Origin of the sequence: Hymenobacter roseosalivarius DSM 11622 (genome assembly GCF_900176135.1) — a bacterium.
Taxonomy (GTDB): Bacteria; Bacteroidota; Bacteroidia; order Cytophagales; family Hymenobacteraceae; genus Hymenobacter; species Hymenobacter roseosalivarius.
Genome location: NZ_FWWW01000052.1, coordinates 115,343 through 160,660 on the forward strand (window position 1 = coordinate 115,343; position 45,318 = coordinate 160,660).

General features: G+C 54.0%; 42 protein-coding genes (1 of these 42 running past the window's edge). 31 read left to right on the forward strand and 11 right to left on the reverse strand.

Going from position 1 to position 45,318, the window contains the following annotated elements:
- Together B9A24_RS06710 and B9A24_RS06715 are read left to right on the forward strand one after the other, a co-directional pair.
- Positions 1-443: the 3' end of a polysaccharide deacetylase family protein gene (locus tag B9A24_RS06710; protein ID WP_200813876.1), read on the forward strand. It extends 619 nt beyond the left edge of the window; only the last 443 of its 1,062 coding nucleotides appear in the window; its start codon lies beyond the left edge, outside the window; its stop codon occupies positions 441-443.
- Positions 440-1,228, forward strand: a complete 789-nt coding sequence (locus tag B9A24_RS06715) for a formyl transferase (protein WP_084444405.1) — start codon at positions 440-442, stop codon at positions 1,226-1,228. Before B9A24_RS06710 ends, B9A24_RS06715 begins: the two co-directional genes overlap by 4 nt.
- Here the strand turns inward: B9A24_RS06715 and B9A24_RS06720 are convergent, their stop codons facing one another.
- Positions 1,229-2,596 carry a hypothetical protein gene (locus tag B9A24_RS06720; protein ID WP_084444406.1) on the reverse strand — a complete coding sequence of 456 codons (1,368 nt, stop codon included), beginning with the start codon at positions 2,594-2,596 and terminating at the stop codon, positions 1,229-1,231.
- A gap of 17 nt (positions 2,597-2,613) precedes the next feature.
- Positions 2,614-3,819 carry a tetratricopeptide repeat protein gene (locus tag B9A24_RS06725; protein ID WP_234997047.1) on the reverse strand — a complete coding sequence of 402 codons (1,206 nt, stop codon included), beginning with the start codon at positions 3,817-3,819 and terminating at the stop codon, positions 2,614-2,616.
- Positions 3,820-3,968: 149 nt separating this feature from the next.
- On the opposite strand from B9A24_RS06725, the gene B9A24_RS06730 reads away from it, so the two are divergent.
- From B9A24_RS06730 to dnaJ, 7 genes are all read left to right on the forward strand, one after another.
- Positions 3,969-4,883, forward strand: a complete 915-nt coding sequence (locus tag B9A24_RS06730) for a M20/M25/M40 family metallo-hydrolase (RefSeq protein WP_084444408.1) — start codon at positions 3,969-3,971, stop codon at positions 4,881-4,883.
- A 252-nt stretch (positions 4,884-5,135) separates the two neighbouring features.
- Positions 5,136-7,388, forward strand: coding sequence for a sodium-translocating pyrophosphatase (locus B9A24_RS06735; RefSeq protein WP_234997049.1), 2,253 nt, complete (start codon positions 5,136-5,138; stop codon positions 7,386-7,388).
- A 190-nt stretch (positions 7,389-7,578) separates the two neighbouring features.
- On the forward strand, positions 7,579-8,118 hold the full coding sequence (locus B9A24_RS06740; protein ID WP_084444410.1) for a phosphoribosyltransferase: 540 nt from the start codon (positions 7,579-7,581) through the stop codon (positions 8,116-8,118).
- Between the two features lie 110 nt (positions 8,119-8,228).
- The gene (locus B9A24_RS06745; RefSeq protein ID WP_084444411.1) at positions 8,229-8,855 is read left to right on the forward strand and encodes an adenylate kinase; all 627 of its coding nucleotides are present in this window, start codon (positions 8,229-8,231) and stop codon (positions 8,853-8,855) included.
- A 169-nt stretch (positions 8,856-9,024) separates the two neighbouring features.
- Positions 9,025-10,020, forward strand: a complete 996-nt coding sequence (gene obgE, locus B9A24_RS06750) for a GTPase ObgE (RefSeq protein WP_084444412.1) — start codon at positions 9,025-9,027, stop codon at positions 10,018-10,020.
- Between the two features lie 266 nt (positions 10,021-10,286).
- A complete protein-coding gene (locus B9A24_RS06755) occupies positions 10,287-10,856 on the forward strand; it encodes a nucleotide exchange factor GrpE (RefSeq protein WP_084444413.1) in 570 nt (189 codons plus the stop codon).
- Between the two features lie 126 nt (positions 10,857-10,982).
- Positions 10,983-12,116 carry a molecular chaperone DnaJ gene (gene dnaJ / locus B9A24_RS06760; protein ID WP_084444414.1) on the forward strand — a complete coding sequence of 378 codons (1,134 nt, stop codon included), beginning with the start codon at positions 10,983-10,985 and terminating at the stop codon, positions 12,114-12,116.
- Positions 12,117-12,244: 128 nt separating this feature from the next.
- On the opposite strand, the gene B9A24_RS06765 is transcribed toward dnaJ, so the two are convergent.
- Entirely contained in the window at positions 12,245-12,541 is a 297-nt protein-coding gene (locus tag B9A24_RS06765; protein ID WP_084444415.1) for a hypothetical protein, read from the reverse strand.
- Positions 12,542-12,672: 131 nt separating this feature from the next.
- On the opposite strand from B9A24_RS06765, the gene B9A24_RS06770 reads away from it, so the two are divergent.
- The 6 genes from B9A24_RS06770 (at position 12,673) to B9A24_RS06795 (ending at position 18,183) form a co-directional block, all read left to right on the forward strand.
- Positions 12,673-13,218 (forward strand): RNA polymerase sigma factor, encoded by a 546-nt coding sequence (locus tag B9A24_RS06770; RefSeq protein WP_084444416.1) that lies wholly within the window; start codon positions 12,673-12,675, stop codon positions 13,216-13,218.
- Between the two features lie 14 nt (positions 13,219-13,232).
- A complete protein-coding gene (locus tag B9A24_RS06775) occupies positions 13,233-13,832 on the forward strand; it encodes a hypothetical protein (RefSeq protein WP_084444417.1) in 600 nt (199 codons plus the stop codon).
- A gap of 83 nt (positions 13,833-13,915) precedes the next feature.
- Entirely contained in the window at positions 13,916-14,854 is a 939-nt protein-coding gene (locus B9A24_RS06780; RefSeq protein WP_084444418.1) for an ABC transporter ATP-binding protein, read from the forward strand.
- Between the two features lie 159 nt (positions 14,855-15,013).
- Positions 15,014-16,354 carry an ABC transporter permease gene (locus B9A24_RS06785; protein ID WP_084444419.1) on the forward strand — a complete coding sequence of 447 codons (1,341 nt, stop codon included), beginning with the start codon at positions 15,014-15,016 and terminating at the stop codon, positions 16,352-16,354.
- A 202-nt stretch (positions 16,355-16,556) separates the two neighbouring features.
- Complete coding sequence (locus B9A24_RS06790) at positions 16,557-17,429, forward strand: ChaN family lipoprotein (RefSeq protein ID WP_084444420.1); 873 nt, start codon at positions 16,557-16,559, stop codon at positions 17,427-17,429.
- 259 nt (positions 17,430-17,688) lie between these two features.
- Positions 17,689-18,183, forward strand: a complete 495-nt coding sequence (locus B9A24_RS06795) for a dioxygenase family protein (RefSeq protein ID WP_234997052.1) — start codon at positions 17,689-17,691, stop codon at positions 18,181-18,183.
- Positions 18,184-18,284: 101 nt separating this feature from the next.
- On the opposite strand, the gene B9A24_RS06800 is transcribed toward B9A24_RS06795, so the two are convergent.
- Positions 18,285-18,638 carry a HesB/IscA family protein gene (locus B9A24_RS06800; protein ID WP_084444422.1) on the reverse strand — a complete coding sequence of 118 codons (354 nt, stop codon included), beginning with the start codon at positions 18,636-18,638 and terminating at the stop codon, positions 18,285-18,287.
- A 195-nt stretch (positions 18,639-18,833) separates the two neighbouring features.
- On the opposite strand from B9A24_RS06800, the gene B9A24_RS06805 reads away from it, so the two are divergent.
- Complete coding sequence (locus tag B9A24_RS06805) at positions 18,834-19,370, forward strand: DUF7935 family protein (RefSeq protein WP_084444423.1); 537 nt, start codon at positions 18,834-18,836, stop codon at positions 19,368-19,370.
- 70 nt (positions 19,371-19,440) lie between these two features.
- Here B9A24_RS06805 and bshA read toward each other — a convergent pair whose 3' ends face one another.
- Positions 19,441-20,577 (reverse strand): N-acetyl-alpha-D-glucosaminyl L-malate synthase BshA, encoded by a 1,137-nt coding sequence (gene bshA, locus B9A24_RS06810; protein WP_084444424.1) that lies wholly within the window; start codon positions 20,575-20,577, stop codon positions 19,441-19,443.
- A 220-nt stretch (positions 20,578-20,797) separates the two neighbouring features.
- Positions 20,798-23,743: a serine hydrolase domain-containing protein gene (locus B9A24_RS06815; RefSeq protein WP_234997054.1), complete on the reverse strand. Its 2,946-nt coding sequence runs from the start codon at positions 23,741-23,743 to the stop codon at positions 20,798-20,800.
- A 311-nt stretch (positions 23,744-24,054) separates the two neighbouring features.
- Between B9A24_RS06815 and mutL the strand changes: the two genes are divergently transcribed.
- The 3 genes from mutL (at position 24,055) to B9A24_RS06830 (ending at position 27,825) form a co-directional block, all read left to right on the forward strand.
- Positions 24,055-25,989: a DNA mismatch repair endonuclease MutL gene (mutL, locus tag B9A24_RS06820; protein ID WP_084444425.1), complete on the forward strand. Its 1,935-nt coding sequence runs from the start codon at positions 24,055-24,057 to the stop codon at positions 25,987-25,989.
- A gap of 138 nt (positions 25,990-26,127) precedes the next feature.
- On the forward strand, positions 26,128-26,904 hold the full coding sequence (locus B9A24_RS06825) for a rhomboid family intramembrane serine protease (RefSeq protein ID WP_084444426.1): 777 nt from the start codon (positions 26,128-26,130) through the stop codon (positions 26,902-26,904).
- A 27-nt stretch (positions 26,905-26,931) separates the two neighbouring features.
- Entirely contained in the window at positions 26,932-27,825 is an 894-nt protein-coding gene (locus tag B9A24_RS06830) for a rhomboid family intramembrane serine protease (protein ID WP_084444427.1), read from the forward strand.
- Positions 27,826-27,942: 117 nt separating this feature from the next.
- Here the strand turns inward: B9A24_RS06830 and mdh are convergent, their stop codons facing one another.
- Positions 27,943-28,881 carry a malate dehydrogenase gene (mdh, locus tag B9A24_RS06835; RefSeq protein ID WP_084444428.1) on the reverse strand — a complete coding sequence of 313 codons (939 nt, stop codon included), beginning with the start codon at positions 28,879-28,881 and terminating at the stop codon, positions 27,943-27,945.
- A gap of 171 nt (positions 28,882-29,052) precedes the next feature.
- Positions 29,053-30,381 carry a tRNA lysidine(34) synthetase TilS gene (gene tilS / locus B9A24_RS06840; protein ID WP_084444429.1) on the reverse strand — a complete coding sequence of 443 codons (1,329 nt, stop codon included), beginning with the start codon at positions 30,379-30,381 and terminating at the stop codon, positions 29,053-29,055.
- 158 nt (positions 30,382-30,539) lie between these two features.
- On the opposite strand from tilS, the gene B9A24_RS06845 reads away from it, so the two are divergent.
- The 9 genes from B9A24_RS06845 to B9A24_RS22020 all read left to right on the forward strand — a co-directional run bounded on the left by B9A24_RS06845 (position 30,540) and on the right by B9A24_RS22020 (position 39,163).
- Positions 30,540-32,213, forward strand: a complete 1,674-nt coding sequence (locus tag B9A24_RS06845; RefSeq protein WP_084444430.1) for an OstA-like protein — start codon at positions 30,540-30,542, stop codon at positions 32,211-32,213.
- A gap of 82 nt (positions 32,214-32,295) precedes the next feature.
- The gene (locus B9A24_RS06850; RefSeq protein WP_084444431.1) at positions 32,296-33,123 is read left to right on the forward strand and encodes an outer membrane protein assembly factor BamD; all 828 of its coding nucleotides are present in this window, start codon (positions 32,296-32,298) and stop codon (positions 33,121-33,123) included.
- 132 nt (positions 33,124-33,255) lie between these two features.
- The gene (locus B9A24_RS06855; RefSeq protein ID WP_084444432.1) at positions 33,256-33,597 is read left to right on the forward strand and encodes a DNA-directed RNA polymerase subunit omega; all 342 of its coding nucleotides are present in this window, start codon (positions 33,256-33,258) and stop codon (positions 33,595-33,597) included.
- Positions 33,598-33,621: 24 nt separating this feature from the next.
- Positions 33,622-34,173: a flavoprotein gene (locus B9A24_RS23065; protein ID WP_084444433.1), complete on the forward strand. Its 552-nt coding sequence runs from the start codon at positions 33,622-33,624 to the stop codon at positions 34,171-34,173.
- Between the two features lie 64 nt (positions 34,174-34,237).
- A complete protein-coding gene (locus B9A24_RS23070) occupies positions 34,238-34,900 on the forward strand; it encodes a phosphopantothenoylcysteine decarboxylase domain-containing protein (protein ID WP_317044229.1) in 663 nt (220 codons plus the stop codon).
- Positions 34,893-35,804, forward strand: coding sequence for a type IX secretion system protein PorD (gene porD, locus B9A24_RS06870; RefSeq protein WP_084444434.1), 912 nt, complete (start codon positions 34,893-34,895; stop codon positions 35,802-35,804). The genes B9A24_RS23070 and porD overlap by 8 nt, the downstream gene beginning before the upstream one ends.
- 240 nt (positions 35,805-36,044) lie before the next feature.
- Positions 36,045-37,718 (forward strand): DNA repair protein RecN, encoded by a 1,674-nt coding sequence (gene recN, locus B9A24_RS06875; protein WP_084444435.1) that lies wholly within the window; start codon positions 36,045-36,047, stop codon positions 37,716-37,718.
- A gap of 140 nt (positions 37,719-37,858) precedes the next feature.
- Entirely contained in the window at positions 37,859-38,689 is an 831-nt protein-coding gene (locus tag B9A24_RS06880) for an enoyl-ACP reductase FabI (protein ID WP_084444436.1), read from the forward strand.
- 336 nt (positions 38,690-39,025) lie between these two features.
- Entirely contained in the window at positions 39,026-39,163 is a 138-nt protein-coding gene (locus B9A24_RS22020) for a hypothetical protein (protein ID WP_159451973.1), read from the forward strand.
- A gap of 151 nt (positions 39,164-39,314) precedes the next feature.
- Here B9A24_RS22020 and B9A24_RS06890 read toward each other — a convergent pair whose 3' ends face one another.
- On the reverse strand, positions 39,315-39,995 hold the full coding sequence (locus B9A24_RS06890; protein WP_084444438.1) for a metallophosphoesterase: 681 nt from the start codon (positions 39,993-39,995) through the stop codon (positions 39,315-39,317).
- 312 nt (positions 39,996-40,307) lie between these two features.
- The gene (locus B9A24_RS06895) at positions 40,308-41,921 is read right to left on the reverse strand and encodes a S8/S53 family peptidase (protein WP_084444439.1); all 1,614 of its coding nucleotides are present in this window, start codon (positions 41,919-41,921) and stop codon (positions 40,308-40,310) included.
- 183 nt (positions 41,922-42,104) lie between these two features.
- On the opposite strand from B9A24_RS06895, the gene B9A24_RS06900 reads away from it, so the two are divergent.
- Together B9A24_RS06900 and B9A24_RS06905 are read left to right on the forward strand one after the other, a co-directional pair.
- A complete protein-coding gene (locus B9A24_RS06900) occupies positions 42,105-42,737 on the forward strand; it encodes a class I SAM-dependent methyltransferase (RefSeq protein WP_084444440.1) in 633 nt (210 codons plus the stop codon).
- Between the two features lie 309 nt (positions 42,738-43,046).
- Entirely contained in the window at positions 43,047-43,526 is a 480-nt protein-coding gene (locus B9A24_RS06905) for a hypothetical protein (RefSeq protein ID WP_143434808.1), read from the forward strand.
- A gap of 112 nt (positions 43,527-43,638) precedes the next feature.
- On the opposite strand, the gene B9A24_RS06910 is transcribed toward B9A24_RS06905, so the two are convergent.
- The gene (locus tag B9A24_RS06910) at positions 43,639-44,334 is read right to left on the reverse strand and encodes a hypothetical protein (protein WP_084444442.1); all 696 of its coding nucleotides are present in this window, start codon (positions 44,332-44,334) and stop codon (positions 43,639-43,641) included.
- 732 nt (positions 44,335-45,066) lie between these two features.
- On the opposite strand from B9A24_RS06910, the gene B9A24_RS22615 reads away from it, so the two are divergent.
- A partial coding sequence (locus tag B9A24_RS22615; protein ID WP_234997055.1) for a hypothetical protein occupies positions 45,067-45,318 on the forward strand: 252 nt, incomplete at its 3' end.

Here is a 45,318-nt window from a genome sequence, read left to right on the forward strand (position 1 = left end):
AGAAGCAGCAAGCTCTTTATAAGCGTGGTGCCCGCTTAATAGATGCTTACCTGAACATGTCGGGAGTGAACTGCTATTCGCTTGACGAAATTGCCAAATCTTTCCCTTATAACATTCCGGCCAGCCGTTTTCTGCGGCCATGGTCAAGGCGTTTCCGGTTATTAGAGGGCCTGAGAATGCAGCGTATTTTGCGTGGTATGGAATATGCTGCCCAGCACGGACAGGTGTTTCACCTGTGGTGGCACCCTCACAATTTTGGGGTGAATCTGATTGAAAATATTGCTGTTCTGCGTCAAATCGCTGAGCATTTTCGTTGGTTACAGACGCGCTATGGTATGGAAAGCCTGTCTATGGGGAATATTGCAGAGTATTTACAAAAGCGTCAGCAGAAGAGTAAAGACAGTGTTGGAAGTTTGCAAAACGATCAAGAACAGCAAGCATGAGCCAAGTTGCTATATCGAGCCAAAGAATAGTAGTATTAGCTGGTCCAGGCAAATCGACTGACATTCTGTTTCACGCCTTAGATCGAGAATTTGGCGTACAGCGAATTATCGTCGAAACGCCTGTTAGCCAAAAGCAACTGCTCAAGCGTCGGGGTGAAAAGCTGGGATGGAGCGTCGTGGTCGGACAAATCTTATTCAAACTATTGATTGCTAAACCCCTAGAAGCCTTCTCGCAAGGGCGTCTACACGCTATCCGAACCAAAGAGCATCTTGATGACCGACCAATTCCTGAAGACCGAATCAGTCGCGTAGCCTCAGTGAATTCAGCCGGCTGCATTGAAGAGCTGCAGCGCCTGCAACCCGACGTAGTAGTAGTAAATGGCACTCGTATCATTGCCAAAAAGGCATTAATGAGCGTGCCCTGCCGGTTTATTAATACCCATGCTGGCATTACGCCTCTATACCGTGGTGTACACGGTGGCTACTGGGCCTTGGCCAATAACGACCAAACCCATTGCGGTGTGTCAGTGCATTTAGTTGACTCAGGCATTGATACGGGAGGCATTATCGCGCAGGCTTTAATCCACCCAACGCCTGAGGACAACTTTGTCACGTATCCACTGCTACAGCTGGCAGCAGGCCTGCCTCTGCTTATGCAGGCCATTCGCGATGTTCTGAAGGGTGAAGTAAAGCTGCGGCCGGCGCCAGAAGGTGGGTCGCGGTTGTGGTCGCACCCGACGCTCTTAGAGTATTTGGGCGCTTATAGCCGCAGCGGCATCCGCTAGCTAACGCGGAGTGGCAACTTGTGTGCGTATGGAAGTTGCGCGGATGATTTTACGTTTTGATCGGGTAGCAGCAGTACTTATGTCCTGTAAGATATACAACCCTGCCACGTAAAAAGGAATAAGGGGGATTTTATACCGTACAAGGGTGCCGAAATTTGATGTGGAAGTACCTATCGCTATGGCAAATACAAGTGAAAACACAAAACATAATACCAGTACAGGGCTACGTGAGATGGTAGTAAGTGTTTTGATGACACCTGATTTGTAAAATATTCTAATGGTGAAAATAAGGAAATATAACGCTTCAATAGCCGATAAAATCATGACAGGGTTACGTGCTTCCCATAAAAAAGGGCGAAACAAAGAGACTATAATAGCTTGGGGAGCAAGTTTGATCATTCCACTTAGTGTGCCATCCAACTCTCCTATATGATAGGCTGAGCCCCCCTCCTTTACACTCACCGAATATAGATAATCAGCCGTAATCTTGCTCCTTTCGCCGATTTTAGTAACATCATACTGATCATCCCCAGCTGTCAGAGTGGTTGCGGCAAAACCTGCAATCAAAACTCCGGCAATCAAAAACAAAGGCTTCGCTAATGTACGCACGAGTGGATTACGAATTTTCTGACTATTTTCATTAAAAACCCAGAGTAAGGCAGGAGGAAGGAAGCAGAGTAATATATATACCTTAATTGTGAAAATAGTGTAGGCAGCTATAAATCCTATTATAGCAGAGGCTGTGACGTGTTTCTTTTCAATCGCGCCGCGATAAAATGCGAAGAATACCCACCCTAAGGCGCCAAGGCAGATAGAGTCCTTCATAAGACCAGATCCCCAAAAAAATACGGATGGAATGAAGAAAACGGATATTGCTAATGATTTGTAAATACTTGGCCTAACCTTAATAAGGGTTACAAACATTGCCCACATACCGCTGAAGCTGATAGTGGCAAACATAAGTGCAATAATCGTATATGTATTAAAGCATAAAAGGGCACACCATACTGCAATCTTAATAACGGTGAATTCTTTTGGCGCGTCATACCATTCCATTCTTGCAGCATAGGAAGCTGTATTGGGGTCGTATTCGCCATGCGAGAAGAGTAGTTTAATTCCACTACTGGGAGAGTCCCAAAAGGCTTGATATACTATTTTAGTATGATTAAAATAATTGAAAGTATCTCCGCCTTTATAATAAAACTGATAGATAAGTCCTAACGCTATTGCACCCAAAAACTTAACCGATAGCGCCGGAATAAAATACTTCTTCGTCAGCACATTCGTAAACCGCTTGCGCACACCGAAGGCAATGGCATAGAAGACACCCAGGTAAATCGGGGTCAGAAGAAGATCTTTCAGCTCCATACGTGGGTGCCGGGGGGCTAAATTTTATTTTTCTTCAAGTAGGACTTCGCCTCTTGGTACTGCTCCGACTTATGGCTAGCCTTGTCGCGCACTACCTCGTAATAGCGACGGGCAGCAGCTATATCGGGAGTCTTGGCGGCAATGCGGGCCAGGTTGAAGTTGGCGTACACGTAGAAGCCACCACTGGTTTCGTCGGTGCTTTCCGCAAATACGATGCAACGCTGGTAGTAGTCCTGTGCCTTCTCTAGGTCCTTATATTTATTTTGCATCAGCCATCCTAAAAAATAGGTGGCATAACGGCCGCTAATACCTTCATAACCAGGCATGCCACGGTTGAGTTTATCCAGGATGTCGCGGCTTATGCGCTCACACTCCCGAAAATCTCCTTCGTTGAAGCACAGTAAGGAGTAGAAGCGTTGGAAATACCCATTGTCAGGGTAGTTGCTGGCTAAAAAGCGCGCAACGGGCATGGATGCGGCGGGTTTATTTTCCTCATTATTGAGGATGCGCATCAGAAAGAATTTAGCTTCTGTGCCGGTGTAAAATCCATTGTCAGCTACATTCTTAAGCTGCTGTAAACCTAGCTCTCTGTTTCCTTTGGGAAAAAACAAAAGGACAGGGCGCAAAAGCGGATATTCTTCTGAAATCCAGACGGCGTAATAGTTAAATAAGGCTTGGCCAAACAGGAATTCCGGGCTCAGGCCGTTAGCTTCCTTGCTTTTTTCCAGATACTCAAGGGCGCGTCGGCTACTCACGGTAGCTTTGCGCCAGTTGGCCCGCTCCGCGTTCAGTCGGGCATCAAAGCCGTAGGCAGCAGAGAGGAAAAAGCAGGCCTCGTAGTTCTTCTTGTCGGCTTTATATAGTTTTTCGCCATAGGTGATAGCCGTATCCATGTAGGCGAAAAACAGCTTGTCATACTGCTTGGTCTGCACGTTGGTTGGAACGATTTTCCACCAAGTACTCAGGCCCAGCAGAAAATACGGCATCGGATGCTCGGGGTAGCGCCGCCGCAACGACCGGAACTGCTTCTCGGCCTTATCATACTTGAAGTTGTAGAGATTTTGCACCGCGCCATCGAGCTCAGTTTGAATGTCTTTGTCCAGCAGCAGCCAACCTTTGGTATCGGCGGTTGGCAAAACATCGACGTTTTCTACTTCAATCGTGCGGATAGGAGGGGGGATACGGGTGCTGTCCTTTTTTTGGGCCTGAGCGCCAGTCGCCATAAAAAGTAATAACAGAATAAATCGAAGTTCTCGGATCATGGGATATGCTAGTGCAATCGTCGGCTACGCTAGGTTTTGGGGCTTGTGCGGCTGGCAAGAGGGCTAAAGTATGGCTTTTATCCTAGTTTTGGGTGAACAACATACTGCGTATGCATCTGCTAAAAACCTTGTGTGAGATTTCGGCACCGGCCGGCAACGAAGCTCCTCTGACAGAATTCTTGTTACGATACATTAACGAGAATCAGACGAGCTGGCGTGTACGACCAGCGATAATACAGGGAGAAGAGTGGCAAGATTGCATAATGCTGGTATTTGGAACGCCTCGAACAGCGGTATTCGCTCATCTTGACAGCATTGGGTTTACGGTGCGCTACGGCCGCCAATTGGTGCGTATTGGTGGCCCACAAGTAGAAAGTGGTTATCGTCTGGTGGGCCATGACGCGCAAGGCGACGTTGCCTGCACACTCGCCGTAGACGACGAAACCGGTGAACTGAGCTATGAGTTCACTCGCGACATTGAGCGGGGCACGGAATTGACCTTTGCCTGCGACTTCCGCGAAACGGCCGATACGGTGCAGTCGTGCTACCTCGATAACCGGCTGGGCGTGTGGAATGCGCTGCGTCTGGCCGAAACGCTGGAGCATGGTATTCTGGTGTTCAGCTGCTGGGAAGAGCACGGCGGGGGCTCCGTAGCTTATTTGGCCAAGCACATCTATGAAACATACGGAGTTCGTCAGGCTTTGATTTCAGACATCACCTGGGTGACGGAAGGAGTACACGCGGGCCAGGGAGTAGCTATTTCGCTGCGAGACTCTTTAATTCCGCGCCGCTCTTATGTGGAGCGTATTCGCCAAATCGCAAAAGCTGCCGGTATTCCGCATCAGCTGGAAGTAGAAGGTGGTGGCGGCTCCGATGCAAAGGAGTTGCAGCATAGCACTCAACCTTGGGATTGGTGCTTTGTGGGCGCGCCCGAGGATCATGTGCACTCACCCGACGAGCTCGTGGACAAGCGCGACATTGCCAGTATGCTGGCGCTGTATCAGGTACTCATGCGGGAGCTATAGAAGCGCAAGTAGACTTTGAACGCAAAAAGCCCCCCAGACTAGTCTGGGGGGCTTTTTTTAGATGAGGCTTCGACCCGAAGAGATGTACCAAGCTATACTTAACGGTTGATTGTAAAGTGCAGGGGAGTTCCTCCTCTCACTTTTGCGGGCTGAGAACTTGAGGATTAGCTAATAAGCTCTATTTTACGAGCCCAAAACATTCTTTCATTCACTAATCCTAACCCTAAACGCTTACCCCTCACCACCGCTTCTATGATGGAAATTCTTTACGTAGCCCCCGCACTAGGCGTGCTGGCCCTATTGTACACATGGTTGCGCTCGGGCTGGGTCGCCCGACAAGATGCCGGCGACGAACGCATGCGCACCATTGCTGGCTATATCGCCGATGGCGCCATTGCCTTTCTGAAAGCTGAATATAAAGTGCTGGCTTTGTTCGCGCTCATTGCCTGCGCCTTTTTGGGCTACCTGGGCACTACCGGCGAAAAGTCGAGCCCTGTTATTGTTATTGCTTTCCTGATTGGGGCCGTGTTTTCGGCACTCGCGGGCTTTATCGGGATGAAGATTGCCACGAAAGCCAACGTGCGTACGGCGCAGGCGGCCCGCACTAGTTTGGCCAAAGCCCTGAACGTGTCTTTCTCCGGTGGCTCAGTAATGGGCATGGGCGTGGCGGGTTTGGCCGTATTAGGCCTGGGCTCACTGTTCATTGTGTTCTACAATATGTTCGTGGTGAGTGAAGGTGCCGGTGCCAATGGAATTGAGATGGAAACGGCGCTGGAAGTGCTGACCGGGTTTTCACTGGGGGCTGAGAGCATCGCGCTTTTCGCCCGCGTGGGTGGCGGTATCTACACCAAAGCTGCCGACGTGGGAGCCGACTTAGTAGGGAAAGTAGAAGCGGGTATTCCCGAAGATGACCCGCGCAACCCTGCTACCATTGCCGACAACGTGGGTGACAATGTGGGCGACGTGGCTGGCATGGGGGCCGACCTGTTTGGCTCCTACGTGGCTACTATTCTGGCTACGATGGTGCTGGGCCGCGAGGTAGCCGCTACCAATGATCAGTTCAATGGCCTGTCGCCTATCCTGTTGCCGATGGTTATTGCCGGTATTGGCATCATCTCCTCGCTGCTGGGTATTCTGACCGTACGGGTAAAAGAAGGCGGCGACGTGCAGGGCGCGCTGAACTTTGGCAACTATGTGTCGGTAGTGCTGACGGCGGTTTCCTCCTACTTTCTGGTGCGCTGGATGCTGCCAGCCGGCGAGATGGTAATCAATCGGGCGGGTGCTGTTGCCTTTGATTCGATGGACGTGTTTTATGCCATTATCGTGGGCCTAGCGGTTGGTACGCTGATGAGCATTATCACGGAATACTATACGGCAATGGGCAAACGGCCGGTGCTGAGCATCGTAAAGCAGAGTAGTACTGGTCATGCCACCACGGTTATTGGTGGCCTCTCCATTGGTATGGAGTCTACGGTGTTGCCGATCCTGGTGCTGGCTGCTGGTATCGTGTTGTCGTTCCGGTGTGCCGGTCTTTATGGCGTCGCTATTGCCGCCGCTGGCATGATGGCCACTACCGCAATGCAGCTGGCCATTGATGCCTTCGGGCCTATTGCCGACAACGCCGGAGGTATCGCCGAAATGAGCGAGATGCCGAAGGAAGTGCGGGAGCGTACCGACATTCTGGATGCCGTAGGCAATACCACGGCTGCTACCGGCAAGGGCTTTGCCATTGCCTCAGCAGCACTGACTTCGCTGGCTTTGTTTGCTGCCTTCATGGGCACGGCCAACATCAGCGTCATCGATATCAGCCACGCCGATGTGCTGGCGGGCCTATTCGTGGGCGGCATGATTCCGTTTATCTTCTCCGGGCTGGCTATTTCGGCCGTGGGCCGGGCAGCAATGGCAATGGTGCAGGAAGTACGCCGACAGTTCCGCGAAATTCCCGGTATCATGGAAGGCACTGGCCGGCCCGAGTACGAAAAGTGCGTGGCCATTTCTACCCAGGCTGCTATCCGCGAAATGATGTTGCCGGGTGCTATCGCGCTTCTTGTTCCCATACTTGTTGGCTTTAGCTTCGGCCCGGAAGTCCTGGGGGGCTTATTGGCGGGCGTTACCGTTTCGGGCGTGCTGATGGCCATCTTTCAAAGCAACGCCGGCGGTGCCTGGGATAACGCTAAAAAGTCGTTCGAGAAGGGCGTGATGATTGATGGCACGATGCATTACAAAGGCTCCGACGCGCACAAAGCCTCCGTGACCGGCGATACCGTAGGCGACCCATTCAAGGACACTTCCGGGCCATCCATGAACATTCTCATCAAGCTGATGAGCATTGTGTCGCTGGTAATTGCCCCCCACATCGCTGTTACCGATGGTACCATGCGGGAAGGCGTCGCGCCGGTCGGAGCTAAGCCCGTGGAGCGTATTATAGAGCCCAAAGTAAGCTGCGCCGATTTAGCTCCGGGGGCCGCCAAAGCCGTTTATGCGTTGTGGCAGCACACCCGTTAACAGGCTTGTAGCCCGCCTATTACCTATCATAAGAAGGGTGGCGAACAGTCGGTTTTCGAAATTGGCGGGAGTTCGCGACGTTCTGATGTCAAGGAGCAACACATAAAAAGCAGCCTCTTCGCACAGAAGGGGCTGCTTTTTATGTCCTACCTTTGGCCTTCCCTTCGCCCGGTTTCCAACCTCGTTCGGTATGCCCCACGCTAGTATCTCCCTGCACGACAAGCAGTTTGCCCCTTACCTCACCTCTGAGCAACTGGCAACCGCCGTGCGAGAGTTGGCCTCCCGCCTGAATGCGGACTACGCCGATAAGACGCCGCTGTTCGTGGCGGTGCTCAATGGCTCGTTCATGTTCGCGTCTGATTTGCTGAAAGAGCTGACCATTAACTGCGAAATATCTTTCGTTAAAATGGCCTCTTACGAAGGCACCAGCAGCACGGGCAAGGTCAAGGAATTGCTTGGGCTTCGCGAAGAAGTGCAGGGCCGGCACCTGGTTGTGTTGGAGGATATCGTGGATACTGGCCACACCATCCGCGCCTTGCTCGACTCGCTGGGGGGCAAAAATCCGGCTTCTCTGGAAGTCGCCTGTCTGCTGATCAAGCCTGAATGCCTCCAGCATGAGTTAGCCATTCGCTACCCGGCGCTTCGTATTCCCAATGATTTTGTGGTAGGCTACGGCCTTGATTATGACGGCTTAGGCCGAAACTACCCCGATCTGTACAAGGCGTTGTAATCTGAGCGGTTCAGCCTACTTTTGCCCCCCATCGTATGGAGCACTTTAGTACCGATTCGCTATCTTTCCCAAATACCGTCTTTTCTTTCTCCTGCGAAAATCCTCGCTCTATGCTTAATATCGTGCTCTTCGGCCCGCCCGGTGCCGGCAAAGGAACGCAAAGTCAGAAGTTAATTGCCCGTTATAATCTGGTACACCTCTCGACCGGCGACCTGCTTCGCTCCCAAATCACGCAAGGCACCGAACTAGGGCTGCGCGCCAAAAAACTCATGGATGAAGGCCTACTGGTGCCCGATGAAGTAGTGATTGGCATGATTGAGAGCCAGCTGGCCAACAATACGGAAGCCGCGGGCTTTATCTTCGATGGCTTTCCCCGCACCGTACCTCAGGCTCAAAGTCTGGATGAGCTGATGGTGCGCTATGATACCGGCGTTTCGTGCATGATTGCCTTGGAAGTAGCGGAAGAAGAGCTGGTGAAGCGCCTGCTGGAGCGAGGCAAAACCAGCGGCCGCCCCGATGACCAGGACGAAGCCAAAATTCGCCGCCGCGTAAACGTATACAACACCGAGACGGCCCAGGTGGCGGGCTATTACGCTGAGCAGCAGAAGTTTCACGCTCTAAATGGCATTGGGGCTATCGAAGAAATATTTACCCAAATCTGCGATATTATCGACCAGAAGCAGGTTGCTCCCTCGCTGTCTGATGGTCAGCAGGCCGCTGACGAAGTAAAAGCGTAACTTTGTAGGCCAAACCGCCTTCATCTGTCTGTCATCCTGACAAAGGAAGGACCTTATCACTTCAGAACGATGCGCGTAAAAACGACTCGTTCTGAAGTGATAAGGTCCTTCCTTCGTCAGGATGACAGACGTTTTTTGGGCTATCCGCAGCACTCTTACTTCATTACCAGTGGCTTCCAATAATTTCATTGATTACGTAAAAGTCTGCTGCCGCTCGGGCAAGGGCGGAGCGGGCTCTTCTCACTTCTTTCGGGCCAAAGGTTTGCCTAATGGCGGCCCCGATGGCGGCGACGGTGGCCGCGGGGGGCATGTTATCCTGGAAGGCAACTCCCAGCTATGGACGCTATTACATTTGCAATACCAGAAGCACGTAATTGCCGGCCACGGCCAGGGCGGGGCTGAAAGCCTGCGCAGCGGCGCACAGGGCGAAGACGTGATTCTGCAAGTGCCGCTTGGTACCATTGCCCGCGACGCGGACACCGGCGAGAAGAAAGTGGAAATCACGGAGCATGGCCAGCGTATCATTCTCACGCCCGGCGGGCGCGGCGGCCTTGGCAACGACCATTTCAAATCGGCTACCAACCAGGCGCCTACGTACGCCCAGCCCGGCGAGCCCGGTATTGAAGAATGGGTAGTACTGGAGCTGAAGCTTCTTGCCGACGTTGGCTTGGTCGGCTTCCCGAACGCGGGCAAGAGCACGCTGCTCTCCGTAGTGTCAGCCGCGCAGCCCAAGATTGCTGACTACGCTTTCACCACGCTGGTACCTAACCTAGGCGTGGTAGCTTATCGCGACTACCAGTCCTTCGTAATGGCCGATATTCCAGGCATTATCGAAGGAGCAGCAGAGGGACGCGGCTTGGGTACGCGCTTTCTGAAGCATATTGAGCGCAACTCTATGCTGCTGTTCATGATTTCGGTAGACAGCAACGACATTGCCGCTGAGTATCAGGTGCTGCTGAATGAGTTGACTCAATTCAACCCGGAACTGCTGGAAAAGCGGCGTGTACTGGCTATTACCAAAGCCGACTTGATTGACGACGAGTTGGAGGACGAAATCCGAGCTACTCTACCTACTGAATTGCCAAGTGTGTTCATCTCCAGCCTAGCGAATAAGAATATTCAGCGGCTGAAGGATATGATTTGGCAGGAACTGCACGCAAAGTAGGGTGGTGTGGTACTACGACTCCAAAGTCGTAGTACCATTATTGTTGCTGATGCCTGCATCACCAGACTGTTCAACAATAGTGGTATTATGAAGCCCAGTGGGCATTCGTAGTACCGCCCACATACATCTTCTGAACTAAACGCAGCTACTTGAAAGTTGCAGTGCCACTATGGCAGCCCTTCTGCCTTTGGCAAACTCCTTGTCTTCGCTTCCTGCCAATCGGCTAAAATGAAGTGAAAAACCCGTTTCGACGAATATTCGATAAAATGGCTGACGAACATAATGTACCGCAGGACGACAACTTGACCGTTGACCCCGACCAGGTAGCTGGTGAAATGGCTGATGTTGAGGCTGCAATAACTACGGAAACTGAAAATGTCCCCCAGCCCGAGGTAAGTAAGACAGAGACTGAGCTTACTGAGCTAAAGGATAAATACCTGCGCCTGGCGGCTGAATTTGACAACTACAAGCGCCGGACCGCCAAAGAGCGCTCTGAGCTGTTCAAAAGTGCCAATCAGGAGCTGATGAGTGTGCTGCTGCCCGTACTTGACGACTTCGAGCGCGCCCGTACGCACACCCAGCAATCAGAAGACGTGCAGGTGGTGCGCGAGAGCGTGGATATCATCTACAACAAGCTCGTCAAGACCCTCCAGCAGAAAGGCCTGACGCCGATGGAAACCAAAGGCGGTGGCTTCGACTCCGATTTGCACGAGGCTATTATCCAGATTCCGGCTCCGAGCGAAGAGCTGAAGGGCAAGGTGGTAGATGAAGTGGAGAAGGGCTATTATCTGGGCGACAAGGTAATCCGCCATGCCAAAGTGGTGCTGGGCCAGTAACAAAGAGAATCGTTGTCATGCAGGGCAGCGCGAAGCATCTCTCTCGCTTCGTTGGATTAGTAATCAGTCGGCAGCCCGCGAGATGCTTCGCGCTGCCCTCCATGACGGACAAAGTATATAATGACAATGGCGCAGAAGCGAGATTATTACGAGGTGTTGGACGTAGCCAAAACCGCGTTGCCCGAGGAGATCAAGAAGGCGTACCGCAAGGTAGCCATCAAGTTTCACCCCGACAAAAACCCTGACGACCCCACGGCTGAAGACAAGTTCAAGGAAGCCGCCGAGGCCTACGAAGTGCTGTCGGATGAGCAGAAGCGCGCCCGCTACGACCGTTTTGGCCACCAGGCCGGCGGTAGCAACGGTGGCGGCCCGAATATGGAAGATATCTTCTCCCAGTTCGGCGACATCTTCGGCGGGGGCGGCTTTGAGGGCTTCTTCGGGGGGCAAAATCGGGGCGGCCGGCGCGTACGAAAAGGCTCCAACCTGCGCATCAAGCTCAAGCTTGATTTGGAGGAAGTAGCCAACGGCATCGAGAAAAAAATTAAGGTGAAGCGTTACGTGGCTTGCAACACCTGCTCGGGTACGGGGGCTAAAAACGGCACCGACGTAAAAGACTGCGGTACCTGCCACGGTCAGGGCCAGGTGAAGCGCGTGGTGAACACCATGCTGGGCCAGATGGTGAGCAGCTCGACCTGCCCCACCTGCAACGGCGAAGGCAAGGTAGTGACCAGCAAGTGCGACGTCTGCCACGGCGACGGCCGCCAGCTCCAGGAAGAAATCATTCCAATCAATATTCCGGCTGGCGTAGCGGAGGGTATGCAGCTGAGCATGAACGGCAAAGGCAACTACCCTGAGCGCGGCGGCGTACCCGGCGACCTGCTCATTCAGATAGAGGAGGAGCCGCACGAATTCCTCAAGCGCGACGGCAACAACATCATGTTCGACCAGTACATCACGTTTGTGGATGCGGCTTTGGGTGCGAGCATCGAAGTACCCACTATCGAAGGCAAGGTTAAAATCAAGGTGGACCCCGGCACCCAGCCCGGCAAGATTCTGCGTCTGCGCGGCAAAGGCATCAAGGACCTGAACGGCTACGGTCGCGGCGACCAGCTGATTCATATCAACGTTTGGACGCCGAAAGTGGTGAATAGTCAGGAGCGCGAGTTGCTGGAGAAGCTGCGGGATTCGCAGAATTTTACGCCCAATCCGGGCAAGAACGAGAAAGGATTCTTTGAGAAAGTGAAGGAGTACTTCCAATAAGCCGGAGCGGGTTTATTAGATTTCCTGAACTCTATCACAAAAAAGCCCCCCAGAACTATTCTGGGCGGCTTTTTTGTGATAGATAACGTTAGCTTAAAACAGCGGCTTACCCCTGATGAGAGGCTGGTTCAACGTGCTTCGGTTTGGGCCTCACGTTGTTGCTTGGCTTTACTATCGCGCCCAATCTGGTACCCCATCAACGCAAGAGCTGCGACGATAATAGTAATTGATAGATATTTGCGCCCAGGCGATAAACTGCTCGGTGTTGCCACATCCTGACCAGTTGGAGCATATTGGAGGTCGGAAAGCAGAAAACCGATGCTGAGCAGCAAACAGATACTGGTCTGGACCCAGTCGCCCAGCCAGAGGTTAAGGAGCGCTAGCATACCGAAAATAACGGCCGCTATTACATTCAGCTTTTTCATAGTATACGAGTGTAAGTTGAGTTAGCTTGTATATCGCGCTTAGCCCTAGAACATTACAGGCAACGGCCGAATTATTTTGCGACAAATAATTTTTTCGGCGCCTTGTAATGCTACACCGCTGGCGGCGATGTATGAAGTGTATCCTGGATATTTCCTTGCTCTTGGCTCCTGACCCTAATACCGCTGAATTTCTGATGCTCATCAATGCGCATCAGGCCATGCTCCGGCGAATTTGTCGGCTGTATTGCCCCGATGCCGATGACCAGCAGGACTTGTTTCAAGAAATCGTGCTGCAACTGTGGCGGGCTTTCCCGCGCTACGAGCCGCGGGGGGCAAAAATAAGTACCTGGATGTACCGCATCGGGCTGAACGTGGCCGTGTCGGATTTGCGCCACCGCACCCGCAAGCCCACTCCCGACCGCCTCAACCCGCAGATAATAGAAGTAGCCCAAGCCTCTGACCTCGGAACTGACACAACGGAAACAGCGGCGCTCTACCGGGCTATTGAATGGCTGTCGGAAGTAGAAAAGGCCTTTGTGCTGCTCTATCTGGAAGAGCACACTTACGAGGAAATGGCTGACATTCTAGGGATTACGCAGAACAACGTTCGGGTCAAAATGCACCGCATTCAAGAAAAACTACGCAGGATTTTCAGCCGCTCAGCACAATGGAATTAAATGAACTCCGACAAATGTGGAACCGCCAGGCCGCGGATGAGCTAATTCCGCTCAGCGCGCAGAGCGTGGCGCGCATGGTGGCACGCAAGTCAGATAATGTAGTGACGAGGCTGCGCCGCAACGCTTGGTGGGAAGTCGGGTCTATCGTCTATGTGATTATAGCCTTGCCGTTCGGTATCGACTACTTTAACAACCAGTTCATGAAGGGCTATCTGCTGGCCTTTGAGCTGCTGTCGGTGGCTTTTCTCTACTACTACTACCGCAAGTTCAAACTGCTGCGCCGAATGGATCATGTAGATAAGGACGTGCGTGGGCATTTGCAGACGCTGATTCTGGGTTTGCGCGGCCTGCTTGCCATTTATTTGCGCCTCACGCTCTGGGTTACCATTGCCGCCCTTATAGCCACCACCTCTTATCAAGCCTTTAGGCTTACTCTGAAATACAACGGTGGAAAGCTGTTCTGGAGTATCGGGTTGATGATGATAATCATGTTTTTAACGGGCGCAGTCCTATATTGGCTGATGGTCAAGTTCACTAAGTGGTACCTGCAGAAGCTCTACGGTCAGCACCTCGACCGTCTCGAAGGATACCTGCATGAGCTACAGGCCGATTAAGAATTTGCCCCCCAGCTCAGCTAAAGAACGGGAACATTCATATAAATGAATACATTTAACGTCGACAAACCCTTATTCCAGCTGTGAGCAACATTCTACAAGCAATTGACGTGCACAAAGCCTATGAGTCGCACGTCGCCCTGAACGGCGTCAGCCTCGACATTCCCGAGCGGAGTATTTTTGGTTTGCTGGGCCCGAATGGAGCGGGCAAAACCTCGCTGATCCGTATCATTACCCAGATTACGGGCGCTGACTCGGGCGAAATTCGGTTTCGGGGCGAGCGGCTGAACCCGCGCCACATTGCCCAGATCGGGTATTTGCCGGAAGAGCGCGGGCTGTATAAGAAGATGAAGATAGGGGAGCAGCTCCTGTATCTGGCGCAGCTGAAAGGCCTTTCCAAGGCCGATGCTACCCAGCGCATCAAAGCCTGGATCGACCGCTTCGACCTGCGGCCGTGGGTAGGCAAAAACGTGGAGGATTTGTCGAAGGGGATGCAGCAGAAGGTGCAGTTTATTGCCACGGTGCTGCACGAGCCCAGCCTGATCATCCTCGACGAGCCGTTCTCGGGCTTCGACCCGATAAACGCGAACCTGATTAAAGACGAGATTCTGGAGCTGCGCGAGAAAGGCGCCACCATTATTTTCTCCACGCACCGCATGGAATCGGTGGAGGAAATGTGCGACTCTATTGCCTTAATTAACCGCTCGCGCAAAGTGCTCGATGGCCCGGTAGGCAAGATTAAGGATACGTTCAAAACTAATACCTACGAAGTGGAGGGCAAAGGCCGCCTGATGGTCATTCATCCCGACTTTGAGGTGCTGGAGCACAAGGAGCGCGAAAACGGCTTTTTCTACGACCGTATCCGCCTGCACGAAGGCGTGACGCCCAACGACTTGCTGCGCTACCTCATCGGCCAGGTGGAGGTACATGCCTTCCGCGAGCAGATTCCGAGCATCAATGAAATCTTCATCCGCCGCGTGCGCGAGACGATGCCGGAGTCGTTGGTGGAGGAGAACGTGTGATCTATACCTGTCATCCCTCCTCCATTGTCATCCTGAGGAACGAAGGACCTTATGACATCAGGACAAGGCGCTCAACTGCTATAAGGTCCTTCGTTCCTCAGGATGACAACTGGTTTAAGGATGTCGTTTAAGTAAAAGAAGCAAAACCAACAGCTCCCAATGGATAAAATATGGCTTATCGTGCAGCGTGAGTACATCACGCGGGTGCGCAAAAAGAGCTTTCTCATTATGACCTTCGTGGGGCCGCTGCTGATGTCGGCGCTTTTCGTGGTGCCGGCCCTGCTCACGCAGATGGGGTCGGATGAAAAGAAAATAGTGACCGTAGCCGATGCTGGGGGGCTTTTTGCCGGCCAGCTCCCGGAGAATGAAAAGAGCGACATTCGTTACGTACACGCGCCCCCCGATTTGGAGACGGCGAAAGCGGAGTTTAAAAAAAGCAAGAATTCGGCCTTGCTCTATATTCCGCCCTTTGACCTGGCCAACCCCACGGGCATCAAGCTTTTTGGCCGCGAAAATCTTAGTCTGACGCTCCAGCTGGGCATTGAGCGCATGGTGAACCGCCAGGTGGAAGCCGCCCGCCTGCGCAAGTCGGGCATCGATCAGCAAGTGCTCGACAACTTGAAAGCCGACATTGATGTAGCCACGGTGAACCTGAGTGCCGAAGGCGAAAAATCGAGCAACTCCATGGTGACGTCAGGGGTGGCGTATTTTATGGCTTTCCTGATTTACCTGTTCATCTTCCTTTATGGCGTACAGATTATGCGTGGCGTGATTGAAGAGAAAACCAGCCGCATCGTGGAGGTGATTATGTCGTCGGTGAAGCCGTTTCAGCTGATGATGGGCAAGGTACTCGGGATTGCCGCCGTGGGCCTTACCCAACTATTGCTGTGGGTAGCACTGTCGAGCATCGTTATTACCGGCGTTTCGGCCGCAATGGGGCTGGATACGGTTACCACCTCGCGCACCGAGCAAATACAGACTGCTGCCCAGTCGGCGGGAGCCACGCCCGCGGAAACGGAGAAAAAAACAGCTGTACTCCTGCAGTCAGTATCAGAGGGCTTTGCCAACCTCAATTTGCCCCTGATTATCGGCAGCTTCCTGTTTTACTTCCTGGGGGGCTATTTGCTGTATGGTGCCTTGTTTGGGGCCATCGGAGCGGCCGTGGACAACGAAACGGATACCCAGCAGTTCATGCTGCCCATCACCATGCCCCTGATCCTGACTTTCATCGTGGCCCAAAGCGTGATGATTCGGGACCCGAACGGGCCGATAGCTTTCTGGATGTCGATGATACCGTTCACGTCGCCTATTGCCATGGTCATTCGCATTCCATTCGGCGGCGTCACGGCGGGGCAATTGCTGCTGTCGATGGCGCTGCTGATTGTAGGCTTCATTGGCACAATCTGGATAGCCGCCCGAATTTACCGCGTGGGTATTTTGCTGTATGGCAAGAAGGTAACGTACAAAGAATTGTCGCGCTGGATGTTTTATAAGGGGTAGGAGCACGCCACGGCGCGTTCGACGCCCACGCATAGCTCCAACTATAATGAAAGCAGCGTTTCGCAACGATTGAACGCGCCGTAGCGCGTTCCTACGGAGCCCCGTCGTTTGCCTAGCGGCAAGCCTGACGGGGCTTTTCGCGCTTCACTGGGAACAAGATCCTCGCTAACCGACTTCCTATTCTACGCCACCCACTTTGCTTATGCGCCGCTTATTCCTTCTGCCGATCTTGCTTAGCCTACTCAGCTTCCGCACCGACGACCGTCCTGCTTACCGCCTCTACACCGCCGCCGGCAAAGCTGCCAGCTACGATAGGATGCTGAAGGAACTCGCCGAAGCCGATGTCGTGCTTTTCGGCGAGCAGCACAACGACCCCATCGCGCACTGGCTACAGTTGCAAGTAGCCCGCGACCTGGCTCAGCGCAAAGCTGGCCAGTTGGTATTAGGGTTGGAGATGTTTGAGCGCGACGTGCAGCCGCTCGTGGAGCAATACAATACCGGCGAGCTGGACGATAAAGCGTTTGAAGAGCAAAGCCGGCCCTGGCCCAACTACGCTACCGATTATAAGCCCTTACTCCAGCTGGCGCGCCAGAACAAGCTGCGTGTAGCAGGTACCAACGTACCGCGCCGCTATGCTTCTCAGGTAGCGAAAGGCAGCCTGACCGCTCTCGATAATTTGCCCCCCAGTGAGCGGGAATGGCTGGTGCCGCTGCCTATAGCCATCGATTATACGCTGCCCGGCTATGCGAATATGGCGAAGATGTTTGGAGGCGATGCCCACGATGGCGCGGGTGCTCAGAATATTATTCAGGCCCAAGCGCTGAAAGACGCTACCATGGCGCATTTTATTCTGAAAAGCCGGCAGCCCGGCCAGCTGCTGCTCCACCTCAACGGCAGCTACCACTCCGACAACTACGATGGCATCTACTGGTATCTGCGTCAGGCCGAACCTAAGCTGCGCATTCGCACCATCTCTACCATCTCGCAGGAGCAACTGGGGAAGCTGGAAAAGGAGCATCTGCGCAAGGCCGACTTCGTGCTGGTGGTGCCAGCTGATATGACCAAGACGTATTAATTTTTAATTGCTGTTAAAAGTATGTCGGCAAAGTTGTAACTTAAGTAACTCAGGGGCAATTCAATAGCTGGTCGGAATTATGAAAGTTTGCGAATACATGCTTAGTGTGCTGCTCTGTGGCTTCGGCTTGCTGACTAGCGCCTGTAGCGAAACCAAGTCCGAAATTAGCTTGCAGGCTTTAGGAGGTACTAACCGTCCTATTGCTACAGCAGATACCTGCGACGGGCCAGATACCGCTATTGCGTGCTGCTTTGTGAATATGCCAGCTTCATTAACTTCTACGCTAAAGATGGGCGGCCCCAATGAGCCGGGTGACCCACTACTTATAACCGGCATTTTGCTGCAGGCTGATGGCAAAAGTCCATATGCGGGTGTAATCCTCTACGCTTATCAAACTGACCACACGGGGCATTACACCAAAAAAGGCGGTGAAACAGGTGTTCAGAAGTGGCATGGGCACTTGCACGGCTGGGCAAAGTCGGACAAGCAGGGCCGCTACACAATTAACTCCGTTCGGCCGGCGTCATACCCTAGCCGCACGGACCCCGCTCATATACACGCTGTTATTCAGGAGCCAGGGGGGCGTCGTCCACCGTATTATATCACCGACTTTGTGTTCAAAGACGACCCGTTGGTAACACCGAAGTATATAGCATCAATACTGTCGGTGTCGGTGGGTGGTGCCGGCATAGTTGAGTTGCAGCGAACAGCAACAGGCTGGAAAGGCCACCGAGATATCATCTTGAAGAGGTAGTCTTAGTGACTAAGGAGTTTTGACTAACCACAGGGGAAATAAAAAGCCTTGCTTACGGAATGTAAGCAAGGCTTTACTGTAAAAGCGAGGCAGTTTGTTTATTAAGCTGAGAACGACGAGCCGCAGCCGCAAGTACTTTTAGCTTGGGGGTTGTTGAAGACGAAGCCCCGAGCGTTCAGGCCGTCTTGGAAGTCAACCTCCATGCCCAGCACGTACATCGCGTGCTTCTTGTCCATGATCAGGCGCAAACCGTCAAGGTCGTATACCTCATCATTGTCTTTGGCTTTGTCGAAGCCGAGCAGGTAGCTCATGCCGGAGCAGCCGCCGCCCTGCACCCCGATGCGCAAGCCGTATTCGGTAGGCACCTTCTTTTCTTCAATGATATTTCTAACTTCTACCAAAGCCCGCGAGGTGAGGCTGATGGGAGCAGTTTTGGTTGAAACGGCCGTTGCCATAATGAGTTCGTGGTTAAGAGAAGACTGAAGCAAAGATACGAAGACCGTAGCATTCGTATAGGGATAGAACAGCCGGTTGGCTGGTCCGGTTCACTGGTTATCTTTGCCCAAAGACCGCGCCAGTCGCTTGGTGGCGGTGGCCACTCCATCATCCATCCTTTATCATTTCGCCAAGCCTTCGCTTCGCAAGCCCATATGGATACTACCGCCTATATTTTCGAGCTGCTCAAAATTATTCTGCCTGCTGTTATCGTGGCTGGTTCGGTGTATCTGCTTATCAAGCAATACTTCGAGAAGGAACAGCAGCGCCGTCTGATTGAGCTGCGCTTGCAGAGCAGCAAAGAAACCCTACCTATCCGTTTGCAGGCCTACGAGCGGGTAACGCTGTTGCTGGAGCGAATTACCCCTAACAACATTTTGGTGCGCCTTAGCAGCGCCGGCCAAACGGCCCCCGAGTTTCACCGCCTCCTGCTCCAGGAGATTCGAGCCGAGTTCGAGCACAACCTGTCCCAGCAGCTATATATGAGCCCCGACGCTTGGGACCACGTAAAGCAGGCCCGCGAAAACGTGCTGACGATGATCAACAAAGCCTACCACGCCTTACCATCGCCCCAACAGGCCCGCGGCACCGAACTCGCCAAGCGTGTGCTGGAAACCCTGATTGCGCAGGAAGTAGACCCGACGGAGCGGGCGCTGAACGTAGTGAAGCGCGAGGCGGCAAGTTTATTTTAAGCTGGTTCGTTATTCATAAAAAAGCCCCCACGATATTCTTTGGTGGGCTTTTTTATGAATAACGAACCAGCTATACTGCGGCTAGCTGCGAATCAATGGCTCGCTGATAACACGCCTCGTACAGCGGGACAATCTTCTCCACCGCAAACTCTTCGGCCCGCGCCCGCGCGTTGGCTTTAAAGGTAGGCAGGTTTTCATCGGCCAGAATAAAGAGCGCTTTCTCTACCATGTCGGCCACGTCGCCGACGGCGCTGGTAGTGCCGGTCACGCCGTCTACGTTGAGTTCAGGAATGCCCCCCGCGTTGGTACTGACGACGGGTACTTCGCAGGCCATGGCTTCTAGAGCAGCCAGACCAAAGCTTTCTTTCTCGGAAGGCATCAGGAATAAATCGCTGATACTGAGCACTTCCTCCACAGCCTCCAGCTTGCCCAAAAAACGAATGTCGCTGAGGTAGCCCGTTTCGCGGCAGAGCTTTTCGATGCGGGGCCGGTCGGGGCCGTCGCCGACGAGCAGGAGTTTGGCCGGAATCTGTTTGCGCACGCCCGCGAAGATGCGCACCACATCTTCGACCCGCTTTACGGAGCGAAAGTTCGAAGTGTGAATGAGTAGCTTTTCGCCTTCAGGCGCAATAGCCGCCTTGAAATGAGACTTGTTCTGCTTCTTGAAGCGCTCCAGATTGATAAAGTTGGGAATCACTTCAATGTCTTTCTCAATGGCAAAGTACTGGTATGTCTCAGCCCGCAAATCAGCGGATACGGCTGTCACGCCATCCGATTGATTGATGCTGAAGGTAACGACCGGCTCGTAGCTGGCATCTTTGCCCACCAGAGTAATATCAGTGCCGTGCAGAGTCGTGATGATCGGGATCTGAATGCCTTTGGTGCGCAAAATCTGCTTGGCCATATAAGCTGCCGATGCGTGCGGAATGGCATAATGCACATGGAGCACATCCAGTTTTTCGTGCTGCACGATGTCGACCATTTTGCTGGCTAAGGCCAGCTCATAGGGTGGGAACTGGAACAGCGGATACGGCGGCACATACACCTCATGGTAGAAGAGGTTCTCGTTGAAAAAATCGAGGCGTACGGGCTGGCTGTACGTAATAAAGTGGATGCGGTGTCCTTTGAGAGCCAGGGCTTTACCTAGCTCCGTAGCAACTACGCCGGAACCTCCGAAAGTGGGATAACAAACAATGCCGATGTTCATGGTAGGGGGATGTAGCGCGAGCTTTCAGCTCGCGTTTCGTTGCGGCCAGGGAAGGTAGCGCGAACCGGAAGCTTGGCCTTGCCGTCCTCCGGTTCGCGCTACAGAATAACGGTGCTCCAAGCCAGGCTTGAGGTTGCACAAAAAAAAGCGGTAAGCCATCTTTCGGATGTCTTACCGCCAAATACGGGTCAGAAGTTGCGCGAAAAGAACGGACAACGGGTCATGTCTTGGAAATGCTTTTGTTGAAGGACTTATAAATAACGTCGTGGATGCGTGTGCGGACGTTATTTTGAATCAATTTGTTGTTGCCCGCGTCAGGGTACACCCGATTGGAAAGAAAGATGTAGACGATTTTGTTTTCAGGATCGAGCCATACGCAGGTACCCGTGAAGCCAGTGTGGCCAAAAGTAGCCGGCGGCGCCATGCTCGATGTTGGGCCCTGACCTGGTCCTTTCTCAGGAGTGCCGTGGTCCCAGCCCAGCCCACGACGGTTGCCAGCTATCTGCGGCCGCGAAAACTCCGTCACGACGGGCGACTGAAAATAGCGCGACCCACCGTAACGGCCATTTTGCAGGTTCATCTGCATCAGAACGGCCAGATCATTGGAATTAGCAAATAAGCCCGCGTGCCCGCCCACGCCACCCACGATGGCCGCGCCCTGGTCATGCACCGAGCCGCGGAGCTCGGAACGACGGTAGTAGGTGTCCTTTTCGGTGGGCGCGATGCAGGAGCTGGGAAACCGCTGCAACGGATTATAAGTCATGGTATTCAGCCCCAGCGGCTGATAAAAATTCTTTGCCAGAAACTGCTCAATGGGCTGGTTCAACAGCTTCTCACACAGGCGCTTCACTATCACGAAGGTCAGGTCGCTGTACTCCAGGGGGTATTTACCCTTTACCTTAGGCAGCAAACCAGAGCGCATCGTCCAGACCCAAACGGAATCGTCGGCGGTCTTCAGGCTGTACGTGCCGGGCACCACTTCATTGGGGAAATCAGCCGAGCGGGTGCTGGCGTAGAACGTAGGCTTGAGGCCGGTTTTGGTGACCGTGCGCTCCCACATCGGAATACCTGCCTTGAGGCCCGCCTGGTGCAGCAGCAGGTCGCGCACAATGATGTCTTTTTTGTTGGTAGTACGCAGCTCAGGCAAATACGCCGATACTTTCTCATCGAGGTTAAGTTTGCCTTGGTCTTTCAGGTACATGGCCGCCTGCAAGGTGCCTGCTACTTTTGTCACCGAGGCCAAGTCATAAAGCGTGCTGCTATTTACTGGCTGGGTTCGCTCGTAGGTATTGAAGCCGTAGCTTTTATCGAAAATTACGGCACCATTCTTCGCTACCAGCACCTGGCAGCCCGGAGCAGCGGCGTAAGCCACCGTTTCAAGGGCGATATTATCTATCTGGGCCAAAACACGGGAGTCCAGGCCTTCGCTTTCCGGCGTAGCGTAGCGCAGGCGGTTAAAGTTGGGCGTTGGCAGGCCAGTGCTTGCTTTGAGCGTAGGCGACACGGTAACTGGCAGCCGCCCCTTCGCTGAAAGTGCCCCAAAGAGTACCTGAGGTACCACGAGCTGGGAAGGGTAATTGTCCTCGTAGCCGCAGACCAAGGTTCGGGCTGATTCTAAGTACTTCAGCGCGTAGGCGTTACCCATTGCTACTACTACCGTTTTCACACGGGGGTTGGCCTGAAGCTGCTGAATAAACTTCAGCGCTCCGTCGCCCAGGCCGTACTTATGTACGGGCGTACTATTCATGCCGTGTAGGCTGACAACCACCGTATTGTAGGGCCCTAGCCGCGACAGGATACGGGCATACGTGGAGTCGGGGGCGTAGCGGTTGGGCACTGAGTAAACCGTTCCTCCCTGATACTTATTTATCAGGGTAGCGTAGGTAGTGCCTGTGGGTGCCCCGATAGTGACGGAAGCGATACGCAGGGTATCCAAACGATGAAAAGGCAACAGATTGTCCTGGTTCTTGACCACCGTCACGGCGTGCTCGTACAGCTGTTGCTGCACCATGCGGCTTAAAGGCCGGTTCAGGCTGGTCATCAGATTAGTAAGGTCGATGGGTTGGTAGCGATTAAGCCCCGCCCAATACTTAGCCCGCAGAATCTTACGCACGCGGTACTCCAGGTCAGCGGGCTGAATTTTGCCCCCCGCGATGGCTTCGCGAATTCTTTGCAGCGCTACGGGCACATCTTCGGAGAAGAGTAGAACATCATTGCCAGCGGCCAAGGCCAGGGCATCTACTTCCCCCGGCTTATACAGGTTCGAGACGCTCTTCATATTCAGTGCATCGGTGAAAACCAGCCCTCTATAAGCCATTTTCTCCTTGAGCAAGCCTGTTACAAGATTGTACGACAGAGTCGTGGTCTGAGTGCGCAGCGTATCGAAGAGCGGCATGTATAAGTGGGCCACCATCACGCCCATCACTCCCGCGTCGAAGGACTGCTGAAAGGGATATAAGTCAACGTTGGTAAGCCGGGCCATATCGGTATTCACCACCGGTAGCGCCACATGCGAATCCGTATCCGTATCACCGTGGCCGGGGAAGTGCTTGGCTACGGCAATGATGCCGTGGTCCTGCAAGCCCCGGATATACGCCACGCCGCGCTTGGCAACCTGCTCTTTATCTTCCCCAAAAGAGCGGTTACCAATGACCGGATTGTCAGGGTTAGAATTGACGTCGATAACCGGCGAGAAGCTTACGTGGACGCCCAGCGCCTTCATGTTGAGCGCAATTTCACGGCCCATCTGGTACACGTACTGGTCGTCGTCCATGGCGCCCAGGGTCATGGCCTTGGCGAAATGCATGGAGCTGTCGAGGCGCATATCGAGGCCCCACTCAGCATCCATCGCGATGAGCAAGGGTAGCTTCGCCAGCCGTTGATAACGATTGGTAAGGGCAGCTTGGCGGCGCGGGCCACCCTGCAAAAACATTAGCCCCCCAATATGATAGGTACGTACCAACTCCTCAATCTGGAGTACGTGTTTGCGGTCCTTATTGGAGTAGGCTGCTACCATAAAGAGCTGGCCCAGGCGCTGATCGGGAGTGAGCGAGCTATACACGCTGTCCACCCAGCTCTGCTCGGCCGGCGACATGGGGCGTACGTCTTTGTCAATCGGAGACGAAGACGAAATGATCAGTCCCGTTATGGCCAGCAATAGCAGCAAAAGTCTAATCGAATAATCCTTGAGCATCGGCTCTGCTGGTGTGGTCGTAACGTTGAAAACGAGCGGAATTAGCCCTACTTTTGTCCCCTTCAGAAAGCAATAGCGAGGGGGGCTGTAGTCGTTTTGGCTGACCCAGGGCACCCGGTTTTCGCACTGCTTAGGTAGCTGGTTCGGCAGCCGAGGCCAGGGCTGCACAAACCAAATTTGACCGCGAACTTACGGATAATTTCCCGGCCTTGATCGGTTTCGGCGGTATTCAGGCCCTTTTTACTTCTGTTAACTTCTTTCTTAACCCCCTCAGTTCCCGGTCGATGGCGGACGTGATTCAATTGCTTCCCGAATACCTCGCTAACCAAATCGCGGCCGGCGAGGTGGTGCAGCGCCCTGCTTCCGTGGTAAAAGAATTGCTGGAAAACGCCGTGGACGCGGGCGCTTCGCAGGTGCAGCTGATTATCAAGGATGCCGGTAAGCAGCTCGTACAAGTGGTAGACAACGGCGCTGGGATGTCGCCGACCGATGCCCGCATGAGCCTAGAACGTCATGCTACGAGCAAGATTCGTTCCACTGAGGATTTGTTTCGAATTCGCACCCTCGGCTTCCGGGGCGAGGCGCTGGCTTCTATCGCGGCCGTAGCTCAGCTGGAATTGCGCACCAAACAGCGCGAGTACGATACGGGTACGCTGTTATTAGTAGAAGGCTCGCAGGTAATGAGCCAGCAGCCCGTGGCCTGTCCCGATGGCACCAGCATCGCGGTCAAGAATCTTTTTTATAACGTGCCGGCCCGGCGTAACTTTCTGAAAAGCAACGCTGTAGAGATGCGCCATATTCTGGACGAGTTCCAGCATGTGGCGTTAGCAAATCCGCAGACAACATTTTCGCTTTATCAGAATGAGCTGGAGGTGTTCAATCTGCCGGCCGGTAAGCTAAGCCAGCGCATCGTGGCCTTGCTGGGCAACGGCTATAAGGAGCAGCTGGCGGCCTGTGAGGAGGTGACGCCGTTTATAACCGTCAAGGGGTTTATTGGTAAGCCCGAATCGGCGAAGAAAAGCCGGGGCGACCAGTTCTTTTTCGTGAACAACCGATTCATCCGCTCGGCTTACCTCAACCACGCCGTGTTGGCGGCCTACGAGGGCCTGTTGCCCCGTGACACTCATCCGTTTTACGTCTTGTTTCTGGAGCTTGATCCCAAGACCATCGACATCAACGTGCACCCGACCAAGACCGAAATCAAGTTTGAGGACGAGAAAACGGTGTACGCCATCGTGCGGGCCGCCGTGAAGCAGTCACTGGGGATTCATAACATGGCGCCGTCGCTGGACTTTGAGGGCGATGTTAACTTTGCTCCCATACGGCCGCTGCGCACTTCCGGCGCCAGCCACAATTCCTTTTCCGACGAATACCGCCCCGATGCGCTGTCTGCGGCCGCTGCTCAGGCAGCCTCACCTTCCCCGCGCGAACGGCAACCCGACCGATTTGCCCCCCAGGATCGGAATTTGCCCCCCAGGCCTACCGATCAGGCCAAGCGGGATTTGGAAGACTTTTACCGCTCGCTCGGCCAGTCGGCTCGGCCTGATATAGAAGCTGAAGCTACCGACATGCTGCCGCCCTCAGATGATGAGCTAGCATTGGTAGAGACTGCCAGCCCCGAGTTGCCGTTGCGCGAAAACCAGGCAGGACCAGGGAGCAAGGTTATTCAGGTGCATCAGCAGTACGTGCTGGTACCGGTAAAATCGGGAGTGATGCTCATTGACCAGCTGGCCGCCCGCGAGCGAATTCTGTATGAGCAGTACGCCCAGGCGCTGGAGCGGGAAAGCGGCGCGTCGCAAACCTTGCTTTTCCCGCGCACCGTCACGTTTTCGCCCGCTGATTTTGCTGTGCTGCGCGAAGTTACCGATGCGTTGCACGCATTAGGCTTTCGGTTCACGGAATTTGGCCCCCACACCATTGCCGTGGAAGGCATCCCGGCCGACGTGCCCGCCCGCGACGAGAAGGAGCTATTTGAAGGCCTGATTGAGCAGTTTCGGACCCACGCTGGCCCCGTGAAGCTGAATAGGCGCGAGCAAGTGGCCCGCGCTTTGGCTCGGCGCGTAGCCGCCAGCGCCGCCAGCGCCCGCTTATCGGAAGTAGAAATGAACGCCCTCGTCGATCGGCTTTTTGCCTGCGCCGTGCCGGGCTACACCCCCGACGGCCGCAAAACCCTGGTGCTTTTGGAGCTTGACCAATTGCAGGGCTTCTTTACTCGCTAAGCAAGTAAATTACGCCGCTTTCAGGCTGGTTATCGTTTCTGACGATAATGCCGTTTAAGCCGTAATAATCTGCCTGACTCTAGCCGCAGTTAGCTGTTATTAGCAGCGTAACTTATTTCATCTGCCTTCCCTCGCTTCATGTTCAATCTGACTCCTACAGTTCGTATTCTGCTGTTTATAAATATTGGCGTTTTTCTGCTTGCCACGCAACTGGGGCTGGGGTTTCTGGCTTTGTATCCAGTTGGCTCGCAAAGCTTTCAGCCCTGGCAGTTTCTTACTTATATGTTCATGCACGGCGGCCTGGGTCATATTTTTGGCAATATGTTCGGCCTGATTTCTTTCGGCCCGCTGCTGGAGCAGCGTTGGGGCGCACAGCGTTTCCTAACATTCTGGTTGGTTTGCGGTATTGGGGCCGGTATTCTCTATTCGGGGGTGCGGTTTTATGAGTTGAATAAAATGAGTGAAGCGCGGCTGGCGTTTCAGCAGGCACCTTCCGGCGTGGCCTTCGCCGACTTCTTCCGCGACAATGCTCCCGAGGCGCGGGGCTTTGAAGTGGTAGCCTCCGCTCTTCAGCGCAACCCTAACGATGCGGGCCTGATTGCCTCCGCCAATGAAACCATCAATGCCATCTACGGGCGCAGCTTCAACTCGCCGATGGTGGGTGCCTCGGGCGCGCTGTTCGGCATTCTGTTCGCCTTCGCGTATCTGTTCCCGAATACGGAGCTGATGCTCCTATTCTTTCCTTTTCCAATCAAGGCAAAATATTTCGTCGCGCTGTATGGCCTCTATGAGCTTTATTCAGGCTTCAAGCGGGTGCCAGGCGACAATGTGGCGCACTTCGCCCACTTGGGCGGAATATTGATTGGGTTCATTTTGTTGAAACTCTGGGAGCGAAACCGCACTCGGATGTACTAGTAATGGCTAACACCTGCTGCGTTTTTCATGAGTATTGTAAACGATATCCGCACCGCCTTCAGCCGCCGCGACAACGCCTTGAACCAGCTTCTGCTGATTAATATCCTGGTGTTCGTCGTGCTGATTCTAATCAAGGCAGTGACGTTTTTGGCTGGCGGCTCCGGCATTTATGAAAGCATCGTGCGCCTGTTCAGTCTACCCGCCGACCTGGGCGCATTGGCGCGCCGGCCCTGGTCGGTGCTGACGTATGCCTTTCTGCACCAAGGTTTTCTGCATATCATTTTTAATCTGCTAAACCTGTATTGGTTTGGCTCTTTGGTGCGCGAGTACCTCGGCGACCGGAAGCTGGTGAGCCTCTATATTCTGGGGGCGCTGGCTGGGGCGGCGCTTTTTCTGCTGGCGTATAATCTGGTACCTGCTTACCGCAATGGGCCGTTGGCCGAAGTGCTGGGCGCGTCCGGGGCGGTTACGGCTATTATCGTAGCCGCTGCCACCCTGCTGCCGGATTATACTTTCAATCTGATCCTGATTGGCCCGGTCAAGATTAAATACATCGCCATCGTCATCGTGATTATTTCTCTGGCCGGCATTGATGGTGGCAATGCGGGGGGCGAAATCGCGCACATTGGCGGAGCAATCTTTGGCTTTAGCTTTATTAAGCTGCTCCAGCGCGGAACCGATCTGGGCCGCCCCGTGCAGGCCACCGGCGACTGGTTTGGGGGGCTTTTTAGTGGCCGCCCGCGCCTACGCGTCACGCACCGTAGCCGCCCCACCGAGCCCGCCACCACTGCCCGCAAAGGCGGCGTTGTCAAGCCCGAACAAGACGAGATTGACGTGATTCTAGACAAAATTTCCCGCTCCGGCTACGAGAGCTTGTCGAAGGATGAAAAGCAAAAACTATTTCGGGCCAGCCAGAAATAACCTCGCGTGCCTTCTTAGCCAAAGTATCTGTCATGCTTCGCGCCGCTCTGCATGGCACGCAATAAAAAAGCCCCCCAGATCAAGTCTGGGGGGCTTTTTATATCTGTTTACTGAAGACTACGCCGTCTGAGTCATTTTGTCCAGCGCTTCCATTACTTCCTTCACATGGCCACGCGAAGTTTCGAGCAACTGCTTCTCATCGTCATTGAGCTGTAACTCAATTACGCGCTCGATACCGTTTTTGCCCAGAATAACCGGAGCACCGAGGTATACGCCATCGATGCCATATTCGCCTTCCAGTTTGATGCACACGGGGAACACGCGGCGCTGGTCGCGCACGATGGCCTCTACCATTTGTGCGGCAGCGGCACCAGGAGCATACCACGCCGAGGTGCCCATGAGCTTTACCAACTCACCTCCACCAACAGCCGTGCGTTGCACGATGGCGTCAAGCTCGGCTTTGCCGATAAGCTCCGTCACCGGAATACCGCCTACAGTGGTGTAGCGGGGTAGTGGCACCATGGTGTCGCCGTGGCCGCCCATGAGCACGGCCTGAATGTCTTTGGGACTCACGTTCAGCGCTTCGGCCAGGAAAGCCCGGTAGCGGGCCGTATCCAGAATGCCCGCCATGCCGAACACCTTCTCGCGGGGCAAGCCGGAGGTGAGGTGGGCCTGGTAGGTCATCACGTCGAGGGGATTGGAAACGACAATGATAATAGCGTTGGGCGAGTACTTCACCACCTGCTCCGTCACCATTTTTACGATGCCAGCGTTGGTCGAAATCAGGTCGTCGCGGCTCATGCCGGGCTTGCGGGGCAGGCCCGAGGTAATCACTACTACCTCTGAGTCAGCGGTACGACTATAGTCGCCGGTGACGCCGACGGTACGGGAGTCATAGCCGATAACAGGCGACTTCTGCCAGATGTCCAGCGCTTTGCCTTCGGCGAAGCCTTCCTTAATATCAACGAGAACAATTTCGTTGGCGATTTCGCGGGTGGCGAGTACATCGGCGCAGGTTGCGCCCACGTTGCCAGCCCCAACTACGGTAACTTTCATCGGGTGAGGAATTGGGAGTGAAATATTGGATTCGCGGGGTAAAAGTAAGCGAAAACGGGTTGGGTAAGTAGCAGGTTGTTTAGGAAAGTAGGGGCGGCTTGCAGCCGCCTGTCGTTGTTTAGTTAAACGACCCAAACAACATCAGCCACGACGGGCAGTTACAAGCCGCCCCTACAGTCGCCGCAGCACCAGTACCCGCCGCGTCTCCTCCGTCACTTTATATCGCTCATCAGGCCGGAAGCCGATAACCCAGGCAATGCGCTGGTCAGCCGTGACGAGCACGCGCACGTCATCTTTAAGATTAAGCGGCACTTTTTGGTCAATCAGAAAGTCGCTGATCTTCTTTTTGCCTTTCATACCGATGGGCATAAACCAGTCGCCTTCCTGCCAGCGGCGCACGGTGAGCGGAAATTGCAGGCGGTCGGCATCAAGCGCCGCTTCGTTTTTCTTTCGGAGCACGCTAAATCCTTCCGCTTCCTGCAAGTCGGCGGTCAGATGCAGGCCATCGGCGAGAAGCTTGGTTTGGCCCGCCTGTAGTTGGTAGGTACCAAAGCGCGTGAGGTTCCGGCGGGTAATAACAAGCTGGTTGCGGTCCTTCACCAGCGTATGTGTCGGCGACTCGAAGCGGCGGCCAGCGGTGGCTTTGAAGGCGGCCACAATTTCTTTGGTAACGGGAAAAGAGAAGTTAAACGGCCGCAGCAGCTCATGCAAAACCAGCGTAATAGCTGCCGTTGCTTGCAGGGTGGCAATGTTGAAGTAGATTACTTCATCCTCTTCCTTCTGAGCCTGAGCCGCGGTATCGGCCACGTAGCGGCGTACAATTTCCTCGGCTCCACCTACACGCTCGGCGGTATGCTCCAGGGTCTGGTCGAGGTTAGGATTGATGTCGCGCAACACGGGCAGCACGTCGTGGCGCAGGCGGTTGCGCTGGTAGGTGGTGCTGTCGTTGGAGGCATCCTCGCGCCACACCAGACGATTTTCCATTACGTACTCAAACAGCTCTTCCTTGCCAATGCCTAGAAAAGGACGCACCACGTAGCCGTTTTTGGCTTGAATACCGTGTAAGCCCGCCAGCCCGGTGCCGTGAGTCAGGTTGAGGAGCATGGTTTCGGCGGCGTCGCGCTGGTGGTGGGCGGTGGCAATGTAGCTCAGCTGCTGGGTTTGGCGGATGCGCTCGAACCACTCGTAGCGCAGGGCGCGGGCGGCCATTTGGGTGGAAATGCCTTCTTGGGCGGCAAATTCCTTGGTCTGGAAAAACTCGGCGAAGTAAGGCACGTCATATTTCTTGGCCAGCTTGCGCACAAATTGCTCATCGGCGTCGGCCTCTTCGCCTCGCAGGCCAAAGTGGCAATGGGCAATGGCAAACGGTACTTCCAGGCGGTGCAGCACATCGGCTAAGGCTACGGAATCGATGCCACCGCTGACAGCAACCAACAGTTGGTCGGTGGTGGGGGAAAAGAGATTTTTTTCTTCAATGAACTGGCGGACGCGGTCGAGCATAATACTTTGTTCTGTTGGGGCCTCATCCCCTAACCCCTTCTCCCCGAGGAGAAGGAGTTAGGGGATGAGGCCACTTATTGGGGGGCAAAATCTATTACGAAGGCACTACGCCGCAAAGATGGACGTTACCAGCGGGCCTTCTGTACCTTTGCGGCGAAATGCGTTTTCTACGACTCCTCTTTTTTTTGTTGCTGCTGCCCCTGGCTGTGCTGGCTCAGCAACGTCCTGGCCCCAGAGGCGGCACTCCGCCCAAAGGTCAACGTATCGAGCTGCTGACAGCGGGCGAGCTGGTGGGCGGAGATTTTAATGGCGTAGAAATTCGTAAGCTGATTGGTAACGTGAGCTTTAAGCAGCAAAATACCTTTATCTACTGCGACTCGGCTTATCAGTATATCGGTCGTAATGCGCTGGAGGCGTTCAGCAATGTGCGCATCGTGGAAAACGACACACTGACTATTACTGGCGACCAGGCCTTTTACGACGGTGATACCCGCAAGGCGCGCATGACGGGCAACGTGGTCATGCGCGACCCGCGCATGACCCTGATTACCCAAGCCCTCGACTACGACCTCAATCGCAAGCAGGCATATTACAGCACCGGCGGCCGCCTAACCGACCCAGAGAACACGCTCACCAGCCAGCGAGGCTACTACAACACGGTATCGAAAGTGTTCAGCTTTCGCCGCGATGTGCGCCTGACGACCAAGGACAACCTTATTACTACCGACTCTTTGCAGTACAACACGGTGTCGAAGGTGGCATACTTCTTTGGTCCCACGCGCATCACGGGCCAGGAAGGACGCACCCTGTACGCCGAGAACGGCTACTACAACACCATCACGCGGGTCTCTAACTTTCAGCGCAACGCCAAGATCGAAACCCCTGATTATCTGCTCGGCGGTGACAAGCTGGTGTACGACGAAGCCCGGCAGTACGGCGTGGCCACCGGCAACGTGTCGATGACTTCTAAGAGGGACAACATCGTGATTCGGGGCGACGTGGGTCGCTATTGGCGGGCGCTGGGCAAGGCCAAAGTGTACGGGACGCCCGTAATGCGCAACATTTCGGACCGCGACACTCTGTATTTGGCCGCCGATACGCTGATGAGTGTGGAAGGGCAACCAGGGCAAACGTCGGGGGGCATTATTTACGCCTTTCCCAAAGTGCGCATCTTCCGCACTGACTTGCAGGGCCGTTGCGACTCTTTGACCTACGACCGGCAGGATTCGATTATCTACTTAAACCGCAATCCGATTTTGTGGAGCGACAAAAACCAGCTCACCTCGGATAGTATGGAAATACAGCAGCGGCGCGGTAAAATTGACCAGATGCGCCTGTATGCCAACGCTTTTATCGTGGGTCAGGATACGCTGCTCAACTTCAATCAGGTGAAGGGGCGCAACATGGTGGCGTACTTTGGCGATAATAAAATAAAAAAAGTTGATGTGGTTGGCAACGCGGAGAGCCTCTACTTTGCTCTTGAGGGTGACACGACCACGACAGGCATGAACAAAGCAGTGAGTGCGACCATGGCGCTGCGCTTTGCCGCCAACAAGCTTCAAACCATCACTTTTCAAACCAACCCCGACGCCAGCTTTATTCCGCCTCACGAGCTAAAAGAGGAAGACAAGAGCCTGAAAGGCATGCAGTGGCGCATCAAGGAACGACCAACTCGCCGTGCTACGTTAGGAAAGCATTTTAATTCGCCATTCAAGGCAAAACCAAGAAAGACCAATACCAAAAAAAGCCCCCCAAAGGCTAAACCAAAAGTTGCTCCCAGCGCCAAAACGCCCCCCAGCCGCCCGGCACCTGCTCGCGCGGCCACCGATTAAAAAAAGCGCTACGCTATTGCTGGCGTCACCTGCGTATGCTGCCGTTTGATTCGGCTTTGTATTCCGTTACCTTTGCGTCCTTATGCCCTTGTTTCGTCCTACCTTCTTTCTGTTGTTGCTGAGCGCTTTGTTGCTCGGCTCGTGCAGTGGCTATCAAAAGCTACTCAAGAGCGACGACGTGAATAAAAAATACACCGCTGCCATTAAGTACTACGAAGAAGGCGACTTCTTTAAAGCCGGTACCCTGCTGGAAGAGTTGATTCCACTGCTACGGGGCCGCCCGGAGGCTGAAAAGGCCCAGTTCTACTTCGCTAACACCAATTTCCGCCAGCGCAACTATACGTTGGCCTCGTATTATTTCAAGTCGTTTTTCGATACCTATCCCAATTCGACTTACGCGGAGGAGGCCATGTTTATGCACGCTAAGTCGCTGTTTCGCGACTCGCCGGAGTTTGAGCTGGACCAAACCAATACCTACACGGCCCTGGAGTCCATTCAGGAGTTTCTAAACCGCTACCCCGCCAGCCAGTTCCGCCCCGAGACGGAGAGCATGTCCTTGGAGTTGCAGAAAAAGCTGGATGTAAAGGCGTTTGAGAGTGCCCGGCTCTACTATCAGCTACGCTATTATCAATCAGCGGTGGTTGCTTTTACGGCTTTCCAACAGCAGTTTCCGGCCTCGGCTTACAATGAGGAAGCCGCTTATCTGAAGGTAGCTGCCCAGTATTATTATGCCAAGGAAAGCGTGGAGCAAAAGCAACGGGAACGTTATCTGGAGGCTATTGCCTTCTACCAGAGCTTCGTAGATACGTATCCGCAGAGCAAAAACTTAAAAGCGGCCGAGTCGCTCTACGACGACGCCCGCGCTGAGGTAGCCAAGCTGAAACCCGTTCAGGAGGCCGCCGCGAACTAGATTTTAATGGTTTAAATAAATGGGCTGTGAAATAATTGATTGTGAAAAGCCGGGAAGCCAACCAGTAGTCACACCGCTGTTTAACAGTTCAGTCTTTAGCCATCCAACCAGTTAATAACCATTTGATTTAAGATGAAAACTCTGAATAACGTCCCCGCCTCTATCGTGACCCGCAACCTGTCGGAATTTGCTGACCAGACGGGTAATGTGTATGAGTCGCTGGCCATCATTGCTAAGCGGGCCAACCAGATTTCGGTTACGCTGAAGGAAGAGCTGAACAGCAAGCTGGCCGAGTTTGCCACCACGGTTGACAACCTGGAAGAGGTGTTTGAAAACCGCGAGCAAATCGAGATTTCCAAGTACTACGAGCGTCTGCCCAAGCCTACTAACCTGGCGGTAGAAGAGTTTTTGGAAGGTAAAGTGCACTTTTCGACGCCCGCCGAAGGCGAGACGCCCGCCCGCGCCGCCGAGTAAGTATCACTGCTTAACTACCGCACGATGGCGCTGCAAGGCCGCAAAATTTTGCTGGGCGTGTGCGGGAGCATTGCCGCGTATAAGTCCGCCCTGTTGGTGCGGCTCCTGGTAAAGGCCGGGGCTGAGGTGCAAGTCATTCTGACGTCCTCGGCCTCGGCCTTTGCCACGCCCCTTACGCTTGGCACACTGTCCAAAAAGCCGGTTCTGATGGGTTTTTTGAAGAATGAAACAGCCGGCGAGTGGCATAACCATGTGGAACTGGGCCTCTGGGCTGATGCATTGGTTATTGCCCCAGTCAGCGCCAATACCCTAGCTCAGCTGGCAAATGGTCATTGCCCCAATTTGCTGGCTGCCGTGTACCTCTCGGCCCGCTGTCCCGTGTTCTTATCCCCCGCTATGGACTTGGACATGTACGCGCACCCAGCCGTCGCCGAAAACTTGGCTCGCCTCCGTCGTTTTGGCAACTATGTCTTCGATTCACCCCCCGGCGAGCTGGCCAGTGGGCTTTCGGGACCCGGTCGGATGCTGGAGCCGGAGGATATTATGCGGGAGCTGGAAGCGTTTTTTGGTAACTAGGTAGATCAGCGGACGCCAGATGCAGCATGACGGTCTGTCGAGCATAAAGCACTTCTAATAACCTATGATGCGCGTCCTTATCACGGCTGGACCTACGTATGAACCCATTGATCCGGTGCGCTTTATCGGCAACCGCTCAACGGGGAAGATGGGCTACGCACTGGCCGAAGCCTTTGCGGCGCGGGGGGCTGATGTGATGCTGGTGAGCGGCCCGACCCAGCTCCAGCTCCAGCATCCGCTAATTGAGGTGATAGCGGTGCAGACGGCCGATGAGATGTACGCCGCCGCCACTAGAATTGCCCCCCAAGCTGACGTTTGGGTATTTGCGGCGGCCGTGGCCGACTACAAGCCGAAGTCAATGGCCGTCAACAAAATCAAAAAGGAAGGCGATACGCTGACACTGGAGCTGGTAAAGAACGTGGACATTGCCGCCACGCTGGGCCACTTGAAGCGGCCCGAACAATTTTCGGTAGGTTTTGCGTTGGAGACAAATGATGAGGAAACCCACGCTCGCGCCAAGCTTCAGCGCAAGAATTTCGACCTCATCGTGCTTAACTCCCTGCGCGACGCCGGCGCTGGTTTTGGCCACGATACCAACAAAGTGACGCTGCTGACCGCCGGGGGGCAAATGACTATCTTTGATTTGAAGCCCAAAGCCGAGGTGGCCCGCGACATTGTGCAAACCGTTCTGGCCTCGCTCTCTGCCATTCCTACTCCCCATGCGTAACCTGCTGTTTTTCTTTTGCTGCCTGTTTTTGCTGCTGACGCGTACTGCTCAGGCTCAGGAATTATTGGCTGAAGTAAGCGTGACTACTGAAAACGTGACCATCGCCGACCAGCAACTCGTGCAGCAGATGCGGACGGATATTCAGTCATTTCTGAACACGCGCACTTGGACTACCATCACCTACCGGCCCGAGGAACGTATCCGGTTTCGGTTGTTTGTGGGCATCACGGGCATTCCGCAAACCGGCTCCTACCAGGCCACTGCCCGCATCATCACGGAGCGGCCGGTGTATGGCACGGGCTATCAAACCAATCTGCTGTCGTTTGCCGATAGAGGCTGGTCGTTCAACTATTCGCCCCAAAATCCGCTCGACTATTCCGACAACGTATTTGTGTCGAATCTATCGTCGCTGCTGAGCTTTTACGCTTATATCGTTATCGGGATGGACCAGGACAGCTTTACGCCCCTGGGCGGCTCGCCGTACTACGACCGGGCCCGCAACATCATGACCACGGCTGCTTCCCAAACGCAGGAGGGCGACCGCGGCTGGCGCGATACGGAGCCGCGCAACCGGTATTGGCTGCTTAATAATCTGCAAGACCCCCAGCTGGCAGCCTTCCGCAGCGGTGTGTACGCCTACTACCGGCAGGGACTGGATATTTTCGTGGAGAAGCCCGAAGAGGCTCGCGCCAGTGTGTTTAAGGCACTCCAAGGGGTGCAAAGCGCCACTGTTCGCCGCCCAGGCACGCTGCTGGCACGCGCTTTCTTCGACACCAAAGCCGACGAAATCGCCAATATCTTCCGCACCGCCTCCGACCCCCAGCAAAAAGCACAAGTGGTAGCGCTGCTTACGGAAGTCGACCCTACCAATACCGCCAAGTATCAGGCGATTATGCAGCGCTAATGCGCCAATAGTAGGAATATTGCTAAGCAGGTGGCTGCTAAATAATTTGGCTTATTTTTGTTGAACCACAGGAATCAACTAATTTTATTAGTTGTATCAGGTGATGCTGCTTTGAAAGGAAGCGAAAGGTTATCTTTTGCCTTTTCTATCATGGTGACTTCTTAAAAAAAGCCCCCCAGTGCAAGTGTTTCGTGTGAAGTTTCAGGCCGGGCCGCTGCTATCCTTATTTTTTAAACTTGTATGCTGGTTGATCTTCGCATTCAAAATTACGCGCTGATTGAGGCGCTGGAGTTGCGGCCCTCGGCCCTGCTCAATATCATCACCGGCGAAACGGGGGCCGGCAAGTCCATTATGCTGGGCGCTATCGGCTTGTTGCTCGGCAATCGGGCCGACTCGCGGATGCTGTTTAATACAAGCAGCAAGTGCGTGATAGAGGGGCAGTTTAATATTTCCAATTATCAGTTGCAGGATATCTTCGACTCCGAAGACCTCGACTATGATGCCCAGTGCATTCTTCGCCGCGAAATCAGCCCTATGGGCAAGTCGCGGGCCTTCGTGAATAATACGCCCGTAACGCTGGAAACGCTGCGGAAGATTGGGGCCAACCTGATGGACATCCACTCCCAGCACGACACGCTGCTGCTGGGCGATGCCGTTTTTCAGCTCAATTTGCTGGACCTGTATGCGGGCCTGGTGCCCACGCGGGCGCAGTATTCCTACGCCTACCGCCAGTACCGCAAGCTGGAGGCGGACCTGAAAGCCTTGGAAAATCAGGTGGCGCAGGCCAACAAGGAACTGGATTACCATAGCTTTCTGCTCAGTGAGCTGGAAGAAGCTCGCTTGGACCAGGAAAATCAGGAGGAGCTGGAGCAGGAAATAAAGCAGCTCGAACACGCTGAAGAGATTAAGTATAAACTCAGCCAGGCTTACCAGAGCTTGTCGGAAAGCGAGTATTGCGCTGCCGGCAGTATGAAGGACGCGGCCACCATGCTAGGCCAGATCTCAACGTATTCCGATGCTTTTCAAACTCTGAAAGCCCGCCTCGACAGCTGCCTGATCGAGCTGCACGACATCGCCGACGAAGTAGAAGCCGCCGAGCGCCGCACCGAGGGCGACCCGGCCCGCATCGACGAGCTGCAAGGCCGCCTGAACGTGCTGTACAACCTCCAGCGCAAGCACCAGGTCCGCGACCTTGCGGCCCTCATTGAAGTGCGCGACCAGCTGCGCCAGCAGGTAGGCTCAGTGCTGAACCTGGACAAGGAAATCGCGCGCCTACGCAAAGATACCGATGGGGCCCTGGCCACCGTGACCCGGCAGGCTGCCCGCCTCTCCGAGAGCCGCCGCAAAGCGTTTCCGAAGTTTGAAAAGGAGCTGGCGGCTTTGCTTTCTGAACTGGGTATGCCCCATTCGCGCATCGTAGTGCAGCACACCAGCGGCCAGCCCACGGCCAGCGGCACCGATGTGGTGAGCATTCTGTTCACCGCCAACAAAGGTGCCCAGCCCCAAACGCTCAGCAAAGCCGCGTCGGGGGGCGAATTTTCCCGCCTCATGCTTTGCATCAAGTATATGCTGGCCGACAAAACCGCCCTGCCCACGATAGTCTTCGATGAAATAGACACCGGTATTTCCGGTGAAATTGCGGTGAAAGTGGGCCGGATGATGCAGCAAATGGCCAAGAAGCACCAGCTCATCGCCATTTCGCACCTGCCCCAGATGGCCGCCGCCGGCGACGCGCACTACTTCGTGTACAAAGAAGACCGCGCCGACCGCACCATCAGCCGCATCCGGCAGCTAAGCACCGAGGAGCGCATCCGCGAAATTGCCCACATGATTGCCGGTGCCAAGCCCAGTGAAAATGCGTTTGAAAGCGCGCGGGAGCTGCTGGCGATGCGGGGCGAAGAATTGGTGGGGTAAGGCCGGTTTTTAGTTTTTGGTTGTTGGTTATTGGTTATTTGTAAACTTGAAGCCTAAAGCGAGCCTGAGCGTAGCGTACGGATAAGTTCGCTCGGGGCAGCAGCACGGACCAGAAACCAAAAACAATTAACCAAAAACCAATGCCTAACAACCTACTCGCTGGCAAAGTCGGCATCATCTCCGGCGCCCTCGATCATAAATCCATAGCCTGGAAAGTAGCCCAGAAAGCCCACGCCGAAGGTGCCCGCTTCGTGCTGACCAATGCCCCGCTGGCCATGCGCATGGGCGAAATCAAGCAACTTGCCGAGGAGTGCGGGGCCCTCATCGTGCCCGCCGATGCTACCTCGGTGGAAGAGCTGGAAAATCTGTTTTCGCAGGCCACGGAGCATCTGGGGGGCAAATTAGACTTCGTGCTGCACAGTATTGGCATGAGCCCCAACATCCGCAAAAAGAAGCATTACGGCGAGCTGGACTACAAATTTTTTCAGCAGACGCTGGATGTATCGGCCCTGTCGTTTCATAAAATGCTGGCCGTAGCCGAGCGCCAGGACGCACTGAACGAGTGGGGCAGCGTGGTGGCTTTGTCCTACATTGCCGCCCAACGCGCCTTTCTGGATTATACGGACATGACCCAGGCCAAAGCTATGCTCGAAAGCATTGCCCGCAGCTATGGCCAGCGTTTGGGCAAGCTCAAGAAGGTTCGGGTGAACACTATTTCGCAGTCGCCGACCCGTACTACGGCCGGTAATGGCATCGGGGGCTTCGACGCTTTCTTCGAGTTTGCCGATAAGATGTCGCCCCTGGGCAACGCTCCGGCCGAAGCCTGCGCCGACTACTGCGTAAGCCTCTTTTCGGATCTGACCCGCTACGTAACCATGCAGAACCTGATGCACGACGGCGGCTTCAGCACCACGGGTATTTCGGCCGAAGTAGTTGAGATGATAACGCAAGCCTCAGGCTCGGGCGAATAAGGCCAGCTCTGAAGGCTAAGCAACACATAGCTTGCTCACGAAAAAGTCCGGCCCATGGCCGGACTTTTTCGTGAGCAAGCTATTCTGATTTTTGCTGTTACCACAGCACCTCGCATCAGCAAGGGCATAACGTACCACCGCAATATAGTCTACTGGCTCAGGGGGGTAGTCAAGTCAAAATCAGCTTGCAACTGCAGCTGCTCATCCCGCTTTAGAATGTAGCTGAGAAAGTATGCTGGTCCTCGCTTAGCACACCTGGTGCTGGTGGCCGCGGCCGATGGCATACTGGACAAAAGCGAAGGAGACTGCTTGCTGCAAATCGGAAATAAACTTGATTTGACATCTGAGGACGTACAGTCTATTGCCGAAAATCTGGATGTGCTCAGCTTCGTGGTGGCTTCCGAAGGCATGCAACGCACCTTAGAGCTGCAAACGCTCGTACAAATGATGTTGCAGGACGGGACGGTCAGATAGACCCGCGCGAATACGGCCTATGCATGGGATACGCCAACCGCATCGGCTACAGCAAAGGCATACCTTGATGATAGGGTGGCTCAGCTGGCTGGAGGGGCACCAACGGGCGGTAACCGCAATCCACCCACAGCTAAGTAAAGCGGGCGAAACCTCAGCGGCCTTTCACGCCGGGGTAAAGGCTCTGTACAGTGTCGCTCTGCACAAACTCTTTGGTGCGAACATTCAGCAGGCTCAGCAGCCCGCCATAAGCCGCGCCTTGGTCTATGTTCCAAACGTTGGCCCGCTGGCATGGTACTGCGCTAGCAGGCCATGTGGGCGTATGACCGATAAAGCATTCTGTGTAGGCGTGTGCCTGCATACCATTATTCCACAACATACGGTTCCAAACCAGGTCGTATGGCTCCTGCTCCGCTATGGGCCGCCTAGGATGGTAGCCGCCGTGCACGTATAGGTTGCCTGCTTCGTCCTCAAAGTATGGGCGTTGCTCAGCGAAGAACGTTCGAAAATGCCGACCAATCTGCTCCTTAGGGCCGCGCTCGTACGCGTCATAGGTGGCTTTGCCACCTTGCTGATACCAAAGCATATTCACCTCGGCACGCGGCAGCTCGGTGGTCATCCACTCAGCCGTCCACCAGTCATGGTTACCCTGTAGCCAGATGCTGTTCGGAATGCTGTGCAGCCTTTCCACACACTCCGGTGTGTCAGGCCAACCGTCGGAAATATCGCCTAAGTGAATCAGACGGTCAATACCGGGCCGGAAGGGGCTACGTTCCAGTACTTGTTCCAGCGCGCGGAAGGCGCCGTGAATATCACCAAGGACGTATGTTTCCATGCCAACTACTACGGGAGCAGCAGGAAGTAGGCTACTGTTCAGCTAGGGGGCTATTTTGAATAACCACAAAAGCTGAACGGTGCAGGGACGCAACCTTGGCTTTGCTGACCTTTGGTTCGCTTCTTCTCTGCTTGGTTTCGAGACGTCTGTCATTCCCTCGACTGTCATCCTGAGGCACGAAGGACCTTTTCACCGAATAACAGTTAATTTCAACCTGAGAAGGTCCTTCGTGCTTCAGGATGACAGCCGGGATTATTGTTCAACGATAGACGCGAATACGCGTCTCTACACTATACAGGTAATCGATGCCATCTATAATGGTAACGCTCCAACGGCGGCGGCGGCATTCACGCGTCCCCAGCCAAAGTTGCTGCTGCGCGCTGTTCGATTGGAGCTAGCAACAACTAGGCGACTCATAATATCGGTGCGGTTTTCGTCGGGGTATCGGGCCCAAACCAAGGCCGTCATGCCGGCCATAGTAGCCGAAGCTACCGACGAGCCGCCCACGGTGCTCGGCGCGTCGCCGCTCATGGCCAGCGACAAGACCGTCAGGTCGTTGCTGGGTTTTTGCATTACCACCGCAAACTCAACCTTAGCCCCCACATGGCAGTCGTCGCAGCGGGAAGTAAGATTGTCTGTTAAACCAGTTACGGCCACGACTTCGGGTAGTGTAGCCGGATACGTAACCCCAACAAACCCCGACGACCAGTCGAAGGAAGTGCCGGCGGCGCAGAAGATGAGCTTGCCGCGGTTGTAAGCGTAGCGGATGGCATCGGTCATTTGCGACGAGCTAGTCAGGCGGCCCATACTCATGCTGATAATGCGTACATCGGGGCGGTTACTGGCCAGAATGTAGGCATCGGACACCCCTTTTACTTCGCGGCTGGCATCAAGAAATACGTCTTGGGCGGCGCGAATCGTAATCAGGTTAGCATTGTAAGCCACGCCCACGGCGTAAGCCACGCCCACGGCGTAAGCCACGCCCACGGCCGCACCATCGGTGCCACGCGGGGCGGCAGAAACGCCGGCCATACTGGTACCGTGTCCGCAGCCGTCGTTGGGCGTTTCTACCGGGCCTGTAGGAATGCCGAAGGTGGCAGCACGCGGCAAGGTGACCAGTCGCTCAATAGTGCGACCCGTGCTCAAGCCCTGATTGAAGGCGGAGCCCAGATTTTCCTGTGCATCCGATGAGCCCGAGTCGATAATGACGATTTTGATGCCCTGGCCCGTACTCTGGCTCCAGCTAGACCGGATGCCATGAAACTGGTCGGCCTGATTCAAGGATGATTTGCTGCCGTTGGCTAATATCGTGTAGTCGGTGCCAGCTACCAAATCGGGGTTCGGCGTATTGTTGTCGCAGCTGCTGCTGCTCAGAATGGCCGCGTTGCTGTTGGCCGTAATAGCTTGGCGGCGGTTGGGCTCGTAGCCCATTGGCTCGGCATAGCGCACCAAGCCCGAGGCACGCAATTTCTGAATGGTGCTCAGCTCCCGCACCGTCACGTCGAGCACAGGTAGCACATTTTCCTTGAAGGCAACTACCTGCGTCTGGGTTAAGTCGGGATTGGCTTTGCGCTCCTCAGCCAAAATCAACTCCAGCACCTGCATACGGGCCGCCTGCCAGTCAGCCGACGAGGCAGCGTCGGTGGGTAGCTCGCCCGCGAAGCCTGCTGGCTTATATCCCACCGAAAGTACGTAGTCGGAGCGGGTGAGGGCACTCCAGACAAAGTGCTCCGACGCCTGGTTCCAGTCAAACCGACCCGTTTCGCGCAAGCAGCTCATAATCTGCGAGTCGAGCTGTTGGGTACTTAGCGCCTCCGTAGGGTCGGCTTTGGGCTGTGGGATTTGCTGGTCGTCGGCTTGCTTCTGGCAGCTCGTTAGAAATAGTGCCAACAACGCCGCGGAAAGGATAGAAGTAGTAGTGCGCATGGGCTTTAGAGTGTAAGGTGGGAGTAGGGGTAATGGAGATGTAAGGGAAAGAAAATCAGCATTAAACGCAAATGATTGCAGCTCCAGTAACAGTTATAATTTATGAAATAAATGCGTGTTGCAGTAGCTATTATTTATTTAAAAATGCCCCCCAGAAAGCAGTAGTAGTTGCTATCTTCAATCATGAACATTCAAGAAGCTTACAACACCTGGGCCGACAGCTACGCCTCGGTTCAGAACAAAACCCGCGACCTGGAAGCCCGCGCGATTCGCGCCGTGGTGCCTGGGGGGCATTTTGCCGAAATAATCGAGCTGGGCTGCGGCACTGGCAAAAACACCGAATGGCTGGCCACCCGCGCCACTCAGCTCACCGCCGTCGATTTCTCTGCGGAAATGCTGCTCAAGGCCCAGCAGAAGCTTCAGCAGCCCCACATTACCTTCCACCAAGCCGATATCACCCAGGAGTGGCAGTTCGTTCGTACCCCCACAAACCTGATTACCTGTAGCCTTATCCTAGAGCATATTCAGGATCTGAACCACGTCTTTGCCCAGGCCAGCAAGGCTCTGCAACCACACGGCCTTTTCTATATCGGTGAGTTGCACCCGTTCAAGCAATACCAAGGCAGCAAAGCGCGCTTTGATACGGCCGCGGGGGGTATTTTTGAGCTGGAATGCTACGTCCACCACATCTCCGACTTCACCGAAACGGCCCGCTGCAACGGATTCAGCTGCGTGAGCCTACAAGAGTTGTTTGATGATGACGACCGTGCCACAACCCCTCGAATCGTGTGTTTTCTATTTCGCCGGGATGGTTAATCAGTGAATTGCTTGATTGTTTTGGTTAATAGATTTAAGCTTTTTTAAAGTATATATACATTTGTATATTAATACCTTCAGATAACAGCCCACGAATTATGACTTCCAAGCACGATGACTAACTAGGTCGGATGAATAGATAGTCAATAATAAGGATGTCATGCAGCGCGCAGCGCAGCATCTCGCGTGTTTCGCTGGATTAGTAACCAGACATCAGCGAGCGAGATGCTGCGCTGCGTTCTGCATGACGGTCAAACTAGCTTCAAACTCCATAAAGCACCTATCGTCTACCTATTCTAGCTGAATCGAATGAAAAAGCTCGGTTTACTACTTGCATTTCAGGTAATGAGGCTAGGGGTTTCTGCTCAGGATATGGGCTTAACCAAAACGAAATTCGTGATTGGCGTATCAGCTCCTGAGTTGCTGCACGCTGGCGTTGGGTTCGATTTAACTACAATCAACCAGCTGGGTTTTACTGTTGGGGTGGGGCCTACCTTGGGCGGCGTGTGGCCTACGGTAAGTGCGGAGCACCGCCTGTATTTTGGAAAGGTGCAAGCCAGCACCAACCGTCGAAAATTATTCTTCCGACAAGGCGCCATCTACTATACTGCCGGCGACGAAGGCGCCGGCGTATTATCGTTAGGTATTGATTTAAAATCAAAAAAAGCGAATAGAGGCTGGACTATTGACGCGGGCTATTTTCTGTTATTTCCACGCACTAGAGACCGGTACCGAGACTCCTTTCCAGCGCTACGTTTTCAGTACTTCAGCTATTTCAAAAAAGCGTAAAGGGCCAGCATTAAGCCAATACATAAAAATATAGTAGGCCCCAACACTGGGCTACTTGAAGGCAAAAAAGCCCCCCAAGTAGCCCAGTGTTGGGGCCTACTGCGTTTCGTTTTTAATCTTCTTCCTCTACCAAGCTATCGGCTTGGGTAGTAGCCTCGTAGGTGTCGGCGTACTTAAAATCATCGAGCCAATAAGCGGAGCTGACCACGTCGAGCACGAGTGAGTTCTCCTCGCGCTTCAGGGGTTGTAGCTGCCAGATGATAGCTGGGGCTTCGGGGAAGCTGGTGCCGCCGAGCTGCTCGTGAAACAGGCGCTTAAGCAGGGTGCTGTCGGGCATACCCTGGGCCAGCAGGCGCAGGAGCGGAGCTTCGGGCTGGGTGTCGAACAGGGCCAGGGCTTCGGCGTCAGCGGTAATCTTTATCTGAAACTGCACGGCCTCGGCCCGCGGAAACTTGCCGTTATAGGCCGCATATAGCAGTTGGGTCGTTTTAAAGAAGCCTTCGTGCTGGTCTAGCTCCGGGTTTTCTTCCCACAGTTTCTCCGTGAGCATCTGGTGGGCCAGATTCTCTATCTGGCCGGCCGTGAGCTGGTCTTCAAAAAGGTACTCCAATACCAGTTGCGCCGCTTCCGTGGGCTCCAAATCGGTGAGGGCCATGTGGCACATGGTTTTTAGCTCGTCGGGGGCTATTTCGTCGGGGTTGTCGTAGCCGGTTTTGAGCAGGAGGGCTTTGTAGTCCTGGGCTTGCCAGGAGTTCGGCAGCTCCGTCAGGGTATCGAAGGAAAGGCGCTCTACGGTGAATTTTTGCATGATCAGGAATACGTGGGGTGGCCAGCGTTGGCCACGGGCGGGGCTGGCCCGCCTGTATCCTGTGTACGGAAGCTGGGCAGAAGCAACTAGAAATGCCCCCCAGCTTCTTGATTTGGGCTAACTCACTCGACGCGCGGCAATGAATCTCTACTAGCTTCAATCAATGGCACCACTGGCGCGAGCTTGTAGCTCGTGACCAACTATGCCGGGAGGCTGCGCCTCCCCCGCCAGAACATTCTAGCATTGCAACGATTTTGAAGCCGCCTTGCCGCTAACGCGACAGATGAGGTGCAACCTCATCGTTATGGCTAGGCACGAGCTACAAGCTCGCGCCAGTAGAAGTAAGAGTATGTAGTTTATTACTCTACAGGTTCCCAATCTCCCTTAGTAAAGAATACATTGTTGAATTTAGGTGAATTAAATACCAAGTGAAAGCTCCAAGTGTCGCGGTAAATAGTGGGGTTAGTTGTTAAGATATGATGTGTTGGTTGTTGCATATCTATCACAAGTCTTTCTGAGCTATATGGCTTTAGTGTACTGATTATTCCCTTGAATACTTTAACTACATCGTCTTTCTGTGTCACGTAAAAGTATATCGAGTCATTATCCTTGATTTCAAACCGAAAATTATCATATTGCCAATCTGCTTGTTTTCCTGGAAAATGACTTCTATCAATAATATATTGGCCATAAAAATCTTCTTTCTCAAGTGTTACTTTAGATAATAAAATTTTGAGAAAGCTAGTAATGACAATAAGTGTAAATATTGCAGCCCAAATAAACCCTACTGATTTTATAAAAAGTTTTCTCCTTGTTAAGAGCCAAATAATTATAAGTACAACTGTTGAAGGTAGAAGTATAAAAGCGAAAAATAAATTAAATCCGAACCCCATTTTTCTTGTTGGCAGCTTGCTGTTCTGTTATTTAAGTCGCGTAACCTCAGAAATATATTTTACTTCCGCAAATAACTTATCCATTGCGCTT

What these genes read in the sequence shown, in the direction of transcription:
- B9A24_RS23070 (WP_317044229.1), top strand. Translation starts at nt 34,238, where the DNA reads ATGATGCGCGTCCTTATCACGGCTGGACCTACGTATGAACCCATTGAT.
- B9A24_RS06720 (WP_084444406.1), bottom strand. Translation starts at nt 2,596, where the DNA reads ATGGAGCTGAAAGATCTTCTTCTGACCCCGATTTACCTGGGTGTCTTC.
- B9A24_RS06830 (WP_084444427.1), top strand. Translation starts at nt 26,932, where the DNA reads ATGAGTATTGTAAACGATATCCGCACCGCCTTCAGCCGCCGCGACAAC.
- B9A24_RS06905 (WP_143434808.1), top strand. Translation starts at nt 43,047, where the DNA reads ATGAAAAAGCTCGGTTTACTACTTGCATTTCAGGTAATGAGGCTAGGG.
- mdh (WP_084444428.1), bottom strand. Translation starts at nt 28,881, where the DNA reads ATGAAAGTTACCGTAGTTGGGGCTGGCAACGTGGGCGCAACCTGCGCC.
- porD (WP_084444434.1), top strand. Translation starts at nt 34,893, where the DNA reads ATGCGTAACCTGCTGTTTTTCTTTTGCTGCCTGTTTTTGCTGCTGACG.
- B9A24_RS06745 (WP_084444411.1), top strand. Translation starts at nt 8,229, where the DNA reads ATGCTTAATATCGTGCTCTTCGGCCCGCCCGGTGCCGGCAAAGGAACG.
- B9A24_RS06900 (WP_084444440.1), top strand. Translation starts at nt 42,105, where the DNA reads ATGAACATTCAAGAAGCTTACAACACCTGGGCCGACAGCTACGCCTCG.
- B9A24_RS06855 (WP_084444432.1), top strand. Translation starts at nt 33,256, where the DNA reads ATGAAAACTCTGAATAACGTCCCCGCCTCTATCGTGACCCGCAACCTG.
- B9A24_RS06910 (WP_084444442.1), bottom strand. Translation starts at nt 44,334, where the DNA reads ATGCAAAAATTCACCGTAGAGCGCCTTTCCTTCGATACCCTGACGGAG.
- B9A24_RS06765 (WP_084444415.1), bottom strand. Translation starts at nt 12,541, where the DNA reads ATGAAAAAGCTGAATGTAATAGCGGCCGTTATTTTCGGTATGCTAGCG.
- B9A24_RS06770 (WP_084444416.1), top strand. Translation starts at nt 12,673, where the DNA reads ATGAAGTGTATCCTGGATATTTCCTTGCTCTTGGCTCCTGACCCTAAT.
- B9A24_RS23065 (WP_084444433.1), top strand. Translation starts at nt 33,622, where the DNA reads ATGGCGCTGCAAGGCCGCAAAATTTTGCTGGGCGTGTGCGGGAGCATT.
- B9A24_RS06725 (WP_234997047.1), bottom strand. Translation starts at nt 3,819, where the DNA reads ATGGCGACTGGCGCTCAGGCCCAAAAAAAGGACAGCACCCGTATCCCC.
- B9A24_RS06775 (WP_084444417.1), top strand. Translation starts at nt 13,233, where the DNA reads ATGTGGAACCGCCAGGCCGCGGATGAGCTAATTCCGCTCAGCGCGCAG.
- B9A24_RS06890 (WP_084444438.1), bottom strand. Translation starts at nt 39,995, where the DNA reads ATGGAAACATACGTCCTTGGTGATATTCACGGCGCCTTCCGCGCGCTG.
- dnaJ (WP_084444414.1), top strand. Translation starts at nt 10,983, where the DNA reads ATGGCGCAGAAGCGAGATTATTACGAGGTGTTGGACGTAGCCAAAACC.
- mutL (WP_084444425.1), top strand. Translation starts at nt 24,055, where the DNA reads ATGGCGGACGTGATTCAATTGCTTCCCGAATACCTCGCTAACCAAATC.
- B9A24_RS06845 (WP_084444430.1), top strand. Translation starts at nt 30,540, where the DNA reads ATGCGTTTTCTACGACTCCTCTTTTTTTTGTTGCTGCTGCCCCTGGCT.
- B9A24_RS06755 (WP_084444413.1), top strand. Translation starts at nt 10,287, where the DNA reads ATGGCTGACGAACATAATGTACCGCAGGACGACAACTTGACCGTTGAC.
- B9A24_RS06800 (WP_084444422.1), bottom strand. Translation starts at nt 18,638, where the DNA reads ATGGCAACGGCCGTTTCAACCAAAACTGCTCCCATCAGCCTCACCTCG.
- B9A24_RS06790 (WP_084444420.1), top strand. Translation starts at nt 16,557, where the DNA reads ATGCGCCGCTTATTCCTTCTGCCGATCTTGCTTAGCCTACTCAGCTTC.
- B9A24_RS06850 (WP_084444431.1), top strand. Translation starts at nt 32,296, where the DNA reads ATGCCCTTGTTTCGTCCTACCTTCTTTCTGTTGTTGCTGAGCGCTTTG.
- B9A24_RS06805 (WP_084444423.1), top strand. Translation starts at nt 18,834, where the DNA reads ATGGATACTACCGCCTATATTTTCGAGCTGCTCAAAATTATTCTGCCT.
- B9A24_RS06740 (WP_084444410.1), top strand. Translation starts at nt 7,579, where the DNA reads ATGCCCCACGCTAGTATCTCCCTGCACGACAAGCAGTTTGCCCCTTAC.
- B9A24_RS06785 (WP_084444419.1), top strand. Translation starts at nt 15,014, where the DNA reads ATGGATAAAATATGGCTTATCGTGCAGCGTGAGTACATCACGCGGGTG.
- B9A24_RS06795 (WP_234997052.1), top strand. Translation starts at nt 17,689, where the DNA reads ATGCCAGCTTCATTAACTTCTACGCTAAAGATGGGCGGCCCCAATGAG.
- recN (WP_084444435.1), top strand. Translation starts at nt 36,045, where the DNA reads ATGCTGGTTGATCTTCGCATTCAAAATTACGCGCTGATTGAGGCGCTG.
- B9A24_RS06735 (WP_234997049.1), top strand. Translation starts at nt 5,136, where the DNA reads ATGATGGAAATTCTTTACGTAGCCCCCGCACTAGGCGTGCTGGCCCTA.
- B9A24_RS06880 (WP_084444436.1), top strand. Translation starts at nt 37,859, where the DNA reads ATGCCTAACAACCTACTCGCTGGCAAAGTCGGCATCATCTCCGGCGCC.
- B9A24_RS06825 (WP_084444426.1), top strand. Translation starts at nt 26,128, where the DNA reads ATGTTCAATCTGACTCCTACAGTTCGTATTCTGCTGTTTATAAATATT.
- B9A24_RS06730 (WP_084444408.1), top strand. Translation starts at nt 3,969, where the DNA reads ATGCATCTGCTAAAAACCTTGTGTGAGATTTCGGCACCGGCCGGCAAC.
- tilS (WP_084444429.1), bottom strand. Translation starts at nt 30,381, where the DNA reads ATGCTCGACCGCGTCCGCCAGTTCATTGAAGAAAAAAATCTCTTTTCC.
- B9A24_RS06895 (WP_084444439.1), bottom strand. Translation starts at nt 41,921, where the DNA reads ATGCGCACTACTACTTCTATCCTTTCCGCGGCGTTGTTGGCACTATTT.
- bshA (WP_084444424.1), bottom strand. Translation starts at nt 20,577, where the DNA reads ATGAACATCGGCATTGTTTGTTATCCCACTTTCGGAGGTTCCGGCGTA.
- B9A24_RS06715 (WP_084444405.1), top strand. Translation starts at nt 440, where the DNA reads ATGAGCCAAGTTGCTATATCGAGCCAAAGAATAGTAGTATTAGCTGGT.